Below are 55,924 nucleotides of genomic sequence, written 5' to 3'. Positions count from 1 at the left end.
TCAAGGTGCCACGAACCTGCGGTTCGTCAGCCGGCCCCTTTCACCCCGCAAGGGGAGAGGGGCCACAGCAGCAGCGCTGCCGCGTCGAGTGCTGCTTTGGCCGCAGAATCCCAGCCCCCTCAATGGGCGAAAGCAGCAAGACTGCAGTATCGAGTGGTGCCTCAACCTGCGGGATCCCAGCCCCTCTCCCCTTGCGGGAGAGGGTGCCCCCGCGAACGCGGGGGCGGGAGAGGGGTTGCTTTGGTAGCCTCAGCGGCTGAGCACACCCGGGTTCATCAGGCCCTTGGGGTCGAGCTGGGCCTTGACCGCATCCAGCACCGCCAGCGCCGCCGGGTCACGGCCGGCGCGGTAATCGTAGAACTTGCCCAGCTGCAGGTTGGCCGCACCGTGCGCGCGCATGGTGTCGGCGATCTGCCGCTTGAGGACATCAGCCGCGGCGCGGGCGTCCAGGTGCTCACCCGGGCAGCCGATGCGCTCGCGGTGGTCGGCATCGACGGTACGCTGGTGGAAGACATTGTGGCTGTCGGGCCAGTAGATGCAGGGCTCGATCACAACGGTCTGTGCGCCCACGCTGGACAGCAGCGTGCCGATGAAGATGCCGTGCTTGTCCATGGTTTCCTGCTCGCGTACGAACAGCGCCTGCAGCGCGTTGAACATGCCGGTGGCCTTGGAATGCGGCACCAGCGCATGCACTGGCGCCCAGCGCTCGCCCTGCGGGCCCAGCATTGAATTCCATGCGGCGAAGGGATTGGCCGCCATCATCTTGGGGATGGACGGCTCCACGCTTTCCCCAAACTCGCCCACCAGCTTGCGCGCGCGGGCGACGCGGTCGGCCACTTCGGCGGCGCTGTCGCCTTCCAGGGTGATGTGCAGCGAAAACTGCTCCTGGTCGACGATGTCGCGGCCCTTCACCGCCAGCTTCAGGCCGGAGATCAGGCCGCCCTTCTTGATCACATTGGTCAGCGCCTTGACGTCGCTGGACAGGCCGGCGCGGCGCATGCGCACGCGGGTCAGCGCCGGATCGAAGGCCGCCGTTTCACTGGCCAGACCATTGCGCGACAGCACGCCCAGCGCGGCGAACAGGCCTTCAGCGGTCGGGAACTGCCAGGACAGATAATCAATGTGCGCATGCCGGGGAATCAGCTTGAGCACGATGCGGGTCTTGATGCCGAGCAGGCCGCAATCGCCGAGAAACAAACCGGTCAGGTCCGGGCCGTACCAACGGAAGAATGGCGCGGTGTTGGCCGCAGCCGCCGAACCGGTGGTGAGAATATCGCCATTGGCGGTGACCACCTGCAGGCCCAGCACCACGTCGGCCGAGCAGCCATAGCGGGCACTGCCGTGGAAGATCGCGCCCTGCGACATGCCGCCGCCCACGGTGGCGTGCGAACCGGACATCGGCCCGAAGTACGGCGTGCGCGCGCCCTTGGCATCCAATGCTTCTTTCAGAGCGCGCCAGGTAACGCCGGCCTCGACCACGACGTAGGCGTCCTCCAGATTGATCTCGACGATCTTGTCCAGCGCGCCGGTATCTACCAGCACCGCCGGGCTCTGCGCGGCGGTGTAGCCGCCGGTATAGCTCATGCCGCCACCCCGGGCGATCACCGCCACGCCGGCTTCGGTTAGCTGCTTGACCGCATCGGCAAGCTGCTGCGCATCATTCGGCCGCAGCACCGCCAGCAGCGGCTTGCCCTGCGAATAGACATCGGTGGAGAAGTACTCAAGCTCGCTGGCATCGGTGACGATGCTGCCGCCCCAGCTGGATTGCAGGCGGTCGATGACGGCGATTGCGGTGTCGTTGCTCATGGGGGTCCTTCAACTCAGGCAGACAGGGCGGCAGCGCGCCCCTGGTAATCGGATTCGGTGTCGGTGACTACGCGCAGCGGCACCGGCAAGGCGCGCAGGCGTGCGCTCAGATCGGGCGTGGTGACAGCGCGCAACAAGCCATGCAGGCGCGCGCCCAGGCGCAGCAGCTCGACCACGTTGGCGTGCACCAGCGCAGGTGCAGGTGCATCGACGCGACGGCGTGCGGCAGCGCTGGGCGGTAGCCACGGCCATAGCAGGTGGCGTTCGCGTTCCCATTGCCAGGCATCGCACAGATAACCACCGGCACGATCAATGACCGTCGTCGGCAAATTCTGCAGCAGCAGCGCCTGTTCTTCGGCGTTGAGCAGCCAGGGCGAATGCAGCACGACCTCGGCAACGCGCGTGCCCAAGGCATCCACCAACGCAGGTACGTAGCCAGCGGCCGCGCCATGCGCTTCGATCACCAGCGGCAAGGCCTTGTCTGCGGGAATGGCGTCGCGCAGTGCGGCGACCAGCGTGGCAGCATCCAGCGGACTGTCGCTTTCGCAGGAGGCACCATGGCCGGGCAGATCCGGCAGCAACCATGCGCTGTCACCGGCATCGATCTGCTGCGGCGACAGCGGGCGCGTGCCCGGCGCGTGCAGGCACAGGCGCAGTGCGCCCTGCCCTGCGCGTTCCCATACCGCCATGTCACCGGCAGCGGTGGCGATGATGCGGCGTTGCCAGTTCGCCGATGCGGCGACAGAAGTGGCAGCTTCGACAAAGGCCGGTTCGTTCGCCAGGACCTGCGCCAACCAGCCATCCATGCTGTCGTGCATAGCGGGAATGCCATCGGGCTCTTCAACCACCGTCACGTTGGCCGGCAAGTCGTGCAGGCGCGGCATGTGCGCCAACAGCGGATCGCCATGGCGGTACACCAGCCACGATGGCATCTGCAGCTGCTGCACCCAGAAGTGATCGTTGTGGCGGAACGCGGCGGCGTAACCGGCGCGGTAGGTATCGCCCACGTCGAGCACGTCCATCACCGTCTCGCGGCTGCTGTCGGTGGTCTGCGGTGCAATCGCCATGGCCGCTTCGGCGCGGCCGTCGTACCAGGGGAAGTAGTACTTCTGCTCGCGCATGCGCGACCACAGCCAACGCAGGTGCGAGCCGTCCCACTGCGCCACGAACGGTGGCAGATAGGCATCGCCGTACAGCGCGCTTTCTTCCGGGGTAAATGCCGCATAGCCATCGACCACCAGCGCGGCAACCCGCGCCGGCTCGGCCCAAGCCAACCAGGTCGCGATCAGCCCACCGGTATGCATGCCGAACACGGCGAAGCGCTGCAGGCCGAGAGCATCGATGAACTGCAGCGTGGCGGCACCGAAATCCGCAATCGTCATCGGGTTGCCAGGCAAGGCATCGGAATAACCGAAGCCCGGCGTGTCCGGCGCAATCACGGTGTAACGGTCGGCATAGCGCTGCATCATCGCCGCCCACATCCGCGAGTTCTGTGGTGACTGGTGGATCAGCACCAGCGCCGGGCCGCTGCCGGCAACGCGGTAATGCACCTGTCGTCCGTTGACGGACAGGAAGCGCCGTTGGATCTGGGTCATGCGTATTCCTTAGAGCCGTACCAGCGCCTTGCCCAGGTTGTCGCCATTGAGCAGGCCAATGAAACCAGCCGGCGCAGTGGCCAGCCCGTCGTGAATGTGTTCGCGGTAGCGCAGCGTGCCGGCGGCAATCATCTGCGCCAATTCGCTGCGGCATTGCGCGAAGTCGCCCAGATGGTCGTAGACCACCAGGCCTTCAAGCCGTGCGCGCGCACCAATCACCGGACCCAGGTTGGGGCCAGCCGGGCGTTCGGCACGGTTGTATTGATCGCTTAGCCCGCACAGCACTACCCGTGCATGCAGACGCAGCAGTGACAGCGCCGCTTCCAGCACGGCGCCGCCCACGTTGTCGAAATAGCCATCGATGCCTTCCGGGCAGGCCGCGCGCAGCGACGCGGCGAAATCCGCATCGCGGTAACTGACGCAGGCATCAAAGCCGAATTCGTCGGTGACGATGGCGCACTTCTGCGCGCTGCCGGCAATGCCGACCACGCGGCAACCGGCGGCCTTGCACAGCTGGCCCACCACGCTGCCTACTGCGCCGGCAGCAGTGGATACCAGGATGGTCTGGCCGGCCTTGGGCTGCAGAATCCTGCGCACACCGGCCCAGGCGGTCAGGCCGGGAACACCGAGCACGCCGACCGCGGTGCTGACCGGCGCCAGCGCCGCATCAATCAAGGAAGTGGTGTTTGCATCCATTGCCGCGAACTCGGCCCAGCCGGTCATGCCGGTGACCACGTCACCTGGCTGGAAGCGCCCACTGCGGTCTTCGACCACCGTGCCGATGCCGTAGCCCGGCACGATGCTGCCCAACGGCGGGCACGGCACCGCGTAACGGCCGCCGAGCTGCGCGCGCAGGAAGGGGTCCAGCGACAACCATTGCACCCGCACCCGCAGCTGGCCATCAGCGAGGGGCGGTAGCGGCAGCTGGCGCAGTTCAAAGTCCTGCGCCTGCGGCATGCCTTGGGGAACCTGCCGCAGGCAGATGGCCTGCATTGTGGTGTGCAGGCCGTCCATCATCAGAACGCGTTGATGCCGGTCAGCTCGCGGCCGATCACCAGCTGGTGCACGGTCTCGGTGCCTTCATAGGTGATCACCGACTCCAGGTTCAGCGCGTGGCGGATCGCACCGTGTTCGGTGGTAATGCCGGCACCGCCGAGCAGGTCGCGGCATTCGCGGGCGATGTCGATGGCCAGGCGGCAGTTGTTCCACTTGGCCAGCGACACCTGCTGCGGCTGCATCTGCCCGGCATCCTTCAGGCGGCCGAGCTGCAGTACCAGCAGCTGACCGGCGGTGATGCGGCGGGCCATGTCGGCCATCTTGATCTGCGCGCTCTGGGTGGCGGCTACCGGGCGGCCGAACAGGATGCGCTCCTTGGTATAGGCCAGCACTTCGTCCAGGCAGGCGATGGCCGCACCCAGCGGGCCCCAGGTGATGCCGTAGCGGGCCTGGGTGAGGCAGCCGAGCGGGCCCTTCAGGCCTTTCACGTTGGGCAGGCGGTTGGCATCGGCCACGCGCACGTTGTCGAAGAACAGCGCGCCGGTCACCGAGGCACGCAGGCTCATCTTGTGCTTGATTTCCTGGGTGGTGAAACCCGGGGTGCCCTTCTCGATGACAAAGCCCTGCACGCCTTCATCGGTGTTGGCCCAGACGATGGCGATGTCGGCTACCGAGCCATTGGTGATCCACATCTTGGAACCGTTGATCACCCAGTCGCCGCCGTCCTTGACCGCGCGGGTTTTCATAGCCGCCGGGTCGGAGCCGCCGTGAGCTTCGGTCAGGCCGAAGCAGCCGATCACCTTGCCGCGCGACATGTCCGGCAGCCAGCGCATGCGCTGCTCTTCCGAACCGTAGGCGTAGATGGGGTACATGCACAGCGAGCTCTGCACCGAGACGAAGCTGCGGATGCCGGAATCGCCGCGCTCCAGTTCCTGGCAGATCAGGCCGTAGCTGACGCTGTTCAAACCGGCGCCGCCGTACTGTTCCGGCAGCGAGCTGCCGAGCAGGCCCATGTCGGCGATTTCGCCGATGAGCTCGTTCGGGAAGCGGCCCTGGTCGAAGCAATCGCCGATGATCGGCAACACGCGCTCATCGGTGAAACGGGCGACGGAATCCTGTACAGCGCGTTCTTCCTCGCTCAGCAGCGAACGCACGTCGAACAAATCGTAGGGGTTCAGTGTCTTCAGGCTCATTACTGTCTCTGGAAGGCGCATCCGCGCCCGGAAGGTAGGGGATAAGGTAGTTCAATCAGGCCGAAAGAATTGCTGCAGCTGCACGTTCGCCCGAGCTGACGGCCGCTTCCATGCCCGGAACCTGCAGTTCGGTCTGCTCGCCGGCAAAGTGGATGTTGCCGAACGGGGTATTGGCCCAGAGCAGGGTTTCCAGGAAACGGCCGGGGGCGATTTCAGAGAACGCGCCATCGGCCAGCGGGTCATTGCCCCAGCTGCGGGTCTCGAGCGGCAGCAGCGCGCCCTTTGATGCCGGGCGCAGCCGCTGCATGGCGTTGATGGCCCACGCAAAGCGCGCCTCACGGTCAAGCGTGTCGGCGTGCCGGGCCATCGCGCCGTTGAGCCAGACGATCAGCCGGTTGATCTGGCCATCGGCGCCGGGCACCGCAAACACGCGCTGCAGCGGGCCATCGCCCCACAGCGACAGCGGCAGGCCGTCGTCTTCCCAGAATTTGCGGGTGGGCTGCAGGTGCACGGTAGTCACCGCATTGGCGCCACGTGCCGACCACACTCCCTGCTGCGCCACCGGTGGTGCCGGATCGATGGCGATGCGGCTGAGCGGCCCGCTGGGCAGGGCCAGCAACAGGTGCGCAGCGCGGAAGCGGCGGCCGTCAGCACAGCGCACTTCCAGCGTGCCGCGCGAGGACTCCACCCGGGTGACCTGGGCATCGAGCACCGGCGGTTGCGCCAGCGAGGCGGCCATGGCCTCGGGCAGCGCCTGGCTGCCGCCCTGCACCCAGCCGGTGCCCTTCGAACCAAACCGCCGCAGCGCATCGCGGCGCAGGGCATCCAGCGCGCTGATGGTCTGCAGCGAGGAAAAACTATTGCCGATATCCATCCACTGCAGCGCCTGCGGCGACCAGCCCTTGCTGGCGATCAGTTGCGCCAGCGGGATATCCAGCGAGAGATTGTTGGGGTCGCGCCAGCTGTCCGGCGCCGGCAGGCCCAGCTCACCGATCGCGGTGGCCAGCAGCATCGGCGGCAACAGGCCATGTTCGCGGCCCTGCAATGTATTGAGGGGGCTTTCACCCCATTGCGGCGCAGGCACCAGCCTGTCGCCCAGTACCAGCCCCAGCCCTGCGGCGCTCGGCAAGGCGACCGACGGTGGCTCGATGCCGACACCCACGCGTTTGGCATGGGCATGCACGCGTTCGTAGCCGGTACCCACTTCCACGCCGCCGATTTCAAAACGGATGCCATTGCGCACCACGGTCTGCAGGCGGCCGCCAACGCGCGGGTTGGCCTCCAGCACGGTAACGCGGGCACCACCCGCTTCCAGCGCATACGCGGCAGCCAAACCGGCCAGACCGGCGCCGACCACGATCACATCGCTGCTCGGCACTTTGGCGTGCAGCATGCCCGGCAGCAACGACAGTGCGGCCATGGCGGAAACTCCCTTGATGAAATCGCGTCGTTGCATTGCGGGAACCTGAGGGTGCGGGTTGCTGTTGCTTCACTGCCGTCCTTCCCACACAGGTGGGAAGGACGCTTTGATGACTTTCGATGAATCCAAACAGGCGATTCGCGGACTGGGAGGACGCAGCGCGTTCTCCCAGCCCGCGTTTACCGCTTAGAACTTGTAGCTGACTTCCACGCCGTACATGCGCGGCAACGACGGGGTAAGACCGAAGTCGCGCAGGTTGGTCACGGCCACGCCGGTCAACGGCGGCACTGCCGGCACTGCCACGTAAGCGTCCGGATTGATCGTGCGCTGTGCGTCTTCCAGGGTGCGGTCGTTGAACGCGTTGTTGACATAGGCCGAGACCTGCAGCTGCTCGGTCGGGCGGATGCTGAAGCGGAAGTTGGTACGGGTGGAAGCGCCGATATAAGCCAAGTTGTCGACCTGGATGTAGCGCTTGCCCTCGTAGTTCACGTCCATGTTGGCGGTGTATTCCCAACCATTGGACAGTGCGCCGTCATACATCAGGCCCAGCGTCGCCTTGTGCTTGGGTACGCGCGGCAGCGTGGCGCCGGCAGCATCAGCGGCCGGGTCCGCCAGCGTCGGGGCGTTGCTGTCGGAGAACAGATCGGCCTGGTCCTGGCTGATGAACTTCAGGATCTCGGCATCGGTGTACGAATACGCCAGGCTGGCCAGCCAGCCCTGCGCGAACGCCCACTGGCTTTCCAGCTCGAAGCCACGGATGCGCGATTCACCGACATTGGTGGTGTAGCTGGTCGAGAACAGCGAGCCGTTCTTGCGGATCACCGGGCCGGTTTCGGTCAGCTGCTGGTTGGTCCAGTCGATCTGGTAGATGTTGGCGTTGACACGCAAGGTGCCGTCCAGCCAATCGCTCTTCATGCCCAGCTCGTAGTTCCAAGCCTCTTCTTCCTTGTACGTGCTCAAGCCACGCGCGATCAGCGCGTCACGCTCGGTTTCGAGGAAGTCGGCACGGTAGACGTCGGTGTTGAAGCCGCCCGGCTTGTTGCCCTTGGACACCAAGCCGTACAGATTGACGTTTTCCTGCGCCTGGTAGCTCAAGGTCCAGCGCGGGGTGAAGCTGCTGAAGGTCTTGGCCAATGCATACGGCTGGCGGTAGGTGCTGCCGGCCAGCACACGGATGTCGGTGCCGCCCTTGCTGATTTCGTCGCGCGCATAACGCCCTTCCAGCGAGGTGGTCCACTGGTCGTTGATGCGCCAGTTGATCAGGCCGTAGAGCGCTTTGTTGACGGTCTGGTCATCGGGGTCTGTGGGCACCGGGGTGACCACCTTGCTGCCACCGATGGTGTAGCCGGTCAGGTCGCCGCCCCAGCCGGGCAGCGCCTGCTGCTTGTAGTAGTACGCACCAAGCATGCCCGACACAGCCAGGTTCTGGTCGGTGGTCAGGCGGATGTCCTGCGACCAGTTCTTGACGCCGGTGTCGGCGAAACTTTCAAAGCCACCGCCGTAGCCGCGAATGGCGCTGTAGTCCTGGTCGCTGGCCGAATAGGTATCGCTCTTGTTGTAGGCCGAGGTCGAGGTCAGGTTCCAGCCATTGGCGAACAGGTAGTCCACCACCACGCTGGTACGCAGCAGGTCGGTCTTGCGCCCCGGGAAGTAGCCGGCGCTCTCGAATTCCTTGGTGTTCAGCGCGTATCCCGCCGGTGCCTTCAGCTCACCACAGTAGTAGCCGCGGCGGCGCGACTCGAGGATCGGCACACCACCGGCCGAAACGCCGCTGTACTCGGGCAGGTAGCAGTTGAGGTTGTTGCTGCCCAGGCGCGCAACGGCAAAGTGCTGGTCGCGGCTCTTCTGCTGCATCACCCGTGCGGTGATATCCAGCGCATCGGTCGGCGACCAGGCAATGGCGGCCATGCCGCTGATGGTCTCGGTGCCGTTGAGGTCTTTCCTGCCCGAGGCACTGTTGTAGAACACGCCATCGTTGCCGCGCTTGTTCAGGCTCAGGTCGTAACCGAACGAGCCGTCTTCATTGCCGCCCGAATAGAACAGGCCCATTTTTTCCTGGCCGTAGTTGCCGGCGCCCAGGGTGACCTTGCCGCCCGGTGCGCTGCCCGGGCGCTTGGTGATGAAGTTCACCGCGCCGGAGAAGGTGCGGCGACCGAACGCCGCCGACTGCGGGCCACGGATCACTTCCACGCGCTGGATGTTCTCCAGGCCGTAGCTGGAGATGTCACCTTCGACATAGATGCCGTCGATGAAGAACGAGGCGTTGGACTCGCCCTGGATGTTGGACATGCCGCGGATCACCGGGCGATCGAAGCCGCGGCCGTAGCCGGACTTGAACGAGAAGCTTGGCGACAGGTTGGCGATGTCGCGCACGTCGACCAGGCCCTTCTTCTCGATGGTCTGCGCGGACATGGCGGTGATCGGCAGCGGCATCTGCTGCAGCGGCTCGGACACGCCGCGTGCGGTTACGGTGATCTGGTCAAGACTCTGTACGGCATCGCTGTTGGCGGCCGGCGGTGCAGCCGATTCGTCCGCGGCTTGGGCCGCGGCGTTGCCTGCGCACAACATCAGTGCAAAGGCGATCGAGGAGCACAGCAGGTCTGGCTTGATGATTTTCATTTATTTCCCGACTGGAAAGTTTGATCGGAATGGATTGGGAGGATGGATGCGCCGTCTTGGGGGAGGGTTCCGTCCTGTGTTTCCGTACTTCAGTCCTGCTGTTTCGCCGCCGCGCCCTGCTTGAGCTGCTTGTAGTAGCTCCAGCTGGTGACGTTGGGCTGCACCCAGGTTTCAGGTGCGCGTGCGTACTCCGGGTAGCGGGTACGGACGAGTTCCTGGATATCGGCAGGCAGTTCACTGACCGAGGCGCGCTTGTTGCCCTGCGCGACGTACAGCAGATTGCCCGGGCGTGTGCCCAGCTTCATCCAGGGGAGCCACGGCCCGATGCGGGTCCAGCCGTAGGTGACCGGCACGCTCTTCAGCGCCGGGTTTTCGAGGTCCGCGCGGGGCGCGAAAAACATGAAATGCTCCGAGCCCATGTAGGTGGGGCCGGAAGATTCAGCGGGGAATTCGCTGGGCTGCAGCGGGTTGGGATAGGCCAACGGAATGTTGAGCGTCAACATCACCTGGTCACCGGCTTCCACCCACGGCAGGTGCAGCGGCCGGCCCGGTGCATTGAGCACGGTGTTGACCGGGTCGTTGGCAACCTGCACCACCTCGTTGCGTTCGCCGGAGAACGGGTTGTCCCAGCTGTCGATGATCTTGCCGGTCTTCAGGTCGCGGTAGAACGTCAGCTCGCGGGTATACAGGCGCCACACGCCATCGGCCTGCTTTTCGGCACGGCAGATGTTGTAGCCCTCGAAGCCCAGCTGCGGTGCCGGCTTCTGCCCCGGCTCCTGCGAGAACAAGGTGCCGGCCCACCACAGGATCTCTTCCTGTTTCGGGTCCAGCGAACAACGCAGCTTGACCATTGCCTCAACGCTGCCCTGTTCGGACTGCAGATCCAGCGCTTTCGCCTGTGGCGAAAGTGCAATTGCGGCAGCCAGCAAAACGGATGACATTCGAATCACGTCTAACCCCCCGGTTGAAGTGGAGCCAGAAAGCCAGCGGCTGGCGTGCTCCGGACCACGGAAGACGAGTCTGTTGACCCATCAAAGATGTCATATAGCTATATCATTAGTACATGATTGTCCAATCATTTGTAGAACCTATGTCGCAGATCCCGTGGCAGTGCTGGGGCGTGTGAAAACGCTGCAGCAGCAGGCCTTGGCGGGATTGCGCAAGATGTTGCTTTGCAACAAGAAATGACCTGGCGACGATGTGAAAATCGGCACTGGTATTTTGTCCGGACATTTGAGAAATTCGGGATTCGGGGGTGTGAGGGCGGCCTGGTGGCGGCCGGCATCAACGCCGTTCATGGCCCACATAGCGGCATCCGCCGCACTGGTACCAACGGACGCTTGACCCTGAGCAGATCCGCATGACATATAGATATAACTTTAGAACTTGAAGCCTTTCGAGGAGTTGCCATGAGCCAGCAAGCCCTACCCCCGAGTTGGCAGCACGTAGGCCGCCACGCGGTGTTCCCTGACAGCGCGCTCGATGACACGGCACGCTTCGATTTCCTCGCCAACCTCAACGGTTACCTGGCCACCCAGCTCAGCCCCAAGGTCAAGCTGGCTTACGAGCAGCGGGTGAAGCCGGCGTTCGAGAAGGAAAAAGGCCGCGCCCCGGAAACCCGCCACGAAGTACGCAAGGCGATGGCTGCCGATGGCATCTACCAGACCTGGAGCGCCCTGCGCCGCAGCAGCATGGAGATGCGCCAGCAGGCCGGTCGCGGCCTGGTGCTCAAGCAGGTGGATGCGCTGATCGACAAGGCACGCGCGCTCAATGCCAGTGACGATGGCCTGCAGCTGGACGCATCGGTGAAGGTGCCGCGCTACTCCAGCGCCGTCGACATCCATTGCATGCCCGGCGGCTACCACACCGAACTGCTGGCCGATGACGTATCGGCGGCCGCCAACTACGACTGCGGCATCTTCGCCACCACCGGCGGCATGCTCGGCCGTTACAACGATGGCGGCGGCCAGGCACTGGCGCAGTGGCTGCAAGAACAGCACCCCGAATTCAAGCCGCGCCGCATCCTCGATATCGGCTGCACGGTCGGCCACAACATCGTGCCGCTGGCGCAGGCCTTCCCGGACGCCGAGGTGATCGCCATCGACGTGGCCGCACCGATGCTGCGTTATGCGCATGCACGCGCCCGCGCCCTGGGGGTGAACAACATCCGTTTCCGCCAGGCCAATGGCGAGGCGCTGGATTATGCGGACGGCGCGTTCGACCTGATCACCACCTCGATGTTCTGGCACGAGAGTTCGGCCACGGCGATGCCGCGCAAACTGCGCGAAATCCATCGCCTGCTGGCAGCCGGCGGCCTCACCGCGCATCTGGAACAGCCGCAGTACCACGGCATGGACCCATACGAGCAGTTCATCCGTGACTGGGATGCGTACAACAACAACGAGCCGTTCTGGAGCGTGATGCACGAGTACGACCTGCGCCAGATGATGGCCGCGGCTGGCTTCGATGCCGAACGCTATTTCGAAACCAAAGTCCGCGGCGTGGTCGACCGGGACATCTTCCCGGTCGCCAGCGAAAGCGGCGAAGACCACGGCCGTGCTGCGCTGTGGACCATGTTTGGAGCGTGGAAAGCATGAGCATCGATCCGATCGCCCTGGCCGGCAGCCGCGCCCGTGGCAAGCGTCCGTACTTCTTCAAGGACCCGGATGTCGAGCGCGTGCTCTCCATCGCCATGGCCATCGCCATGGAGAACGCGGTGACCCACCAGCGGCTGGATGCGCTGGAACGTTTGATCGAAAGCAAAGGCCTGCTCAGCAGCGAGGAACTGGACCAGTTCCGACCGGACCGTGAGGCCGAAGCCCAGCGGACGCTGTGGATGAAGGAATACATCGCCCGGGTCCTGCGCATCGTGCAGCAGGAAACCGAGGCCTTGGAAGGCGGTGCTATGGACGTGCCGATGGAAGAAGTGATGGATGCACTTCGCAACGAATGAGGCCCAGCCTCAACTGATGACATCAATACGACCACAAGGGAAACCGCAATGCCGAACATGCAACTGCACATGCCGCTGCTGGCCCGCCACGAAGGCGTCTGGGACGGCGTGTACCGTTATTACGATGCCAATGGCGACAAGATCGATGAGCACAAGTCGCGCCTGATCTGCCGCTTCACCAGCGACGAAAACCTGCCCTACCACCAGACCAACCACTACAGCTGGGCCGACGGCAAGGTGGAAGTGCGTGACTTCCCGACGCGCTATGAATTTGGCCGGGTGATCTTCGACAACGAACTGATCTACGGCTGGGCCGCCGAAGTGCCGCTGGACGATCACCACCGCACCGTCATGCTGTATTGGAAGCGCAAGGGCGAGGAAGGTCTGGAGCTGTACGAGATGATCCAGCTCTCCGATTGCGGGCAGATGCGCAACCGCATCTGGCATTGGTACAAGAACGGCGTGCTGGTACAGCGCACCCTGATCGACGAGAAGTTCGTCAGCCGCGACTGGCAGAAGATCAAGGGCGAGAGCTTCAACGGCGACCCGATCTGATTACGCAAACGGAATGATGACTCGGGGCGCGATGGCGCCCCGAGTTTGTTTGAACACTGCAGATACTGCTTGAGCCCCTCTCCCGCATGCGGGAGAGGGGTTGGGGTGAGGGGAAGCTTTTAAAGCTTTAAAGCTCCCCTCATCCGCCCCTCGGGGCACCTTCTCCCGCAAGCGGGAGAAGGGAAGCTGCAGAAGCAAAAGCCAAAGCAATTGCAAAAGCAATTGCAAAAGCCAAAAGCCAGAAGCCAAAAGCCAGAAGCCAGAAGCCAGAAGCCAGAAGCAAAAAGCAAAAAGCAAAAGAACAAAAACAAAACCGAAGGCGAAAGCGAAGGCGAAGGCGAAGGCGAAGGCAGTAGCCGGGGCAACTGCAACTGCACAAACAACCGCAACCGCAACCGCAACCGCAACCGCAACCGCAACCGCAACCAACATGATCCAGGCTATCAACCACCGAGGTACGCAATGAGCAACACCCGCAGACATTTCCTGGGCAGTGCCGCCGGCCTGGCCGCGCTGGGCGCGGTTGGCCCGTCCCTGCTGGGTGCCTCGGCACCGGCGCAGGCGGCAATGGGCAAGGGCCCGGACGCGCTCAATGAGCGCACCGATGGCACCTATGCAACCGTGGAGCTGGCCAAGCCGGCCTGGACCCTGGGCCTGGTGCAGTCGCGCGTGCACAGCTTCGATGCGCGCGAATGGAAGTCGGCCACCAAGGCCAACCTGGCGCACATGCTGGACCTGATCGACAAGGCGCATTACCACGCCAAACCCGACCTGCTGCAGTTCCACGAATTCCCGCTCACCGGCTGGCGCAAGTGGACCCGTGAGGAAATCCTCAAGTTCGCCATCACCATTCCCGGTGAGGAAACCGAGGCCATCGCCAAGAAGGCACGCCAGTACGGCACCTGGATCGTGTTTGGCGCCTACGCCACTGACCCGGATTGGCCGGGCCACGTGCTGTCGATCACCACGATCATGAACGACAAGGGCGAGATCGTGGACAAGCACTGGAAGCCGCGCAACCTCAAGGGTGCCTTCCCGGATTTCGAGCTGTTCACCACCACCACTTACGACGTGCTCGACCGCTACGTGGAAATGTACGGCCGTGACGCAGTGGTACCGGTCACCCGCACCCCGCTCGGCAACATCTGCACCAGCTCCACCCAGCGCGAACCCGAGCTGTTCCGGGCGATGGCGTTCAAGGGCGCCGAGGTGTTCCTGCGCACCGCCTCGGGCGGTTTCTCGGAAATGGATGTCGCCGCCTGCGCGATGTACAACGGCGTCTACTCCTCGATCGTCAACAACTCGATCTCGCCGGACAACGGCCCTTACTTCGATGACCCGGGCTCAGGCGGCACCGCCCTGTACGACCCCAGCGGCAAGGCCATCGCCGAGGCGCAAAGCAAGGAAGAAACCCTGGTGCTGGGCCGCGTGCCGATCGCCGAGCTGCGTGCGCGCAAGCGCCAGCCGGTGGTGCACATGGATCTGTTCCGCGACGTCTACGACACCTACCAGAACGCCTACCCGCCGAACCTGTGGTCGGAATACCTGCCCACCTCGCTGGAAGACGCCGCCCGCTACATCCGCGGCAAGTCGCGCTGGAAGTAAGCATCGCCGCAAGGCAGTGCGGGCATCGGGCCAGTCTGCCCGATGCCCATTGTGCCGCGTGGCTGTTCAGCATCTATGGGCTGACGCTGAACAGCCGGCCCGGCACAATCGTGATGGATCTCACGGAATCTGCACCTGGTCTGCACACCTCGCTGCCGATACTGCGCGCAGGGGGAATGTTGACCGGCCACGGCTGGGAACGCCCGTTCCTTGTCGCCGGAGTCAGCAATGCTGGGAATGTTCAAGAAGAAAACCGCAGGCGTGGTCATCGTCACGCTCAACGCGCGCCTGCAACCGATGCACCGTGCCGAGCTGGAAGACGCATTCAGCGATGCCTGCAATGCGCATGACCTGGGCGCTGAGGTAGTAGGCGGCGGCACCCTGCTCGCCGACAACGGCGAAGTAGCCGCCTGCGACATCGAAGTGCGTGTGGATGACCTCAGCCCCGACAGGGTGGCCATGGTCGGGCGCCTGTTCGAAGCGATGCTGGCACCGAAAGGTTCGTACATGATCGCCGGCAGCGACGGCAAGCGCATCGCGCTGGGCCGGCACGAGGGCCTGGGCCTCTACCTCAACGGCACCGCGCTGCCGGAGGAAATCTACGAGGTATGCGATTCCAACCACGTGCATGACGAATGCGAGCGCCGCCTGGAAGGCCTGGGCATGGTCAACAGCCACTGGCAGGGCCCCACCGAAACCGCGCTGTACATGTACGGCGAGAGTTTCGAGCGCATGCATGCGGCGATCCTGCCGCTGCTGGAAAACTACCCGTTATGCCGGCAGTGCCGGGTTGAACGCATTGCCTGAGTGCAGCGCTGCGGCTGGGCAGTGCGCGGCGTTCATCCGCTGCTGACAAGCTTGGCCGGGCAGCGGTATAAGGTTGCCGCTCGCCCCACACAATGCGCGGTGCAGGCAATGCCATTGGCCTTCGATCTGGGCTTGAAACTGTGCTGGCTGATCCTGCTGGTCTACTGGGGCGTGACCGCCCTGCAGGCCAAGCCGGTGACGCGCACCGAATCACGCTGGAAACAGCTGCTGGTGTACTGGCTGCCGCTGCTGGTGGCAGTGCTGCTGCTCGGCCCGGGACCATGGTTCGGGCATAGCTGGCTGCGCGAGCAGTTTGTGCCGCATTCGCTGCCGGTCTACACGATTGGCCTGTTGCTGTGCATCTGCGGTGTGGTCCTGGCGATCTGGGCGCGCTGGCGGCTGGGCCGCAACTGGAGCGGCAATGTGCAGATCAAGCAAGCCCATGAGCTGATCACCAGCGGCCCCTATGCACGCGTGCGCCACCCCATCTACAGCGGCCTGCTGCTGATGTTCAGCGGCAACGCGCTGATGGTCGGCGACTGGCGCGGGGTTATCGCCGTGCTGATCGTGCTGGCCTCGTTCTGGGCCAAGCTGCGCCAGGAAGAACGCTTCCTGGCGGCGCATTTCGGTCCGGCCTATGCCGACTATGCGGCGCGCACCCGGATGCTGATCCCCGGCCTGCTGTAACGGCCAGGGCGGGTGCTCAGGGCCCGCGCTCGGGGTCATCATCCCCGCTGCGCCCCGCCCCGTAGCCCAACCCGGCACCCATGCCCATGCCGGCCCCCATGCCGCCCATGCCACCACCGGCGCCAGCACCGCCCTTGCCGGCACCACCGCCTTCCTTGTCTCCCGCCTTGCCGCCACCCTTGCCACCGCCACCGCTGCCGGCCGGGCGCAACGGCCCCTGCTGCGGAATGGCGACGGCTGCGGGAATCACTTCCAGGTCCAATACGCTGCGGATGAAATCGCGCAGCGACACCACCAGCTCGGCGGTATGGATCGGCCGGCCTTCCACCATGTCGGTGGCAGCGCGCGCGGCCAGCCGCACCTGTTCCTCGGTGCCCAGCAGGATCACGTCCGACAACGCCGCTTCCACCGCATCGCGGATGCGCCGGGCGCGCTCACCGGCCTCGCCCGGGTCCACCACCGGCAGCAGCACCGTGCCCTCGGCGGTGGTCACCGCCTGGCCCTGTGCCAGCTCGGCAGCGCGTCGGCGCAGGTCGCGCAGATGGCTGGGGTCAACGCTGAGATCACCTGTAAAGGAGCCGCCCAGGGTCTTGTAGGCGGCGATCAGGGTTTTCAGCCTTTCGTTGATCTGCCGATTGGCCGCTTCACGCTTCTGCTGCACCACCTGCATCACCAACAAGCGAATGCCTACACCGATGAGGGTGATGATCGCCAGGCCAAACAAGGTCGACAGCAGGCCCTGCCAAGAGCTGAAATCCAGACCGCGCATGCAACCACCACTTGCTGCAGGCGCACAACGGCGCCGAGGCAATCATCGTAGCGATTTGTCGGCGGCCGCAGGCACCGGGGCGGACACGACAGCGGACGGACGCGGTATCGTGTCGCCCTTCTCAACACCGAAACTCCTGCCGATGCCCAGCACTTCTTCCGCCCCGGCCAGCACTCCTCCACAGAAGCTGGAACGTGCACTCAAGCCACGCCAGCTGATCATGATGGGGCTGGGCAGCGCGATCGGCGCCGGCCTGTTCCTGGGCTCGGGTGTGGGTATCCAGGCAGCCGGTCCGGCGGTGCTGATCTCCTACCTGGTAGCGGGCACCCTGGTCATCATCATGATGCACGCCATGGGCGAGATGGCCGCCGCACGGCCGGCAAGCGGCGCGTTCTCGGTATATGCCGCCGATGCCCTGGGCGCCACTGCCGGCGCCACCGTGGGTTGGCTGTGGTGGGCGCAGCTGGTGGTGGTGATCGCCGCCGAGTCGGTTGGTGCGGCCGGGTTGCTGGCCTCGGTATGGCCGCAGCTCTCGGTGCCCTTGACCTCGCTGGCGTTCATGGTGGTGTTCACCGTCATCAACATGATGGGTGTGCGCAATTACGGCGAATTCGAGTTCTGGTTCGCCATCCTCAAGGTCGGCGCCATCATCGCCTTCATCCTGATCGGCATCGCCCTGCTGCTGGGCCTGCTGCCGGACGTACCCTCGCCGGGCCTGGCCAACATCACCGGCCACGACGGCTTCATGCCCAAGGGCCTGGCCGGCATCGGTGCGGCGCTGCTGGTGGTGATCTTCGCCTTCGGCGGCACCGAGATCGTGGCCGTGGCCGCGGCCGAAACCCAGGACCCGGAACGCAGCCTGGCGCGCGCCATCCGCACCGTGGCCTGGCGCATCCTGGTGTTCTACATCGGTTCGATCGGCGTGATCATCGCGGTGGTGCCGTGGAACAGCCCCACCCTCAAATCGCCGTTTGCCGCCGTGCTGCAGGTGGCCAACATCCCGGGTGCGGCCACCGCCATCACCCTGATCGCGGTCATCGCCCTGCTGTCGGCGCTCAATGCCAATCTGTACGGCGCCTCGCGGATGATCTATTCGCTGGCCGAACGTGGCGAGGCGCCGCGCTGGCTGGGCGTCACCAATACGCGCCAGGTACCGGTGGTGGCGGTGCTGGCCAGCGTGCTGTTCGGCTTTGCCGCCACCGTGCTGGAGCTGATCTACCCGGACAAGGTACTGCCGGTGCTGCTCAACGTGGTCGGCTCCACCTGCCTGCTGGTCTGGACCATCACCCTGGTGTCGCAGCTGATCCTGCGCCGCCGCGCCGACCGCCTGGGCACGCCGCTGCCGTTCCGGATGGCCGGTTTCCCGTTCCTGACGGTGCTGGCGCTGGCTATCCTGGCGTTGATCTTCGCGCTGCTGCTGCTCACCCCGGAAACCCGCCTGCAGTTCCTGTCGATGGCCGCCTTCACCGCCTTCATCGCACTGTGCAGTGGCCTGGCAAGGCACGCCCGCCGTACCTGACCGTGCCAAATCAGCTGGCATTCGAGCCCATCGCCACGATGGGCTTGTTTTAGTGCGCAAGTGACGGCAGGCTGCGCCCATCCGAGGCCAGTCATGTCCACAGCCGATCCCCGCGTCGACGCCTACATCGCCAATGCCGCCGCTTTCGCCCAGCCCATCCTGCGCGAGATCCGCCAGCGTGTGCACAGCGGCTGCGGCGCGGCCACCGAGGCGATCAAGTGGGGCATGCCAGCCTTCCTCTACAAGGGCAAACTGCTGTGCGGCATGGCTGCATTCAAGGCGCACGCCACGCTGGGCTTCTGGCAACGCGCCGATGGCAAGGGCGACGACTCGGCCATGGGCCAGTACGGCCGCCTGCAGTCGCTGCGCGACCTGCCCGGCAAACGCGAATTCAGCAACCAGCTGCGCGCCGCCACGCAGCGGATTGATGCCGGTGCAAGCCGGCCCAAAGCCGCTCCGCGCGCGCCGCTGCCGATGCCGCCGGCGTTTGCCGAAGCGTTGGCAACTGTACCGGCAGCCAAGGCCCACTTTGACGGTTTCACACCCGGCTACCAACGCGATTATCTGGAATGGATAGGCGAAGCCAAACGTGACAGTACCCGCCAGCAGCGTATTGCCTTGGCCATCGAGTGGTTATCCGATGGCAAGCGACGCAACTGGAAGCATCAAACGCATTGACGTGGGCCGCGCCAGCGATTCCACTTCCCCCAAACACCCCCATCAGTCCTGTTGCTACGCCATGATCGATCTAGAAGACCTCATCCAGCGCGCCATCGACCCGGCATCCGTCAAGCTGGAAGGCACCCTGACAAATCCGCCGTCCTTCGGCGTGTACGCCATCGAGAACGTCGATGACGGCAGCACCCATTTCCGCTTCGGCAACCATCCGGTGCGCAAGCAGGAACTGGAAGACAAGTTCGGCAATGCCGAACTGGAGTACCTGTTCCTCAACCGCGAGGATGCAGCAGCCATGACGTCGGCATTGAACCGCCCCGAAGCGGACTGAGCTTTCCGCGCTCGCAAACACGCCCCGCTGTTGTAGAGCCGAGCCATGCTCGGCTGGGCCTTGCCGGTCGGCTGTGGCTTACCGGTGAAGCCCCTTGCCGAGCATGGCTCGGCACTACGCTTCTCTCTCGCCGCGAAGGGCTCGTGCAAGGCTTGCAGGCATTGCGATTCCGCCAGGCGCGGTGACTGCGCATGAGCCGCATTCAGCCCATCAATCCGGCCACTCCTTGACTTAAATCATCGAGAACGCTGCAGGTGAAGGGGGAACATGTGGTCACCCCCGCAGCAGGAACCTCTCACCATGCTCAGCTCCACCCAACGTGACCTCATCAAGGCGACCGTCCCCCTGCTGGAGACCGGCGGCGAAGCGCTGACCAAGCATTTCTACGGGCTGATGCTGACCGAGAGCGATGCGGCGCGCCCCCTTTTCAACCCCGTGCACCAGCTCAGTGGCGACCAGCCGCGAGCGCTGGCCAACGCGGTGCTGATGTACGCCAAGAACATCGACCGGCTGGAAGCACTGGGCCCCCTGGTTGGGCAGATCGTGGCCAAACACGTCGCCCTGCAGGTGCTGCCCGAGCACTACCCCATCGTCGGCCACTACCTGCTGCGCGCGATCCGCGAAGTGCTGGGGCCGGACGTTGCCACCGACGAAATCATCGACGCCTGGGGCACCGCCTACCAGATGCTGGCCGACCTGCTGATCGGCGCCGAGGAGTCGGCCTATGCCGCCAACGAAAGCGCGCCTGGCGGCTGGCGTGGCGCCCGCAGTTTCCGTGTGGCCGACAAGGTCCGCGAGAGCGCCGAGATCACCTCCTTCCATCTGCAGCCGGTAGACGGCGCCGCGGTGGTGGATTTCCAACCAGGCCAGTACATCGGCTTGAAGCTGCAGCTCGACGGCCAGGAGGTGCGCCGCAACTATTCACTGTCGCGTGCCGCAGATGGCCGCGGCTACCGCATCAGCGTCAAGCGCGAAGACATGGGCAAGGTGTCCAACTATCTGCATGACAAGGTGCAGGTCGGCGACACACTGGAGCTGTTCGCACCGGCCGGTGATTTCACCCTAGTTGCAGGCGAGCGCCCGATTGCCTTGATCAGCGGCGGCGTCGGCATCACCCCGACCCTGCCGATGCTGGAGCACGCCCTGGCAAGCGGCCGCCAGGTGCACTTCATCCATTGCGCACGCAATGGCCAGGTGCACGCATTCCGTGATTTCATCGCCGACAAGCAGAAGCAGCACCCGCAGCTGCGCAGCTACACCTGCTACAGCGATGCGCTGCCCGGCGACAAGGCCGATGCCGATGGTTTCCTGAGCCGCGAGCTGCTGGAGCAGTGGCTGCCGGCCGAGCGCGACGTCGAGGCCTACTTCCTCGGGCCGAAGCCGTTCATGGCGCAGGTGAAGAAACTACTGCGCGATGTCGGCGTGCCGGAAACGCAGAGCCACTACGAGTTCTTCGGCCCGGCAGCGGCACTGGAAGCCTGAGCGGCATCGCCGCAAACGTGTGAGAGGTAGGAGGCCGGCGGGGAAACCCGCCGGTCTTCTTTTTGGGCCGCGGCTACGCAAGTACCTGCAGCGGCGCTAGGATGCGGCATCGCTCACTGCTTTGGGGAAACGCATGAACGTTTATGCCGTGGTGCTGGCCGCTGTATCGAGCTTTCTGCTGGGCGGGCTGTGGTATTCACCGGTGCTGTTTGGCCGCGCATGGAACCTTGAAAACGGCGGCGAAGTACCGCCGGGGCATCCGGGCAAGGTATTTGGCGTGGCGTTCTTGTTTTCGCTGCTGGCGGCGTTCGCGTTCGCCTGGTTCATCGGCCCGGCACCGGAACTGCGCAAGGCATTGCTATGCGGATTGGTCGTAGGCTTTGGCATGGTCGCGGCGAGCTTCGGCATCAACTATCAGTTCGCGCAGCGCAGCGGAAAGTTGTGGGCGATCGATGGTGGCTACCACACCGCACAGTTCGTGCTGTTCGGCCTGATCCTGGGCTTGTGGCACTAAGGCACTGAGGGCAGTAACGAAGATCCCTGCTGTTGCTGTTGCTGTTGCTGTTGCTGTTGCTGTTGTTGCTGTTGTTGCTGTTGTTGCTGTTGCTGTTGCTGTTGTTGCTGTTGCTGTTGCTGTTGTTGCTGTTGCTGTTGCTGTTGCTGCTGTTGCTGTTGCTGTTGCTGTTGCTGTTGCTCTAGCCCCCTCCCTTTGCCGCAGGCAAGGGGAGGGCTGGGGAGGGGTAGCTTCGGCTTCGGCTTCGGCCGTGGCTCTAGACTTTGACCTACCGGGTCCCCTTCCGCAGCGACGGAGCTGACGGACAAGACCCCGCATGGGGCGGCGTGCAGGACGCACGCCGTTTTTCGACGATACAAGGATGTATCGTCGAAAAATCCCGGCAGCGGAGTGGACCTGGAGCGCGCAGCGCGGAAGGCGCGTAGGCAGGGTGTGCTTTCTTTGGGCCACCTTTCTTTGCACAAGCAAAGAAAGGTGTGCTCGCGCGCCGCAGGCGGGCGAAAGCCCTTGATCTTGATCTTGATTGCCGTTGAGGCAAGGGCAAGGACAAAGGCAAAGGCAAGAGCTTTCACTCCCCTTCGGGGAGCGAGTCACTTTTCTTTGCTTGTGCAAAGAAAAGATAACCAAAAGAAAGCACACCCTGCCTCCGCGCCCACGCCGCTACGCGACGCGGGTCCACTCCGCCGTCAGGATTTTTCGACGATACATCCCTGTATCGTCGAAAAACGACGTGCGTCCTGCACGTCGCCCCGTTCGGGGTCTTGTCTGCCGGCTCCGTCGCTACAGAAGGGGCCCGGTGAGTCAAAGTCCAGAGCAACTGCAACTGCCAAAGCTCGAGCCACGGCCAAGGCACCCCTCCCCAACCCTCCCCTGCGCTTTGCGCAAGGGAGGGAGCTGGAGAACTGCCTTACGCGAGGTTGGCGCGCAGCCAACGCATCACAGTTTCAACTACGCCCAGCTTCTGCGGCACGTCCAACCCCAGCGCCCGCGCGAAACCATCGGCATTGCGAATGAATGCCTGACGTGCGATCCGCTGCGCCTGCTGCACGGTCGACTGCTGCCTGCGCAGCTGCACGATCTGCACCGACGGCCGTCCCGGCGGCGCGAACTTCTGGAAGCGACGCAACTCGTCAGCCACCAAGCCAACATCGGCGTCTGCCTTGAGCAGATGCTCACCGGCCAGCAACAGCTGCTCCAGTGCCTGCCCTGCAGAAGTCAGCGCTTTTTCTTCGGCAGCGAACATGGGCGCTGCCGCCAACACTGCCAAGGTGCTGTCGCGTTGCTGCAGACGCTGCAGGTGCGCTGTCCAGGGGAAGGCTGCGTGCGGGGTGGCCATGGTTTTCGGTATTCGGGGGAAGGCGGCGAACTTTACGGGTTGGCGGATGGTAGCGCCAGCTGGGGGATTTTCACTCAGCCAATAACCCGCTTGAACGGCGGCAACGAATCGATGATGCGCTTGCCATAGCGCCGCGTCAGCAGACGCGAATCCAGAATGATCACCCGCCCGGTATCGGTCGAGGTACGGATCAAACGCCCGGAGAACTGTGTCAACGTCCGCAATGCATGCGGAATCGCAATCAGGTTGAACGAGTTCAAGCCGCGGCTCTCGAACCACTCACTCAAGGTCGAGGTCTGCGGGTCGGTCGGCACCGCGAACGGCACCTGGGTGATCACCACCGTGGTGCAGGCCTCGCCCGGCAGGTCCAGGCCTTCACCAAACGAATTCAAGCCGAACAGCACCGAGCCCTCACCCGCCGAGGTGCGCCGGATGTGCTCGTCGATCATCTTCTGCTTGGCGCCGTCACCCTGCACCAGCACCTTCTTGCGCAGCGTCGCCGGCATCAGCTCGGCTACCTTTTCCATCTTCCAGCGCGAGGTGAACAACACCATGCTGCCCTTGTCCCAGTCCAGTTCGGCGGCCAGGTACTTGGCTACTTCCTTGGGATGACGCTCGCGGTCATCCGGGGTCACCGGGAATTGCGGCACGATCAACTCGGCTTGGTTGGGCAGGTCGAACGGCGAAGCCAGCGACACCATCTCCGCTTCTTCCGGAATGCCGTTGTCGATCGCCAGGGACTGGAAATCACCGCCGCCGGTAAGCGTGGCCGAGGTCATCACCACCGAGTCCACTTCGTCCCACAGCAGCTTGCGCAGCACCATCGCCGCCGACACCGGCGAGCAATGCAGGATGTAATCGCCATCGCGTGACATGGTCACCCAGCGCGCGATCGGCGGCTGGCCTTCCTTGTCCTCGCGGCGCCAACCGGCCCACAGGTTGTACTGCTGCTCGATCATTTCCTGGGCCATGCCCAGGTTGCGTTGCAGGCGCTCGACGGCGGGATCGTCCTGCTTGCCCTTGGCCACCGCCGAAGCGGCTGCCGTTGCCCAGTTGAGCAAGGTGCGGGTTTCGTCGGCCAGCACTTCGATCGGCTGCCGCCAGGATTCAGGCAGGCGACCGTTGGCAGCGCGCCACATCGGCTCGCGGTCATCGGGCTGCGGAATCCACACGTTGCCGATGTCATCGCGGAAGGACTTGAGCAACTTGCTGACGCGCGACGCCACATCGATGGCCTCGTTGGGCAACAGGTTGCCGAGCTTGTCCTTGTCCACCGCACGGTAGGCGCCGGCAATCAGGATCTGCAGGCGGCTGGTGCGTTTTGCCATGTCGTCCAGCGGCAGGTTGGCTGCACCCTGGTCAATGGCGACGTTGCCGATGTGATGGCCTTCGTCCAGCACCAGCAGCATTTCGCCAGGCGCTGCGATCAGCGGCTGGCCGCTGTCGCTGTCACCCAATGACAAGGCCGACAGCAGCAACGCATGGTTGGTGACGATGATCTGTGCATCACGCACTTCAGTGCGCGCGCGCTGCACCGGGCATTGCGACGAATACGCGCAACGGCGCCCGGCGCAGGCAGAGGCCGGCGTGGTGATGCGCATGCGCAGCGTGGGGGTGACGTTTTCCGGAGCGCTGTCCAGATCGCCATTCCAACGCCCTTCGATGAAGGCCTTGGTCAGCTTCTCGGCAACGTCCATTTCAATCGGCGCCAACGGCCGGTCGTAGAGCTGCACGTCGTCGCCGAACATGCCCTCCTGAACGCCTTCGCCCTGCGCTTCGGCGGCATTGCGCGTGCACAGATAGCGGGTTCGTCCCTTGGCCAACGCAACGGTAGCCTGCAGGCCGGTGGACTTGAGGAAATTGGGGATGTCGCGCTCGACCAGCTGCGACTGCAACGCCACGGTGCCGGTGCTGATCACCAGCTTCTTCTTGCTGGCCAGTGCGATCGGCACGCCTGCGGTCAGATAACCCAGGCTCTTGCCGACGCCGGTGGGCGCTTCCACCACGCCGACCCCGCCAGTGCCCAGCGCGCGCGACACCACACCGATCATCTGGCTCTGCGAACGGCGCGTGCTGAAGCCCGGCGTGTTTGCCTGCAGCTTGCTGTAAGCGTCACGGATGCCGGTTTTGATGTCCTCGGTCAGCGCCCGTGGTGCTTCTACTTTTTCCGTCACGCCAACCTGCCCGCAGCTCAATCAAGGCGGGTATTTTCCCATACCCGCCCGCATTCACCGAATGCGTTGGTGGCTCAGGCTTTGCCGGGGGCCTGCGGGCGTCGCAGGGCCTGCACCAGCGCCCAGGCCAGCAGGACGTAGCCCACCGCTTCGAACAGCGACAACCCGAGGTGCCCTATGCTGAACAGCGTATTCATCGAACCCACGCTGCTGTAATTGCCGCTTGCGATAAGCAGCAGGGGCACTGCACTGAGCACGCCGCCAATCATGGCCACCGCCAGCAGCAAGGCCAGCGCCGACAAGGCTACGCTGCGCACCTTGCCGCGCGGGGTATCGATCAACATCACCAACGCCACGCCAAGAGCAATCAGGATCGGCAGGCGGTAGCCGATGGAAACCAGCAAGGTGGTCAACAATTCCGTGGGTTGCATGGGCCGGCCTCAGTCCGCAGTGACCAGCAACGCGTCGCGGCCACGCAGCTCGGCGTAGATCGCATCGGTTTCCGGGCGCATGCCATGCCATTGCTGGAAGCTCTCGGCCGCCTGTTCCACCAGCATGCCCAGGCCATCGAAGCTGTTGCGGCAGCCGGCCGCACGCGCCCAGGCCAGGAACGGAATCGAAGCCTCGCCGTAGTTCAGGTCCACCGCCGTGGTCATGCTGTTGACCAGCGACAGCGGCAGGTTGAAACCGCTGCCGTCGCCACGCGCGGCCGAGGTGGCATTGATGATCAGTTCGAAGTCGCCCTGTTCGCGCAGCGCATCCCAGTACGCGGAAATGACACGGCCGGGTTCACTCATCGCATCGACCAGCGCATCGGCACGCTCAGGCGAACGGTTGACCACGATCAGCTCGAGGATGCCTGCGTCCAGCAAGGCCGGTGCCACACCGCGTGCAGCACCACCGGCACCGAGCAGCAGCACCCGGCGGCCGCGCAGGTCCAGGCCGTGGCGGCCGGTGAGATCACGCACCAGGCCGATGCCGTCGGTGTTGTCACCGTGCCAGCGCTCGCCCTTGCGCAGCAAGGTGTTGACCGCGCCGGCGCGGTGGGCGCGCGAGGTGGTGGTGGCACACAGCGCAAAGGCGGCTTCCTTGTGCGGCAGGGTCACGTTGGCGCCAACGCCGCCGTCGGCGGCAAAGGCTTCCAGCGCCGCAGCGAAATCTTCCGGCGAGGCCTCGATGGCGCGGTAGTCCACTTCGATGCCATGTGCCTTGCCGAACGCGGACTGGATGCGCGGCGACTGCGAATGGGCGATGGGCTGGCCGAAAACTGCGTAGCGTGGTGCGCTCATTGGGATCCTCTGCATGACCTAGACTGGACGGGATTTTGCTGACTGGACCCTTATGCGGACCCGACGTTTGCTGCTCGCGCTGAGCCTGAGTTTACCCTTTACCCCGATCGCCTCGGCGCTTTCCGAATTCGGCATCGAGGGCATGGGCATAGTTTCCACCGGCGCCGATGAAATGCGCGCAACGCTGTCGACTGACGGGCAGCGCATCATCTGGGCCAGCACCCGCCCCGGCGGTGCCGGCGGCTGGGACCTGTGGCAGGCGCAGCTGCAGGACAAGCGCTGGACCGCTCCGCAGCCACTGGCCTTGAACAGCAGCGCCGATGAGCTGGACCCCTTTCTCAGCAGCGACGGGCAGTGGCTGTACTTCGCATCCAACCGCAAGGGCGGGCACGGCGGCCTGGATCTGTTCCGGGCGGCGGTAGCAGCCGATGGCAGCCTGGCGGCGCCGCAGAATCTGGGCCCGGCCATCAATACCCGCCAGGACGAGCGCTCGCCGGCGCTGGCCGACGATGGCCGGCTGCTGTTTGCCAGCAATCGCGGCGGCGGCAGCGGCGGCTGGGATCTGTGGCAGGCGCGGGCTAGTGGTGACGGCTTTGCCGCCGTGACGGGCTTGGCCGGCATCAGCACGCCTGCCGACGAAGTGGATGCAAGCTGGCTGGGCGGCGGACGCGGGGTGATCGTTGCCCGTACCAATGCGCAGGGCGGAACCCAGCTGTGGTTGTCACAGTGCCGGCAAGGTCAGTGGGCCGAGCCGCGCCTGCTGGACCTATCGTTCAACAGTGCCGACAGCGACACGCGTGGCGCGCTTATCGATGCCAACAAGCCGGGCGAGCTGGTGGTCAGCGGCAAGGCGCGGGCGCCAAGGGCAGGCGGCATGGATCTGTACCGGATGAAGGCGCCGGTTGTTGATGGGGATGAGTCCTGCCGTTGAGGCGAGAGCCAACCCCTCCCCGGCCCTCCCCTTCGCTACGCGAAAGGGAGGGAGACAAGCGGCCGCCCCGGCAATATTTGGCAGCCTGCAGCACCAGCCCCCTCCCTTTGGCCGCAGGCCAAGGGGAGGGTTGGGGAGGGGTGCTTCTGCTTAAAGCTTCCAGCTCCAGCAAAAGCTACTTCCCTGCCAACACCGCAGCGCGCATCGCCTCGTACTCGGTCTCGCTGATCTGCCCGCCCTGCCTGCGCAGATCCAGCTCGCGCAGCTTGGCCTGTACATCCGTACCCTGCCCTGCCTCGCGCTGCAGCCGCTCGACGGCAGAGTGCAGCTGCGGCGGACGCTTACCGGCGCGCACGATGGCGGCAATGAACACGCCAATCACCACGGCGAACACCAGCACGCCAATCAGCCACACCGCCCAGTTGTAGCCCTCAAGACCGGGAACATTCATCTCACACCTCCTTCAACCAACGCGCGATCTGCGGTGCGTAATAGGTCAGCACGCCATCGGCACCGGCACGCTTGAAGCCGATCATCGTCTCCAGCACGCACTTGCGCTCGTCCAGCCAGCCGTTGGCCGCAGCCGCCTTCAACATCGCGTACTCGCCACTGACGTGGTACGCAAAGGTCGGCACGCCGAACTCGGTCTTCACCCGGCGCACGATATCCAGGTAAGGCATGCCCGGCTTGACCATCACCATGTCGGCGCCTTCTTCCAGATCCAGCGCGATCTCGCGCATGGCTTCGTCGCTGTTGGCCGGATCCATCTGGTAGGTCTTCTTGTCGGCCTTGCCCAGGTTGCCGGAGCTGCCCACCGCATCGCGGAACGGGCCGTAGAAGGCCGACGCGTACTTGGCCGAATAGGCCATGATGCGCGCGTTGATATGCCGTGCATCGTCCAACGCGGTGCGGATAGCACCGATGCGGCCGTCCATCATGTCCGATGGCGAAATGATGTCCACACCCGCTTCGGCATGCGATACCGATTGCTTGACCAGCGCCTCGACGGTGATGTCGTTGAGCACGTATCCGGTGTCGTCGATGATGCCGTCCTGGCCATGCGTGGTGTACGGGTCAAGCGCCACGTCGGTCATCACGCCAAGCTCGGGGAAACGCTGCTTGAGCGCGCGCACGGCGCGCTGCGCCAGCCCCTCCGGGTTCCAGGCTTCGGCCGCATCCAGCGACTTGCGCGACGGGTCGATCACCGGGAACAGATCGATCACCGGCACGCCCAGTTCCAGCGCCTGCTCGGCCTCGCGCAGCAGCTCGTCGATGGACATGCGGTCCACGCCCGGCATCGAGGCCACCGGCGTGCGGCCATCAAGTTCATGCACGAACACCGGCCAGATCAGATCGTTGCTGGTCAGCGTGTTTTCGCGCATCAGCCGGCGCGAGAATTCATCGTGACGCATGCGGCGCGGGCGGTACTGGGGATGGATCATCGCGGTACTCCTTGATTCTGGAAACAGGGTTATTGCAGCCGGTAACCTTGCGGCTGCAATGGCTCGGGCAGCGGGCTGTGGCCCAGCGCGTCGAGCAGATCGATTTCGATGGTACGCACCATGGCGTCCAGCGGCAGGTCGTTGGGTTCGAGGCCAAACGGCTCTTCCATCTCTTCGCCGAGCTGGTCCAGGCCGAAGAAGGCATAGGCCAGCAGCATCGACACCACCGGCGTGGCCCAGCCCAGCGCGCCGGCCAGGCCGAACGGCAGCAGCACGCAGAACAGCCAGGCACAACGGTGCAGCAGCAAGGTGTAGGCAAACGGCAGCGGCGTGCCGGCAATGCGCTCACAGCCGGCCTGCACGCTGGCCATGCCATGCAGGCGCGCTTCGAACTGGGCGTAGAGATACGGATCCAACCGGCCTTCGCGCAGCGGCACGGCCAGTTCGCTGGCCAGCTGGTTCAACACGCCATCGGCAACATTGCGCCGCGCCAGTACCGCAGTCTGGTCCGGCTGCAGCCATGGCGCGCAGGCAGCAAGCTCGTCGCGGCCACGCAGGCGCGCCGCCAGGGCGCTGGCAAAGCCGATCACCAGCCAGGTACTGCGCTGGCGCAGCTGCGGCTCGGCGGCCAGCAGCGCAGCGGCCTCGCGGGCGAAGCTGCGCGATTCAATCAGCAACTGGCCCCACAGCTTGCGGCCTTCCCACCAGCGGTCGTGGCAGGCGTTGTTGCGGAAACTGAGGAAGATCGACAGCACCAGGCCCAGCAGGGTGAACGGCACCACCGACAGGCCGCTGCCTCCCAAGGGATGCCAGCTGCGGCTGAATGCCGCCACCAGCACCGCCAGCACGCCGATGGCCAGCACCTTGGGGGCGATGGCCGGCACGATGGAGCCGCGCAGGATGTACAGCAACTGCCAACCAGTCGGGCGGGGGCGGATGATCATCGGGGAGCGGAAGCTGCCTGCAACAGGCAAAGGGCGCCGGAGGGCCTCCGGCCAGCCCCGTTATTTTACGCCCCCAGGCGGTACCTCGCCGGCCCCCAGCCCCGCCCCGTATCAGATGATGCCACCGCCTATGCTCAGGCGGATCACGCCCACAACGATGACAATCGCGTTGAGCAGCAGGCCGGTCTTGGCCCGGCCGCGCTTGCTGGCATGGGTGAACAGCAGGCCGATGGCGGCGATGATCGCGCCCACCGCCGCGAACGGGATCAGAACCCAGTTCCCCCAGCCCAATAGCGGAATAAAAGCCAGAATCATCCACAACAGGGCAATAATTCCCCAAATCAGGCTGATCAGCCCCATGTGCTTTCCTCCACCAAATACAGACTGCAAGATAGCCGGGAACAGGTGCGAAGCAAAAGGCCCTCGCCCTGGCCGGAAGTTCTCGACTGATTCAGCCGTTGCCATGGATCATCCGCAATTACCGATCACCGGGGAGTGAAACCATGAAACCTGCACTCGCTATTGCTGCCCTCGCCCTTGGCGCCAGCCTGGCACTGGGCGGCTGCGCCAGCACCTCCAAGGTCATGCTGGGCCAGGCGCGCGCGCCGGTGGACCCGGCCACTGTGCAGATCTATTCCACCCCGCCAGCCGGTTCGGTGGAGATCGCCCAGCTTGAATCCTCCAGCGCGGTCGGCTTTGGCACCCAGGGCCAGACCGATGCCGCCATTGCCCGGCTCAAGCGCGAGGCCGCCGCACTCGGCGCCAACGGCGTGATCCTGATGGGCGTCGGCGCCGGTGGTTCGCCGGTCGGCATGTCGGTGGGCGCGGGCAGTTTTGGCCGGCATACCGCAGGTGGCCTCAGCGTCGGCATCCCCACCCAGCAGAAGCGCGCCGCCGGCGTGGCGATCTGGGTACCGCCGGGCGCAGGCAGGTAAGTCCTGCGCGTGAGCTGATGCAACAAGGGCGCCGATTGGCGCCCTTTTTTCAACTGCATTCGAAGTGCCGCTGCTTGCTGCCATTGCGCGATGCGGGAACTACGCCGCTCGCGGCTGCAACCCGCGCAGGCAATGCGATCAGCTGTGATCGCGCAGGAAGCGCGCCATCGATGACACGCCCGGCACTGCCGGTTCGAATTCGCCAGCGACGTCGATGAAGCCACGCATGATGGCGATGTCGCGCGGGGTGCGGTTGATCGCGTCGCGCATTTCCGGATCGGCACCGGCACGCAGCAGGCGCTGCACCAGTTGCGGCAGCCCGTGCAGAGCAGCCAGATGCAGCGGGCCGAAGCCGCGCGGGTCGCGTACGTCCAGCGACACGTCTTCGTCGAGCAGGCGTTCCACCGCAGCCAGCACCACGCTCTCGTCGCAGGCCGTGCCCGGCTCGGCGCGTGCGCCCAGCAGCAACAGCAGCGGCGTTACCGTGCCGGCCGAGGCCTGGTCCGGTTCGGCGCCGGCAAGCAGCAGGGTATCGAGCAAGGCCAGCAGGCGTGAGCGGTCACGCGAAGTGAAACCATAAAGCGCGGCGCAATGCAGCGGCGCCAGCTGCTGGTCATCACCGGCATGTACATCGGCGCCGGCGGTGAGCAGGCGCGCGACGATATCCGGCAGGCCCAACGCGGCCGCCAGCATCAAGACGGTGACGCCGCCGGGCAGACGGTGTTCGAGTTTGGCGCCGGCATTGAGCAGCGCCGCCACGATCGTGGTCTGGCGCATGCTCACCGCCGCCGACAACGGCGTGGCACCACTGGCCGCGGCATGCTGCGGATCGGCACTGCGCGACAACAGCAGGTCCACCACGGCGGCATGACCGCCGCCGGCTGCACGCAGCAGGCCGGTGCAGCCCTGCGCGTCGACCGCATCGACGGCAAAACCAAGATTGAGCAGGCGACGCACCGCATCGGCATCGCCGGCCATCGCCGCCGCAGCAACATCGGCATCGCGCAGCGCGCGCAGCGGCAGCTGCCAGCCGCGCCAGTCCAGCAGGTCGGCAAGATCACGACGGCCGCTGGACAGCGCAACGCCCAGCGGCGTCTGCCCATCGGCGGCGCGTGCATCGGGCGATGCACCCTGCAGCACCAGCTGCTTGAGTGCGGACTCGCGGGCCAGCGCGGTGGCCAGGTGCAAGGCGGTCATGCCGTGGCTGTCGCGGGCCTCGCGATCAACCCCGTTGAGCAGCAGCGTCTGCTGCAGCTTCAACCAGCCAAGGCGCACGGCCAGCGACAAGGCCGGATCACCCGCCGGCGAGGCGGCAAACGGATCGGCGCCACGCTCCAGCAATTCCAGTGCGAACTGTTCGGTGCTGCGTGCGCCGTGGTCGTGCTGCGCGCAGGCCGCCAGGAAGCGGGTCAGGCCACCGCGACCGGCCGGCGACACGCCCTGCTGCAGCAATACCTGCAGGGTGGGAATCGCATCGACGCCGCGCGACAGCAGGGCAAACATGGGGGTATCACCGCAGGCATCGAGCACTTCCGGCGCGGCGCCCTGGCCCAGCAGCCATTCCACCACGCGCGGCTGCAGCGCCAACTCAGGATCGTGCAGCAGGCCGCCCAGTTCATCGGCCGCACACAGCTTGGCCAACGGCGCCATGCCATCGACGTTGCCGAATACCAGCGCCTCGCGCAGCAAGGCCAGCGGCGCGCGATCATTGAGCACCGGCACGGCATCGCCTTCCGCACCATCGGCAGTGCTGGCCGCATCGCTGACTGCAACCGGCAACGGATAGCTCGGGTCGAGCAGCGAGACGATGCTCCAACGGCCCGCTGCGGCGGCATGCTCGATGGCGCGACGGCCATCGCTGCCTACCCCATCGGTGGCAATGCCCAGGTCCAGCAGGCGGCGGATAAGCGCGGCCGATACATGTTCGGCGCGGCTGGCCAGCAACACCGCATTGCTGCCTTCGCCATCAACGGCATGCACGTCGGGCTTGTGCGCCAACAGGCGCTCCAGCACCGCGGCGTGGCCTTGCGAGGCGGCGTCCAGCCACGGCGTGCGGCCGGCGGCATCGCGCGGTTCCACATTGGCACCGGCGTTGAGCAGGGTTTCGACGATATCCACGTGGCCGGCCAACGCAGCCTCGTGCAGCGCGCTGCGGCGCTGACGGTCACGCGCATCCAGCCGCGCCTTGTGCTTGAGCAGCAGCTGCACACCGGCCGGGTCATCGTCATCGGTGGCCGCGGCCTGTACCAGCACCGGCACGCCATCGGCCGGCTCGACCTTGGCGCCGCGCTCCAGCAGGAATTTGCCCAGCCGCCAGTTGCCAGCCTGGCAGGCCACCGCTAGGGGGCTGTGGCCGTCGTTGTTGAGCGCATCGATGTGGGCAGCGGCATCGCGCAGCAAGGCAGCGACGCCCGGATCGGAACTGCGTGCGGCGTGATGCAGCGGCGTATTGCCATCGGCATCGGGGGTGCGCGGATCGGCACCGTTGGCCAGCAGGGTCATCACCGCTTCGGGGCGACCGTGCCAGCTGTCGCGGGTTGCCGCCAGCAACGGGGTCATGCCGCGATGGGCCTGGTTGACGTCGACGCCACGGCTGATCAGCGCACGCAGCAGGCGCAGGTCCGGCAATACCGCCGCCAGCACCGCCAGGCTGCGCTGGTCGCGCGAGTCAGCCGGGGCCGGCGCATGCGGATCCGCACCGGCGTCCAGCAGTTGCAGGGCACGATCAATGCGGCCGCCGCGGGCGGCGTCATATAGCTGCGGCACCAGCTCGTGCTGGGCGATGGGTTCCAGCGGTGCCGGCTCGGCCAGCGCCTCGGCAAACGGATCAAACGCCGGCTGCTGCACGCTGCTGTTCTTGCCTGCCCCAGCCACCGGCGCGCTGCGCATGGACTGCAGCAGCTGATGCAGCAGCGGGGCGATCAAGGCGGTGGCAATGGCCAGCGGCCAGCGCAGGCCAGCGCTGACCAGGCCCGGCCAGGCCGGTGCAACGATGGCCGCGCACAGCAGCAGCACCAGGGCGGCTGCGCCCAGCCCATGCCAGGAATCCAGGCTGCGGCCACTCAATGCCTGCCACTGCGTCCGCAGCGAGCTGTCTTCACGCTCCATCGCGTGCCACAGCGGCCAGGTGCGCCACAGCGCGAGCAGCGCCACGCTGACCGCGATGCTCAATGCCAGCACCGCCGCCAGGCTGCCGCTGTCATGCAGCGCTGCCAGCGGCCAGGACACCAATACCGCCACCACCGCCGCACCGCCGGCCCACAGCCCCAACAGGCCGGGAAGCTCGCGTTTGAACACTGCCAGCGACGGGGTCACGGTGCGGCTGCGCCGCCACCACGACACCGCCAGTGCGAACGCGGGCTGGGCCAGCACGCCGCACACAGCCGCGACCACGCCACCGAACGCCGTGGCCAGGGTCAACAACACCCCCAAGCCCAGCGCGGCGGCAACTACGCGGCTACGTAATGCTTCAGTCATCGCGACCGTCGATGCGGGCGATCTTCACCGGTGCCAATGGCAACGGCGGCGCCTGCAGGTGGAAACCGCGCTCGGCCAGATTGGCGCGCACCAGCGCGACATCAGCCTGGGCCAGGCGACGTTCGGGGGTCAGGGCCACCTCCAATACGAAGGTATACGGCGCCAAAGTGTTACCCAGCGAAGCCGGGATCACATCGAAATCATCACGCTTGGCGAGGTACACGTAGGTGTCCTGCTTGCGTTGGCTTTTATAGACGTAAGCTTGCATGCCAGCGGGCTTGGCCCTGCATCGGGAATCGGAGATTGTGTCGGAAATCCGGCGCTGTTGAAAGGCGGAGCGTCAACGAGCAAATGAATTCGCAAGGCTCTTATACATTCATTTACATCAAGATTTTGTCGAGACGCGGCTGTACGGGCCGCCCGCCGGATGGCCTGGCCGCGCCCTGCCGATATACTCGCGCCCCGTCGAACCCATGGAAGATCACGTGACGTCTGCCTCACCGCCGCTTCTGGCGCCGCTGAACATCCTTGCCTACACCGCCACCACGGCGTTGGGGGCGGGCTTGGATGCGCAACGGCAAGCCCTGCGTGAAAAGCGCAGCGGGCTGCGCCCGAATGATTTCGGCGATGCGCCGCTGACCTGCTGGATTGGCCGGGTGGACGCACTGGAAGATCAGGCGCTGCCGCCGGATCTTGCAGAATTTTCCTGCAGAAACAACATCCTGGCATGGCACGCCTTGCAGCAGGACGGCGTGCTGGCCGCGCTGCAGCAAGTCCGCCTGCGCCATGGTGCAGGCCGCGTGGCGGTGGTCATGGGCACCTCCACGTCCAGTATTGGTGCCACTGAACAGGCCTACAGCCAGCTGGAAACGGCAGCTGATGGCAGCCAGCATTTTCCGCAGGCACTGAACCGCCCCCGCATTCATACTCCGCATTCGCTGGGCGATTTCGTGCAGGCCGCAACCGGCCTGGGCGGCCCCTGCGTGACCGTCGCCACCGCCTGCTCATCCAGCGCCAAGGTCTTTGCCCAGGCCGCGCGCCTGATCAATGCCGGCCTGGCGGACGCGGCCCTGGTCGGCGGTGTGGACACCTTGTGCGGCAGCGTGCTGTTCGGTTTCAACGCCTTGCAGCTGGTGGCGCCAACACCGTGCCAGCCCTTCGACGCGCGCCGGGTTGGCCTGTCGCTGGGTGAAGCCGGCGGTTATGCGGTACTGGAACGCGCCGACGCCGGCCCGCCCACCCCGCTGCAGCTGTCCGGCTATGGCGAATCCAGCGACGCCCACCATATGTCGGCCCCGCACCCGCAAGGGCTGGGTGCACGCCTGGCCATGCAGGCCGCGCTGCAGCGCGCCGGCATCGATGCCGACGCGGTGGGTTACCTGAACCTGCACGGCACCTCGACGCCGGCCAACGACAGCATCGAAGCGGCGGCAGTGGCGGCACTGTTCCCGGCCACCCTGCATGCAAGCTCGACCAAAGGCTGGACCGGCCACACGCTGGGCGCGGCTGGCATCGTCGAGTCGGTGTTCGCCCTGCTGGCACTGGATGACGGTCTGTTGCCGGGCACGCTCAACAGCGAGATTGCCGATGCCGCCTGCGGCCCGCAGATCCGCTTTGAAAACGCCCAGGCGCAGATCAACTACGCAATGAACAATTCCTTCGGCTTCGGCGGCAACAACTGCTCGCTGGTGTTCGGCAGGGCAGGATGAAGCAGATGCTGCAAGCAAGCGTGGAAGGTATCGGTTTCTGGGGCAGTGGGCTGCCCGACTGGGACAGCGCCTGCGCCTGGATGCGCAAGGGCGAACGCCCGCTCGACCCGCCAGCGCGGCCTTCGCCGCAGCTGCTGGCGGCCAATGAGCGGCGCCGCGCGCCCGGCACCGTGGCGGTGGCATTGGAGGCTGCACTGGCGGCCTGTGAAGCGGCCGATCGGGCACCGGCCGGGCTGCCTGCGGTGTTCACCTCCACCCATGGCGAGCTGACCATCACCGATTACATGTGCGCCACGCTGGCGGAGGATCCGCGCGCCATCTCGCCCACCAAATTCCACAATTCTGTACACAACGCTGCAGCCGGTTACTGGACCATCGGCGCCGGTGCGCATGTGGCGGCCACCGCCATCAGCGCCGGCAACTGCAGTTTTGCGCAGGGCCTGCTGGAAGCGATGGTGCAGCTGCATGCCGGCGAGGAAGCGGTGCTGTTGGTGGCCTATGACGGCAACGCCAGCGGACCGGCGGCCGAGGTATCGCCCAGCACCGGCCTGCTCGGCGCGGCGTTTGTGCTCTCACGCGAGGCCTGTGCAGGGCTGCCTGCATTGCAGCTCACCCTGCATACGCAGATGCCTGCAGCGCCTGTGCAGCGCAGTGAGGAAGGGCCGCTGCTGCAGTTGTTCGGCAACAATGCGATGCACCCGGCGCTGCCCTTGCTGGAGGCTTTGGCGATGGACCAGGAAAGCCTGTGGCTTCGCGCCGGCGCTGAGCAGTGGCTGGAAATCGGCATCCGCCATGAGTGAGCCGCGCCCGCTTTCAGCAGACAACGTCGCCGTCGTCATTCCGGCATTGAACGAAGAACTGCGCATCCGCCAGGTGGTCGAAGACGCGCTGCGCTATTTCCCGCACGTGATCGTCATCGATGACGGCTCCACCGACCGCACTGCCGACTGCATTGCCGACCTGCCGGTCAGCGTGATGCGGCACCCGCAGCGCATGGGCAAGGGCCACGCGCTGCGCACCGGCTTTGCCGAAGCCAGCCGCCGTGGCCTGCAAGGTGTCCTGACCCTGGATGGCGATGGCCAGCACGTTGCCGCAGACCTGCCGCGCCTGCTTGCCAGCGCCAATCGCCACCCCGGCTGCATCATCATTGGTGCGCGCCTGCGCAAGCGCGCCTCGCAGCCGCTGTACCGGCGCCTGGCCAACGAATTCGGTGATTGGGGCATCGCCTGGGGCACGCACTACCAGGTGGCCGACAGCCAGAGCGGACAGCGTTTTTACCCGGCCGAGGTTATCGCCCTGCGCGACATCTCGGCCGAGGGTTTCGTGTTCGAGGCACAGGTGGTGATCGCAGCGGCGCGGCAGCTGGGCACGCGCTGCGTGTCGGTGCCGATCGAATCGCGTTACCGCTGCGCCGACAGCGACGAGCAGTTCCGTCCCAGCCACTTCAAACCGCTGCAGGACCTGTACTGCATCACCAGCCACATCGTGCTGTTGGCACTGCGGCATGGCCACATCTGGCGCGTCTACCGCACCATCCGCAAGCACCCGCCGGTCATCGACAGCACCGACGTCGGCAACTGAGGCCAGCCCTCAGCCCATGCCGCCGTTGATGCCGATCACCTGGCCGTTGATGTAGCCGGCCGCATCGCTGCACAGGAAGGCCACCAGTGCCGCCACTTCCTCCGGTTTGCCGGCGCGTGCGGCCGGCACGGTCTGCTTGATCAGCTCCGGCGGAAATGCATCGGCCGCCATCTGTCCTTCGATCACCCCGGGTGCGACCACATTGACGCTGATGCCGCGGCTGGCCATTTCCCGCGCCAGTGACTTGCTGGCGCCGTGCAGGCCTGCCTTGGCAGCGGCGTAGTTGGTCTGGCCGCGATTGCCCAGCACCGCCGCCACCGACGAGACGCTGACGATGCGCCCCCAGCGGGTGCGCGCCATCGGCAGCAGCAGCGGCTGGGTGACGTGGAAAAAGCCGTTGAGACTGACATCGATCACCCGCTGCCAGCGCTGCGCGTCCATGCCGGCCATCGGCGCGTCATCGTGGATGCCGGCGTTGTTGACCACGATCTGGATCGGGCCATCGACCAGTAGCACTTCCAGTGCAGCACTGACTGCCGCGCAATCGGCGACATCGAACGCCACCGCCTGCGCGCTGCCGCCATCGGCAAGGATCTGCGCCACCACCGCCTCGGCACGCGCCAGGTTTGTGTTGGCGTGCACGATCACATGCGCGCCGTCCGCAGCCAGCTTCTGGCAGATCGCTCCGCCAAGGTCGCCACTGCCGCCGGTTACCAGCGCACGTCGTTGCTTGCTCATGATGCGATTGCTCCGCTGTATCTCATTTATTGTCACGGCAACTGCAACATCACCGCAGCGCGCCCTTCTGCCAGCAGCTGCCCCTGGTGATGGATGCGGAATGCATATTGCTGGCTGCCTTCGGCTTCCGCCAGCACCTGCGCGCTGGCCTCCAGCGCACCGGCCAGATCATCGATACGCGCCACATGCAGCTGCACATCACGCAGCGCCACCAGCACCCCCGGTTTCACCGCGCCGCCTTGTTCGCGGCCGCGCAGGCCACCGTGCACGGCCATCGCCTGCGCGCCGTATTCGCACAAATGGATAGCTGCCAGTTGATCGCCACGCCGCAGCGGATGCAGGACATCGCGGTGATTGAAAGCACGCAGCGCGATCTCCTGCGGCGACCAGTCCACTACCTCGTCCCACAGGCACATGCCGCCCTGGTGTGGAACCAGTTGCAGGATTTCATCACGCCCCAGCATTGCCACCCTCCTGCAGCGGATGCCGCGATATCAACAAGGCCAATATGAAGTTGCAGACCACGCCCAGCGCCACCGTGCTGCCGATCGCGCGCAGCACCGGGATCGACGAAAGACCAAGCAGGCTGAACACCAGCAGGGTCATCACGCTGCACACCAGCAGGCCGTGCAGGGTGCGCAGCTGGTCGGCATGGCTGTCACCGGCATGCTCGAAGAACAACCCGTAATCCAGGCCAAGCCCGGCAGCCAGGATCAGCCCGATCAGATGGAACAGGTTCAATTCCACACCCAGTCCGCGCAGTACCGCCAGCACCAGCAAGGTGGTCAGCAACATCGGCAGCAGCACCCGCAACACCCGTCGTGGCGAGCGCAGTGCGATGCCCACGGTCAGTGCCAGCAACAGCACGGCAACGGCCAGCGCCAGCAGCACACGGCTGCGGTAGTCGGCCACCAGCGATTCGGAGGCCTGCTTCATGTCCAGCAGCTGCGCGCCATGCAGGCGTGCGGTGCTGGCGACGGCGGCCACGTCGTGCAGGCCGCTGAGCGATACCAATGCGATGGCATGGCCCTCGCCCTGCACCAGCAGGCCCTCGACCGCTGTGGCCAGCGGCGTGCCGTGCAGATCGGCGGGCTGCAGTGGTGGCGCGGTGCGCGCGCGCATAACGTCGGCGACGAACGGAGCGAAAGCATCATCGATGAAGGGTGTGCCTGCCACCGCGCTGGCCAATGCCGCACGCAATGTGGCCTCGTCGGGCAACCGCTGTTGGCGTTGGCGCTGGGTGGCGGCGCTGGGCAGGTAGCGCGCTGCCATGTCGTAACGCTCTAGCTCGCCATTGGCGACCAGCGCATCCAGCGCAGGCCGCAACTGCTCGCTGGCGGCAAGCGCGGACTGCGTGTCGTCGCCGCGCACGGTGATCAGGTAACGCACGTCCGGCGCACCCAGCTCACTGCGCAGCTGCGCATCACGCGCCAAGTCCTGCGGATCCACCGGCGTCAGCCGGCCCAGATCGTTCTGCCAGAACGCACCGGGAGCCAAAGCCATCACCGCCAACGCCAAACCGGCGAGCAAGGCCAATGACCAGCGCGGCCGTGGCAGCCGTTGGGTGTGCTGCCACAGACGCGCCAACCGTGCGGAGTCGGCGAAATCGCGCGTGGCCGGATCGATCAGCGCCGGCAGCAGATAACGGGTGGCCAATGCGGCCGTGGCCAGCGCGGTGATGGTGAACACCGAGAGCTGCTTCAAGCCATCGACGCCGGAAAACAGAAACGTGAGATAGGCGATGCAGGTGGCGATCACGCCGGTGCCCAGCGTGGGCCACAGCGCGCGCACGTTGTCCCATGCCGAGCGGCCCGGCCGCTGGTGGCTGAAGAAATGGATGGGGTAATCCTGCACCACGCCGATCAGGGTGAAGCCGAAGGCGATGGTGATGCCGTGCACGCCATCAAAGCCCAGCGCCACCGCGCACAGGCCGGCAAGGCCAGCGCTGGCCAGCGGCAGGAAACCGAGAATCGGCATCTTCCAGCTGCGGTAGGCAAACCACAGCAGCAGGATCATGCCGATGGTGTCCAGCGTGCCGATCATGCCGGCTTCGCTGGCGGTGCGGTTGCCGATCTTCACCGAGAACGCGCCCGGCCCGCTCAGCTCGATGCGGCTGCCACTGCCGGCGGCAATGGCGGCGAAACTGCCGTTGATGGTGTCCACCGCCAACTGCTGCGCGCCGGGATCAAAACCGGCGGCATGGGTCTGCACCAGCAGCAATGCCTGCTTGCCGGCGCGGTCGAACCACACATCGTCGATACGCTGCGGCGCGTTGGCCGGCTGCAGCGCTTCGGCAACGCGCAGCACCTGCAGGGTGGGATCGGATGGCAGCAGCGGCTCGATCAGGCCGCCGGCAGGTGAGCCCAGGTCCTGCAGGCGCGCCTGCAGTTCCTCGCCCAGGTTGGCGCTGGAAAACGCATCCGCCGGCAATGCTTCGATCAGGTAGCGATAAGGCAGCAGCTGCTCGGGAAACGCCTCCAGCCCGGCCTGTTCGCCATTGGCGACCAGCTCGAACTGGGCGTCGCTGGCCAGCGCCTCACGCAGCGCGCGCGATTGCTGTGCCAGCTGCTCGGGCGCGGCACCAGACAGCGCCACCAGCAGCAGCCGCGCGCCCGGGCCTTCACCCAGCTCGTCCAGCAGCAGCTTCTGTGCAGGCGTGCGCGCATCGGGCATGAACTTGCGCAGGTCACCACTGACCTGGATGCGGCTGCTGATCCACATGCCCAGCACGCCGAGCAGCAGCAACCAGACAATGGCCAGGCCGATGCGCCCGGTGGAGGTCAGCTTCAACGCGAAGCACCGGCAGCGCACAGGCCGTTCAATGCCGCCGCTTGCGTCACGTTGGCCGCAGCCGTGGCCGCGCCGCCCAACAGGGTGCGTTGCACATCGCCCTTGGCCGGCTGGGTTTCAATGCAGCGCAGTTCCGCGTTCTGCCCATGCAGGGTCACCGCACGCACGCGCCGCGCCAAGGCATCGGCCTTGGGTGTGAGTTGCAGCTGCCAGTGTTGCGCGCTGCCCGAGGCCTGCAGCCGATAGTTCTGTTCAAGCGCGGCCAGGTCACCGGCCAGCATGGCGCCAAAGCTGGCCTGCAGATCGGCAAGTTCGGGCACCCGCTGCAGTGCGAACACACGCGGCGGCTTGCCGGCACGGGCAATGCTGACCTGGCCACTGGCAATGGTGGTGGTTTCGGCATACGGCGCGCGCACCTCGCGCACCAGGGTGTCGGCATCGGGGCGGCGGTATTGGCCTTCGACCCGCAGCGGCTCCTTCAGCAGCGCCGAGCCACGCAGTTCGAGGAAGTTGGTCTGGCTTGGTGCCGGTTGCGCCAGCTGACGCAGGATCCAGGCCGCATCAATGCCGCTGGCCAGGGCCGGGCTGCTGAGCAGCAGGCCGGTCAGCAGGCAGGCGAGCCGATGTTGCAGGGTCGTTGGAATGCCAGAAATCATAGAAGTTGAACCAGTTGTAGGGAGCTTGCCGCAGGTGATGCTCCAGCCTGCCGGCATAACGGTGGATAAGCGCGGACAACAGCTCATTGCGACGCGGGCGTGGGACATCCACGACCTCGGCAAACGATTCGAAGCGCAGGTCATAGCGGTTGCCGCCGCGATACAGGCCGAACGCCAGCATCACCGGGGCCTTCAGCGCACTGGCAATCAACCACGGCGCGGCGGGGAACGCGGCATCGCTGCCCAGCAGCGGCGCGGCGATGCTGGGCTCGCCCGGCCGCGCGCGGTCCACCAGCAAGGCCACCATCGCGCCATCCTGCAGCGCCTGCTGGATGGCCAGCACGATCGCGGTGCCATCCTGCCCGGCATCGATGATGCAGTCCGCGAGCTTGGGGTCGAGTTCGGCCAGCAGCTCGGTGATGGCCGCGTTGTGCGCGCGGTCCATCAGCACCCGCAGCTTCAGGTCCGGGCGCATCCTGGCCAGCACCCGCAGGGCATCAAAGCTGCCCAGATGGGAGCCGAACACCAGCACGCCACGGCCTTCGTCCAGCAGCTGCAGCAACGGCTCGGTACCGCTGCTGCGGATATCGAACAGGGCGGTACGGCCGGCCAGCAGGAATACCCGGTCAAGAATGGTGGCGGCGAAGGTATGGATGTGGCGGGCGACCTGCCAGGCGCCTGCGCGGTGACCACGCAGGCGCTGCAGGTAGTCGCGCGAGGCACGCCGCTCGGCTCCGCGCACGCAGTAGAAATACAGGGTGATCGGATACAGGCAGGCACGGGCGATACCGCGGCCGCCATGGCGGGCGATGCCGCCGATCAGACGGATCGCAGCGCGTCCGCCGCCTTCGGGACGGTGCTTCCAGTCAGTCTCGTTCATGCCCGCAGGCCGGCCCCGGCCAGCACCAGTTCGCCGCGCACCAGCAACCGGTCCTCACGCAGGACGCGGAATTTCCAGCGTGGCGACTGCCCCTCCAGTTCCACCCTGGCCTCCTCATCGGGCAGCAGCGGCGCCATGAATTTCACCTGCGGCAGGCGCAGGGCGCCAATGGCGTGCCCGCTATCGGCGGCGACCGCCAGCAATACCTGCTCCAGCAACACCACGCCGGGCACCAATGGCCGGCCCGGGAAGTGCCCGGGCAAACAGGGGTGATCGGAAGGAATGCTGAAGCGCATGGCGTGCTGTACCCGCTATTTTTGACGACAGGATACCGGCAGCCTTGGCGTTCAGCGCAGCAGGTCGCGCCAGAATGCCGGGCCCAGTTGGCCCATCTGGCGCATGAAATCCCAGGCATTGCGGTACGGGCGCTGCGGAAACAACTGCGAGCGCACCGCATATTCCAGCGCGAAAAAACCGCCAATCAGCCCCCAATCGGCGATGTTGGCGCACCACGACCATTGCTCATGGGTCACCGGCCACCACGGCTGGATGCCGAAGGCAGCCAGCAGGCCGTCGGGCACGGCACTCATCGCCAGCACCAGGTTGATCAGTGCCAACACCAGCAACACCACCGCCCAGGCACCGCTCAGACGCCGGGTGTAGCGCTCCAGCGGCACCGTCACCGGCATGCCGGCACGCGCATACAGCGCGCGCACGATGCGGGTGATCAAGGGAATCTGCCCCGGCAGCAGCGAACGCGCGAAACCCCAGGCCACCAGCAGCGGGAACACCACCGGCGGCGCCAGCAGCAGCATCCACGCCCATACCGAGCCGCCCAGCCACCACAACAGCGCACACGATGCCAGCAATACGGCCCAGGCCCACGGCCGCAGCCGCGCCAGCGGCTCGAGCAGGCACAACAGCACCAGCCCGGCCAAGGCCGCGGCCGCCCACAGGCCCTCGTTGCGCAGGCTGGCCACGTGCGACAGCACCGGGTAGGCCAGCAGCAGCAGCACCCGCAGCGCCAACGCCACCGGCCCTTGGCCGGGTTCAGGGCGGTCAGCGCTCACCGCGTTCAAATCGTCTTGTTGGCTTGGACGTGCGCCGACAGGGCGCGCAGCGAGCCGAAGATGCGGCGGTTGTCCTCGTTGTCCGAGCGCAGCTGGAAGCCATAGCGCTTGCTGATGGCCAGGGCCAGCTCCAGCGCATCGATCGAATCCAGGCCCAGGCCGTCATTGAACAATGCGGCTTCCGGATCGATCTGGGCCGGGTCCACGTCTTCCAGGTTCAGGCTTTCGACCAGCAAGCCGGCCAGCTCGCGCTCGGCTTCATTCTGTTGCGACATTTCCATACCTACGGCAAATAGAGCCGCAACGATCCGGCATCGCCGACTGTTGCGCAAGCATTACAGCTTGGGCACGCGGGGTATCATTGCCGTCTCTGCGATGCCCGATACGCCGTGCAATGACGTTCCCGTTCCATTCCAGCTACCTCAGCCAGCCGTGCTCCGCCTGCTTGCCTGCCAATGTCACGGGGGACTGAGATGAACGCCCAGACCTCGCCGGCGGCTGCCGCCTCGCTGCAGATCGACTATGCCGACCCGGCCCTGTTGCCGGCCTTGCTGGCTGACCCGCAGGTGCTGGCCATCTTCGGTTTCCACGCCGGCAACGCAGCGCCGCCCAGCGATGACCCGCGTTACCTGCAGGTAGGCCTGCAGGCCGATGGCGTGGCGCAGCTGGAAGTCTGGCGCAGCGACAAGCCCGTCAGTTGTGGCCGCGATGCCAACGGCGTGGCCTGGGCCAGCGATGGCGTGTTGATGTTCGGCGCGCTGCAGGTCGAGGAAAACGCGCATGGCGGCATCATTGGCGCCGCCGAGCACGCCTACGCGCAGTTGCTGCAGACCTTGCCGGCACACGCTTACCCGCACCTGCTGCGCATCTGGAACTACCTGGACGCCATCACCGAGGGTGAAGGCGACAACGAGCGCTACCGCGAATTCTGTGTCGGCCGTGCGCGCGGCATCGGCGACATCGACACCGGCACCCTGCCGGCAGCCACCGCGATCGGCCGGCTCGATGGCGTGCGCGTGCTGCAGGTGTATTGGCTGGCCGCGCGCAGCGCCGGCACGCCGCTGGAAAACCCGCGCCAGGTCAGCGCCTACCGCTATCCGCGCCAGTACGGCCGGCAGTCACCCAGTTTTGCCCGGGCCATGCTGGCCGCCACCGGCAGCCGCCTGCCGCTGCTGTTGTCGGGCACCGCCAGCGTGGTCGGCCACGCCACCCTGCATGGCGACTGCACGCAGCGCCAGCTGCAGGAAACCTTTGCCAATTTCGATGCCCTGATCGGTGCGGCACGTGCGCAGCGGCCCGGCCTGCCTGCGCATTTCGGCACCGGCAGCCGGCTCAAGGTGTACGTGCGCGACGCGGCCGAAGTGGCCAGCGTGCGCACCATGCTGGCCGAGCTTCTGCCGCCGCAGGTGCCCTACATCGTGTTGCACGCCGCAGTGTGCCGGCGCGATCTGCGAGTTGAGATCGACGGCGTCCACGACGCCTGAGCAGGCCGCCGGCGACAAGCGCGCCGGCAACTCCGATGGTTCAGTGGCGCAGCAGCGCCAGCACCGCATCGCGCGGCAGCTTGCCGGTATCGTTGCGCGGCAATACCGCCACCTTGCGCAGCGGCCGCGGCAGGAACACCGGGTCCATCAGCTCGCGCAGATCGCGCAGTATTTCCGCCTCTTCGCGGTCCGGCGCCACCACCAGCGCGGCGATACGCCCGACCGCATGGCCGGGTTCGGGCGCCAGCTGCACCACCACCGCGTCGACCACGCCCGGCACGGCCTGCAGCTTGCGCGTCAGGTCACCCAGCGAGGCGCGCTTGCCGGCGATTTCCAGCAGATCGGCGCGGCGGCCACGCAGCACGAAGCGTTCATCGGGCAACAGTTCCACCAGATCGGCCAGCACCACCGGCGCGGCCAGGTGGGCTGCATGCACCCGCGTGCCGTCCGGCTGCGGCTCCAGCCGCACGCCGGGCAGCAGCGTCCAGGCCGTCTCCAGGGCGGTGCGGCGACGGGCGAAGATGCAGGTTTCGGTGGAGCCGAACATCTCCCGCACCTCGGTGGCGAAGGCCTGCTCGGCGGCTGCGGCCAGTTCCTGCGCCAACGGCGCGGTGGCGGTGACGATGCCGGCCAGTGGCGGCAGCTGCACGCCGGATTCAACCAGCGCCTTGAGATGCACCGGGGTGGTGATCAGCACCCGTGGCGCGCTCACTTCAGCCAATGCCAGCGCCACATCCTGCGGAAAGAACGGCCGCCCGGCCTGCAAGGTGGCCGGTGCCAGCAAGGGCATCAGCACCGCCATCTCCATGCCGTACATATGCTGCGAAGGCACCGTCGCCACCAGCGCCGGCTGCGCGTCGCCCCACAGGCTGCGCAGGGCCTGCAGGTTCTGCGCGGTGCTGGCCAGGAACGAGCCCCAGGTTTTGCTGTTGGCGCAGGGCGTGCCGGTACTGCCCGAGGTGAAACCGATCGCCACCAGCTGATCCTCGCCCAGCGTCGGCGTTTCGCCGGCCAGGCGCGGCAATACCGCCGGCAACAGGAACCCGCCCGGCGGCAACGGCTGCTGCGCATCGTCGCCCAGGCAATAGGTCTGCGGGTAACGCTGCTGCACATCGGCCACCACCGCATGGGCGCGTGAAGACGGCAGCAGGTTCACCTGCCCGCGCAACGCCACGGCGCAGAACGCCACCAGAAAACGATAGCGGTCGTCGCATAGATTGACCGCGTGTTGACCGGATGGCAGCACGGCCGCCAAGCCCCGCACATGTTCAAAGAACGTCTGCAGATCGACCGACTGGCCGCCGCCACTGGCCAACAACCGGTGCAACGGACCCCGGGCCAGCGGATGGCGCGTGGTGGAGGGCAACTGCTCAGAAACAACCGACATGCGACTGCGACGACCTCGTTCGAAGGAGTGTCCGTCGCGGCTGCAGCCACGACAGGGCGGCCAGCTTGGCGCTGCCCGGCCCGGCTGGCAAGCCGGAACGGGCATTGTGGTTAAGCAGGGGCAGGATCAGTGATAGCCGGTATCAGCAGTCACCTTGCCGCGGAAAACCCGGTAGGACCACACCGTATAGCCAAGGATCACCGGCAGCAGCAGCGCCAGCCCGACCAGGCTGAAGGCCAGCGAGGAGACCGGCGCGGCCGCCTGCCACAGGGTCAGGGTGGGCGGCAGCAGGTAAGGCCACATGCCCAGCACCAGGCCGATGAAGCCCAGCACGAACAAGGCCAGGGTGAGCAGGAAGGGCGGCAGGTCGCGGCGCGGATGCATGGCGCTTCGCCACAGCGCCACCGCCACCGCCAGGGTCAGCAGCGGCACCGGCGACAGCCACCAGAAGTTGCCGTCGCTGAACCAGCGCTCCATCACCCGCGACTGCAGGAACGGCAGCCAGGTGCTGACCAGGCCCATGAACACGATCACCGCCACCATCAGCGGCCGGGTCAACGAGCGTGCCAGGGCCTGCTCGCGGCCCTCGGTCTTGAGGATCAGCCAGGTGCTGCCGAGCAGCGCATAGCCGGTCACCACCGCCACCCCGGTCAGCATCGAGAACGGGCTGAACCAGCCAAACGCGCCACCGCTGTAATGCCCGTCCTGCATCGGCAGGCCCTGCACCAGCGCGCCCAAGATCACACCTTGCGCGAACGCGGCCAGCAGCGAGCCCAAGGCGAAGGCCACGCTCCAGATCGCCCGCGAACGATGCGCCTTGAAACGGAACTCGAAGGCCACGCCGCGGAACACCAGCGCCATCACCAGCAGCAGCACCGGCAGATACAGACCCGACAGCAGCACCGCGTAAGCCTTGGGGAAGGCCGTCATCAGCCCTGCGCCGCCCAGCACCAGCCAGGTTTCGTTGCCGTCCCAGATCGGCGCGGCGGTATTCATCATCACATCGAGCTGCTGCTCATCCTCGGCAAACGGCGCCAGGATGCCGATGCCAAGCACGAAACCGTCCAGCACCACATACATCAGCACGCCGAAACCAATCACCGCGAACCATGCCACCGGCAGCCAGGTTGTCATTTCCATGTCAGCGCTCCTCCAGCGGTTCGTTGACGCCGGACAGCGGCCGCGCCGGGGTATGCATGCCGTCGTCGCGCGGCGGTTGCTCATGTGGCGCCGGCCCGCTGCGCATGATCTTGACCAGGTACCAGATGCCCCAGCCAAACACGAACAGGTAACCGATCACGTACACGCTCAACGACAACACGGTCATCCACACGCTCTGCGTGCCCACCGCATCTGCAGTGCGCAGCAAGCCATAGACCACCCACGGTTGCCGGCCCATCTCGGTGACGAACCAGCCGGCAACCAGCGCGATGAAGCCGCTGGGCAACATCCAGTTCCAGCCACGCAGCAGCCACTTCGACTGCAACAGACGCCCCCGCCACAGCTGGAACGCCGATATCCACGCCAGCACCAGCATCAACGAGCCCAGCCCGACCATGATGCGGAATGCATAGAACACCGGCACCACCGGCGGCCGTTCGCTGGCCGGCACGGAGGTCAGCGGCGCAAACGTGCCGTCCAGGCTGTGGGTCAGGATCACGCTGCCCAGCTTGGGGATGGCGATCTCGTAATCGTTGCGTTCTTCCTTTTCGTTGGGCACCGCGAACACCACCAGCGGCACACCTTCGCCCGGCTTGGTCTCATGCCAGTGCGCTTCCATCGCGGCGATCTTCATCGGCTGATGTTCGAGCGTGTTCAAGCCGTGCATGTCGCCAACGAATATCTGCACCGGCACCGTCAACGCGGCGAAAGCCACGGCTGCCACCAGCATCTTGCGACCGGCTTCCACATGCACGCCGCGACGCAGATACCAGGCGCCAACACCACCGATGACAAAGCAGGTGGTGATGAACGAACCCAGCGCCATATGCGCCAACCGGTACGGGAACGAGGGGTTGAACACCACCTGCCACCAGTCCTGCGGATGCACGATGCCATCGACCAGCGTGTAGCCGGCCGGCGTGTGCAGCCAGCTGTTGGACGACAGGATCCAGAAGGTGGAGAACAACGTTCCCAACGCCACCATGCAGGTGGAAAAGAAGTGCAGACGCGGCGAGACCTTTTCCCAGCCAAACAACATCACACCCAGGAAGCTGGCTTCCAGGAAGAACGCGGTCAACACCTCGTAGGTCAGCAAGGGCCCGATTACCGTGCCGGCCACTTCGCTCAGGCGCGGCCAGTTGGTACCGAACTGGAAGGCCATCACGATGCCGCTGACCACGCCCATGCCGAAGGACACCGCGAAGATCTTCTGCCAGAAGAAGAACAGCTCGCGCCAGACCGGATTGCGGGTGCGCAGCCAACGCCATTCGACGAAGGCCAACCAGCTGGCCGTGCCGATGGTGAAGGCAGGGAACAGCACATGAAAACTCACGACGAACCCGAATTGGATCCGCGACAACAGCAGCGCTTCCACGGGCGCGTCTCCGTTCTCATTAATTGGGGCGATTCTGGTCCTGTATTGGTTAAGAACGGATGTGACCTGATGTCGCAGTGCGTCAAAAAGTCGCAGCAGCTGTAGCCCCCTCCCTTTGGCGCAGCCAAGGGGAGGGTTGGGGAGGGGTGAGCTTTGCTCCCTCCCTTTGGCGCAGCCAGGGGGAGGGTTGGGGAGGGGTGCGCTTTTGCCTTTGGCTCTACGGCAACATTTCAATGCCAGAACAGCAAAAGCCCAAAAGCACCCCTCCCCAACCCTCCCCTGCGCCTATGGCGCAAGGGAGGGGGCAGAGCCGCCGTCCGCGCAATTCGTACGGGACCGCAAACATTGCCGATTCCGGCAGCTCAGCCGCCGAACCCTGTGCCCATGACCTGTGGCCCAGCCCGCAGCGCGGGCCTGCTGCTACCCTTGCCCGGTTCTCTACACGGTGCCGAATGATGCCCAAGCTGCTGCCCCTGTCCCTGCTGTTGTTGACCGCTTTCGGCAACGCCCATGCCGCGCCCACGCCGATCACCATCGAACAGGCGATGGCCGACCCGGACTGGATCGGGCCGCCGGTGGAGTCCGCCTGGTGGTCGTGGAACGGCCAGCAGGTCGAATACACGCTCAAGCGCCAGGGCAGCGCGGTGCGCGACAGCTTCCGCCTGCCGCTGGCCGGCGGTGTCGCCCAGCAGGTTGCCGATGATCAGCGCGGCACCCTCGACGCGGCTGATCGCGTCTATGACAGCAGCCGCCAGCGCATGGCCTTCGTCCGCAATGGCGACGTCTTCGTGCGCGACCTGCGCAACGGCAACCTGACCCAGCTGACCCGCAGCAATGAACGCGCCAGCGGCGTCAACTTCGCCAACGATGGCGGCGTAATCTGGGCAGTGGGCAACAACTGGTTCCATTGGAACCCGCGCACCAGCATCACCAGCCAGGTCGCCCAGCTCAAGGCCGACAAGAATCCGGCCGATGCACCCAAGGCTGACGTGCTGCGCGACCAGCAGATGCGCACCCTGTCCACCCTGCGCAGCGACCGCGCCCAGCGCGAAGAACTGCGCGAGCAGGGCGAGCGTTGGCGCCAAGCCGATCCGACCCGTGCATCGGCGCCGATCTTCCTCGGTGCCGACGTCGAGATCGTGACCAGCGTGCTCTCTCCTGACGCGCGCCATCTGATCGTAATCACCTCGCCGAAAAGCTATGAAGAAGGTAGGGGCGGCAAAATGCCGCTGTACGTTACCGAGTCCGGCTACGAAGACGCCGAAGACACCCGCACCCGCGTTGGCCGCAACGATCCCGTTCCGCAATCGTTGTGGCTGGTTGATGCAAGCACCGGCAAGGTGCAGCCGATGTCGTTGGACGCTCTGCCCGGAATCGCCACCGATCCCCTGGCCGAATTGCGGCGCAAGGCCGGCAAGGACGCGCTGAAGGGCAATCGCCCTGTGCGTATCGGCATTGATGGCTGGGGTGGTGGCTATGAATCAATCCGCTGGAGCAACGACGGTAGCCAAGTGGCCATCCTGCTCCGCGCAATTGACAACAAGGACCGCTGGATCGCCACTGCCAGTGTCAGCAACACCAGGTTGGAGTCCCGCCATCGCCTCACCGATGGCGCCTGGATCAACTGGAACTACAACGACTACGGCTGGATGCCCGATGGCCGCACCCTGTGGCTGCTGTCCGAAGAATCCGGCTACTCGCACCTGTACACGCAGAGTGGCGGCAGCAAGCCCAAGGCCATCACCTCGGGCAACTGGGAAACCTCGGCGCCGGTAGTCAGCGCCGACGGCAACAGCTTCTACTTCGTCTGCAACCAGAAGTGGCCGGGCGATTACGAAGTCTGCAACGTCAACGCCAATGGCGGTGCCGTGCGCGAAGTCACCGCACTCGACGGTGTGGAAGACTTCAGCCTGTCGCCGGACGGCCAGCAGCTGCTGGTGCGTTACTCCGCACCGTATCTGCCCGCCCAGGCTGCCGTGCTGCCGGTCAGCGGCGGCGAAGCGCGCAAGCTCACTGACACCCGCAGCGCCGAATTCAAGGCACGTGAGTGGGTGCAGCCGCAGATGGTGCAGGTCCCGTCCAAGCACGGCGCCGGCCACGTCTGGGCCAAGTACTACGGCCCGGAAAAGCTTGAAGCGGGCAAGCAGTACCCGATCGCCATGTTCGTGCACGGCGCCGGCTACCTGCAGAACGTGCATGCGCGTTATTCCAACTACTTCCGCGAGCAGATGTTCCACAACCTGCTGGTGCAGAAGGGTTACATCGTGCTGGACATGGATTACCGCGGCAGCGAAGGCTATGGTCGCAACTGGCGCACCGCCATCTACCGCAACATGGGCCACCCGGAGCTGGAAGACTACCTGGACGGCCTGGATTGGTTGGTCGAGACCAAGCAGGGTGACCGCGCCCATGCCGGTATCTACGGCGGCTCCTACGGCGGCTTCATGACCTACATGGCGCTGTTCCGTTCGCCGGGCACGTTCAAGGCCGGCGCCGCGTTGCGCCCGGTGGGCGACTGGCATCAGTACAACCATGCCTACACCAGCAACATCCTCAACACCCCGGACATCGACCCGGAGGCTTACCGCATCTCCTCGCCGATCGAGTATGCCGAAGGCCTGCAGGACAACCTGCTGATCGCGCACGGCATGATGGATGACAACGTGTTCTTCCAGGACTCGGTCAACATGACGCAGAAGTTGATCGAGCTGCACAAGGACAACTGGTCGATCGCGCCCTATCCGCTGGAACGTCACAGCTATACGCGTGCCGACTCCTGGCTGGACCAGTACAAGCGCATCCTCAAGCTGTTCGAGCAGGAACTGAAGTAAGCATCAACAAGGGCGCCGCGAGGCGCCCTTGTTGTTTGTGGGTGTGGATGCTTTTTGTGTACTGCGAAGAGAGCACCCCTCCCCAACCCTCCCCTTGGCTACGCCAAAGGGAGGGGGCGGCTTTGCCACCCTCCCTTGCGCAACGCGCAGGGGAGGGCTGGGGAGGGGTGCTCTTGATCTTGATCTTGATCTTGCTCCCGCAGCACCCACCACACCCCAAGCCTCCAGTACCATTCCCCGCACGGAGCCCCACCCGCTGGAAGCACATGTCCAACATCGAAATCCCCATCCGCATCGTCACCGCCGTCATCCTCGACCCACAGCAGCGCGTGCTGGTCGTGCGCAAACACGGCTCGAACACCTTCATCCAGCCCGGTGGCAAACGCGAACCCGGCGAGGAGGCATTGCAGACCCTGGCGCGTGAGCTGCACGAAGAACTCGGTGTGCACGTCGACACCGACAATGCACAGGCCCTCGGCACTTTCGAAGACGCCGCCGTCAATGAACCCGGCCGCCGTGTGCAGGGCGAATCCTTTCTGGTGAACATTGCCGGCATCCCGCAGGTGCAGGCAGAGATCGCCGAGCTGGCATGGATCCCGCTGCAGCCACCGCACGGCGTGAAGCTGGCGCCGCTGAGTGCATTGCATGTCCTGCCTGCAGCGCGCGCAGTGCTGTTCCCCGCTGCGAAAGCCGACTGAATCCCGCAATAGTCCACCACCACATCCGTAGCGAGCCACCGTGACTCCACCCCAGCTCCCGCCTCCTCCTTCCGCAGCGGCCTCTTTCATTGCCGTCACCGCCAAACTGTCACTGGTGATGTCGGTGCTGGCCATTGTCTGGAGCCTGCTGCAAGTGCTGGTGGTGGCATTGGTAGGCCGCCTGGACATCCTCGGCGCAATGCAGAACGAAGGCCTGCCGGTAACGCCAGGCATGCTTTGGCTCGGTGAACACGCACTCTCGCTGAGCGTGCTCGGTCTGCTGCTGTCGTTCGCGTTTCTGGCAGTGTCGTGGGCCTTGCTCAAACACCGCGAATGGGGCCGCATCGGCTTCATCGTCTTCCTGGTGCTGTTGGCCGTGGCCAACTTCGCCTTCCTGCCGCTGATACACGGCATGTTTGAAGGCATGCAGGCGATGGTGCCTGCCGACTTCCTCAATTCGCCACAAGGTCTGGAGATGCGCGTGCAACTGCGCGTCGGCCTGTGGACCTCGCTGATCACCGGCACCGCTGCCGCCCTGGCCGTGGCCGGGTTGCATGGATGGTTGGTGATCAAGCTGCGTCGCCCCGACGTTCGCGCCCTGTTTCGTTGAGTACCCCGGAGTTTGCATGTCCGTCCCACGTTATCTATCCGCCTTCGCCAGCGGCTTGCTCGCGCTGAGTGCGCTGCCGGCCGCCGCCGCCACCTTGAGCTGCGGCAGCTATACCGCCGAAGAGGGCTCGGCCCGCTTCGTGATTGAGAGCAGCAGCCAGGCCTCGATGCGCTATGAAGGCCTGGCCCCCACCCAGTACGTGATCCGCCAGCAGGGCAGTACCCTGCATGCCGCCGACGTCTCCAATGGCTTCAGCACCGAGTACAGCCTCAGCCGTGACGGCAAGCGCATCACCGGCAGCCTCGGCGACTATGTGCTTGATTCAAGCAGCAGCTGCAAAACTGCGCCCACGCCCGCCGCGAACAGCTGCCGTGCCGATATCGACAGCTGCATCGACAACGCCAGTTCTGCGACGCCGCAGCAGCTGAGCCAGTGGTGCCAGGAAGACCTGCCCTTCGCCTGCGAACGCCTGCTGTCCAGCTACCGCGATGAAGCCCAGGCCGCACAACAGGCGGCCGAACCCGATCCGGACCTGGAAGAGCCTGCTGTCTGCAAGGAAGGCAACCCGCAGTACAACGAGACTGCCTGTCTGGCAGCGGCCAAGGAAATGCTGGGCATCGCCATGGCCAAGGCGCTGGCCGGCGCGCTGAGCAGCGACACGGTGGTCCTGCCCCCCGCTCGTCTGGATGAACTGCAGCAGCTGTGCCGCAGCCACCCGGACGCAGGCTTCTGCGGCAAGGTCGCCGACGCGCAATGGGACGCCGAGCGCTACCTGCCTGCACGCGATGCGCTGCAGCTGGCCTGCAAGGCCGGCGCGGATGAGATGACCTGCAAACGCGCACAGAGCCTGGCCGCGCTGAGCGCCGCCGACCTCGCTGCCGGCCCCGCCAGCAGCCTGCCCTGCGGCGACTACAAGGCCAGCACCGGCCTGATGGACGAGCTTGGCTTCGGCGACAACGGCCTGGTCAGCGTCAGCATGGGCAGCGAGCTGCGCGCGCGCCTGCAGGACGGCCGCATCCACATCCGCCACGACAAGGGCGGCGATTTCGTGTTCAAGCCGCTGCGCAACGGCGGCCTGCTCGGCATCGATAGCTGGAACCGCTACGCCGTCTATCAGCGTACCGGCGGCAGCACCCAGTGCAGCGCGCCGAAGGTATTCGTCGAACTGCCGCTGCCGCAGGACTGCCCGCTGGGCAATGACCCGCAGGCCTGCTGTGACAGCGGCAAGCTGCAGGGCTGCAACGCCGTCGGCCACCGCCATTCGCTGGCCGGCGACTGGCAGGCCGCAGCGCCGTCCTACCAGAAGCTGTGCCAGGCTGGCGTCCGCGTGGGCTGCGAGAACCTGCGCACTGTCTACGAGAACACCGGTGACGAAGACATCCCCGGCAAGCTGCTGTCCATCTGCAAGCGCGATGGCAAGGGCACGCATGTGGCCTGCGATGTCTACGAGACCACCAACTGGGCAATGGCCGGTTTGGGCGCACAGCTGATGCGTGCCGCCGAAGACCTCGACAACGAAGAAGAGGCTGAAGCACCGGCGACGCCCAGCAAGGGCAAATCGCTGCGCAAGTAAGGCCTTGAGCGCAGGCCACCACGGCGGCCTGCGCTACAGTACGCACATGAACGAATTCGACCGCGTACGCGACTATCTGACCGGCCTGCAGGACCGCATCTGCGCCGCCATCGAGCAGGCCGACGGCCAGGCCCGTTTCAACGAAGACCGCTGGCAGCGCGCCGAAGGCGGCGGTGGCCGCACCCGCATCCTGCGCGATGGCGCGGTGTTCGAGCAGGCCGGTATCGGCTTCTCCGACGTCGCCGGCACCCGCCTGCCACCCTCGGCCTCGGCCAACCGCCCGGAGCTCGCAGGAGCGTCCTGGCGCGCCTGTGGCGTGTCGCTGGTGTTCCACCCCAACAACCCCTACCTGCCCACCACCCACGCCAACGTGCGCTATTTCCAGGCCGAACTGGATGGCAAGACCGTGGCAGCCTGGTTCGGTGGCGGCTTCGACCTGACCCCGTTCTATCCGTTCGACGAAGACGTGCAGCATTGGCATACGGTTGCCCGCGATCTGTGCGCGCCTTACGGCGCCGATCGCTATGCCGCGCACAAGCGCTGGTGCGATGACTACTTCTTCATCAAGCACCGCAACGAAACACGCGGCGTTGGCGGGCTGTTCTTTGATGACCTGCACGGTGATTTTGAAACCGACTTCGCTTATATGCAGGCCGTTGGCGATGGCTTCCTGGATGCCTACCTGCCCATCGTCGAACGCCGCAAGGACACCCCGCATGGCGAGCGCGAGCGCGAGTTCCAGCTCTACCGCCGTGGCCGCTACGTCGAGTTCAACCTGGTCTACGACCGTGGCACCCTGTTCGGCCTGCAGAGTGGCGGCCGCAGCGAAAGCATCCTGATGAGCCTGCCACCCCGCGTGCGCTGGGAATACGGCTACCAGCCCGACAACGGCAGCGACGAAGCGCGCCTGGCCGAGTACCTGGTACCAAGAGATTGGCTGGCCTAGCTCCGTAGTGCCGAGCCATGCTCGGCAGGGGCCATACAAGCAGCACCACGACCGGTAGTGCCGAGCCATGCTCGGCAAGGGCCCTACAAGCAGCACCACGACCGGTAGTGCCGAGCCATGCTCGGCAAAGGGCCTTACAAGCAGCACCACGACCGGTAGTGCCAAGCCATGCTCGGCAGGGGCCTTACAAGCAATCTTGTAGGAGCGGCGTAAGCCGCGAAGCCGGCAGCAATGAAATAGAAGCGATGCCTGCAAACGGGTAGACCACCAGCTTCGCGGCGTAACCCGCTCCAACAAGTTTTGATTACTGGTAAATCCACTTCCCAGCATTGCACGGCCCAACAACAACGACGCCCCAGCCCAGCAATGCGAGGCACAACA

53 protein-coding genes are annotated in these 55,924 nt (G+C 65.6%); 23 read left to right on the top strand and 30 right to left on the bottom strand.

Going from position 1 to position 55,924, the window contains the following annotated elements; all coding sequences use genetic code 11:
* Positions 1–249 precede the first annotated feature (249 nt).
* The 7 genes from ABE493_RS09570 to ABE493_RS09540 all read right to left on the bottom strand — a co-directional run bounded on the left by ABE493_RS09570 (position 250) and on the right by ABE493_RS09540 (position 10,570).
* Positions 250–1,806: an FAD-binding oxidoreductase gene (locus tag ABE493_RS09570; RefSeq protein ID WP_346498698.1), complete on the bottom strand. Its 1,557-nt coding sequence runs from the start codon at positions 1,804–1,806 to the stop codon at positions 250–252.
* Positions 1,807–1,820: 14 nt separating this feature from the next.
* Positions 1,821–3,401: an alpha/beta hydrolase gene (locus ABE493_RS09565; protein ID WP_346498697.1), complete on the bottom strand. Its 1,581-nt coding sequence runs from the start codon at positions 3,399–3,401 to the stop codon at positions 1,821–1,823.
* A gap of 9 nt (positions 3,402–3,410) precedes the next feature.
* A complete protein-coding gene (locus tag ABE493_RS09560; RefSeq protein ID WP_346498696.1) occupies positions 3,411–4,418 on the bottom strand; it encodes an NADP-dependent oxidoreductase in 1,008 nt (335 codons plus the stop codon).
* The gene (locus ABE493_RS09555) at positions 4,418–5,590 is read right to left on the bottom strand and encodes an acyl-CoA dehydrogenase family protein (RefSeq protein WP_346498695.1); all 1,173 of its coding nucleotides are present in this window, start codon (positions 5,588–5,590) and stop codon (positions 4,418–4,420) included. Before ABE493_RS09555 ends, ABE493_RS09560 begins: the two co-directional genes overlap by 1 nt.
* 55 nt (positions 5,591–5,645) lie before the next feature.
* Positions 5,646–7,046 (bottom strand): flavin monoamine oxidase family protein, encoded by a 1,401-nt coding sequence (locus ABE493_RS09550; RefSeq protein WP_346498694.1) that lies wholly within the window; start codon positions 7,044–7,046, stop codon positions 5,646–5,648.
* A gap of 150 nt (positions 7,047–7,196) precedes the next feature.
* Positions 7,197–9,629 carry a TonB-dependent receptor gene (locus tag ABE493_RS09545; RefSeq protein ID WP_346498693.1) on the bottom strand — a complete coding sequence of 811 codons (2,433 nt, stop codon included), beginning with the start codon at positions 9,627–9,629 and terminating at the stop codon, positions 7,197–7,199.
* A gap of 89 nt (positions 9,630–9,718) precedes the next feature.
* Entirely contained in the window at positions 9,719–10,570 is an 852-nt protein-coding gene (locus ABE493_RS09540; RefSeq protein WP_346498692.1) for a DUF1838 family protein, read from the bottom strand.
* Between the two features lie 468 nt (positions 10,571–11,038).
* On the opposite strand from ABE493_RS09540, the gene ABE493_RS09535 reads away from it, so the two are divergent.
* Genes ABE493_RS09535 through ABE493_RS09525 form a run of 3 tightly spaced genes read left to right on the top strand, consistent with a single transcriptional unit; the run spans position 11,039 to position 13,137 of the window.
* Positions 11,039–12,226, top strand: coding sequence for a class I SAM-dependent methyltransferase (locus ABE493_RS09535; protein WP_346498691.1), 1,188 nt, complete (start codon positions 11,039–11,041; stop codon positions 12,224–12,226).
* Positions 12,223–12,582, top strand: coding sequence for a hypothetical protein (locus tag ABE493_RS09530; RefSeq protein ID WP_346498690.1), 360 nt, complete (start codon positions 12,223–12,225; stop codon positions 12,580–12,582). The genes ABE493_RS09535 and ABE493_RS09530 overlap by 4 nt, the downstream gene beginning before the upstream one ends.
* 48 nt (positions 12,583–12,630) lie before the next feature.
* Positions 12,631–13,137: a hypothetical protein gene (locus ABE493_RS09525; protein WP_062170515.1), complete on the top strand. Its 507-nt coding sequence runs from the start codon at positions 12,631–12,633 to the stop codon at positions 13,135–13,137.
* Here the strand turns inward: ABE493_RS09525 and ABE493_RS09520 are convergent, their stop codons facing one another.
* Positions 13,138–13,569: a hypothetical protein gene (locus ABE493_RS09520; protein WP_346498689.1), complete on the bottom strand. Its 432-nt coding sequence runs from the start codon at positions 13,567–13,569 to the stop codon at positions 13,138–13,140.
* A 30-nt stretch (positions 13,570–13,599) separates the two neighbouring features.
* Here ABE493_RS09520 and ABE493_RS09515 point away from each other — a divergent pair, with 30 nt between their 5' ends.
* The 3 genes from ABE493_RS09515 (at position 13,600) to ABE493_RS09505 (ending at position 16,236) form a co-directional block, all read left to right on the top strand.
* Complete coding sequence (locus ABE493_RS09515) at positions 13,600–14,742, top strand: nitrilase-related carbon-nitrogen hydrolase (protein ID WP_346498688.1); 1,143 nt, start codon at positions 13,600–13,602, stop codon at positions 14,740–14,742.
* A gap of 237 nt (positions 14,743–14,979) precedes the next feature.
* On the top strand, positions 14,980–15,549 hold the full coding sequence (locus tag ABE493_RS09510) for a hypothetical protein (protein WP_346498687.1): 570 nt from the start codon (positions 14,980–14,982) through the stop codon (positions 15,547–15,549).
* A 108-nt stretch (positions 15,550–15,657) separates the two neighbouring features.
* Positions 15,658–16,236, top strand: a complete 579-nt coding sequence (locus ABE493_RS09505; protein ID WP_346498686.1) for a methyltransferase family protein — start codon at positions 15,658–15,660, stop codon at positions 16,234–16,236.
* A 16-nt stretch (positions 16,237–16,252) separates the two neighbouring features.
* Here ABE493_RS09505 and ABE493_RS09500 read toward each other — a convergent pair whose 3' ends face one another.
* A complete protein-coding gene (locus ABE493_RS09500) occupies positions 16,253–17,005 on the bottom strand; it encodes a hypothetical protein (protein ID WP_346498685.1) in 753 nt (250 codons plus the stop codon).
* Between the two features lie 136 nt (positions 17,006–17,141).
* Here ABE493_RS09500 and ABE493_RS09495 point away from each other — a divergent pair, with 136 nt between their 5' ends.
* The 6 genes from ABE493_RS09495 (at position 17,142) to ABE493_RS09470 (ending at position 21,711) form a co-directional block, all read left to right on the top strand.
* Positions 17,142–18,524: an amino acid permease gene (locus ABE493_RS09495; RefSeq protein ID WP_430980749.1), complete on the top strand. Its 1,383-nt coding sequence runs from the start codon at positions 17,142–17,144 to the stop codon at positions 18,522–18,524.
* Positions 18,525–18,617: 93 nt separating this feature from the next.
* Entirely contained in the window at positions 18,618–19,202 is a 585-nt protein-coding gene (locus ABE493_RS09490) for a YdeI/OmpD-associated family protein (protein WP_346498683.1), read from the top strand.
* Between the two features lie 61 nt (positions 19,203–19,263).
* Entirely contained in the window at positions 19,264–19,530 is a 267-nt protein-coding gene (locus ABE493_RS09485; protein WP_057626952.1) for a hypothetical protein, read from the top strand.
* A 300-nt stretch (positions 19,531–19,830) separates the two neighbouring features.
* A complete protein-coding gene (gene hmpA / locus ABE493_RS09480; RefSeq protein ID WP_346498682.1) occupies positions 19,831–21,012 on the top strand; it encodes an NO-inducible flavohemoprotein in 1,182 nt (393 codons plus the stop codon).
* A gap of 133 nt (positions 21,013–21,145) precedes the next feature.
* The gene (locus ABE493_RS09475; RefSeq protein ID WP_346498681.1) at positions 21,146–21,526 is read left to right on the top strand and encodes a DUF1761 domain-containing protein; all 381 of its coding nucleotides are present in this window, start codon (positions 21,146–21,148) and stop codon (positions 21,524–21,526) included.
* Between the two features lie 32 nt (positions 21,527–21,558).
* Entirely contained in the window at positions 21,559–21,711 is a 153-nt protein-coding gene (locus tag ABE493_RS09470) for a hypothetical protein (RefSeq protein WP_346498680.1), read from the top strand.
* A 722-nt stretch (positions 21,712–22,433) separates the two neighbouring features.
* Here ABE493_RS09470 and ABE493_RS09465 read toward each other — a convergent pair.
* The 4 genes from ABE493_RS09465 to aroE all read right to left on the bottom strand — a co-directional run bounded on the left by ABE493_RS09465 (position 22,434) and on the right by aroE (position 26,325).
* Positions 22,434–22,862: a hypothetical protein gene (locus tag ABE493_RS09465; RefSeq protein WP_346498679.1), complete on the bottom strand. Its 429-nt coding sequence runs from the start codon at positions 22,860–22,862 to the stop codon at positions 22,434–22,436.
* Positions 22,863–22,936: 74 nt separating this feature from the next.
* Positions 22,937–25,036, bottom strand: a complete 2,100-nt coding sequence (gene dinG / locus ABE493_RS09460) for an ATP-dependent DNA helicase DinG (protein ID WP_346498678.1) — start codon at positions 25,034–25,036, stop codon at positions 22,937–22,939.
* Positions 25,037–25,110: 74 nt separating this feature from the next.
* Positions 25,111–25,467, bottom strand: coding sequence for a hypothetical protein (locus ABE493_RS09455; RefSeq protein ID WP_346498677.1), 357 nt, complete (start codon positions 25,465–25,467; stop codon positions 25,111–25,113).
* A gap of 9 nt (positions 25,468–25,476) precedes the next feature.
* Positions 25,477–26,325 carry a shikimate dehydrogenase gene (gene aroE / locus ABE493_RS09450; RefSeq protein WP_346498676.1) on the bottom strand — a complete coding sequence of 283 codons (849 nt, stop codon included), beginning with the start codon at positions 26,323–26,325 and terminating at the stop codon, positions 25,477–25,479.
* Positions 26,326–26,377: 52 nt separating this feature from the next.
* Between aroE and ABE493_RS09445 the strand changes: the two genes are divergently transcribed.
* The gene (locus ABE493_RS09445; RefSeq protein ID WP_346498675.1) at positions 26,378–27,256 is read left to right on the top strand and encodes a TolB family protein; all 879 of its coding nucleotides are present in this window, start codon (positions 26,378–26,380) and stop codon (positions 27,254–27,256) included.
* Between the two features lie 175 nt (positions 27,257–27,431).
* Here the strand turns inward: ABE493_RS09445 and ABE493_RS09440 are convergent, their stop codons facing one another.
* The 4 genes from ABE493_RS09440 to ABE493_RS09425 form a co-directional block, all read right to left on the bottom strand.
* A complete protein-coding gene (locus tag ABE493_RS09440) occupies positions 27,432–27,707 on the bottom strand; it encodes an SHOCT domain-containing protein (RefSeq protein ID WP_346498674.1) in 276 nt (91 codons plus the stop codon).
* 1 nt (position 27,708) lies between these two features.
* Positions 27,709–28,698, bottom strand: a complete 990-nt coding sequence (gene hemB, locus ABE493_RS09435) for a porphobilinogen synthase (protein ID WP_346498673.1) — start codon at positions 28,696–28,698, stop codon at positions 27,709–27,711.
* Positions 28,699–28,727: 29 nt separating this feature from the next.
* Positions 28,728–29,642, bottom strand: coding sequence for a bestrophin family protein (locus ABE493_RS09430; RefSeq protein WP_346498672.1), 915 nt, complete (start codon positions 29,640–29,642; stop codon positions 28,728–28,730).
* Between the two features lie 111 nt (positions 29,643–29,753).
* Positions 29,754–30,002 (bottom strand): hypothetical protein, encoded by a 249-nt coding sequence (locus ABE493_RS09425; protein ID WP_057626941.1) that lies wholly within the window; start codon positions 30,000–30,002, stop codon positions 29,754–29,756.
* A 143-nt stretch (positions 30,003–30,145) separates the two neighbouring features.
* On the opposite strand from ABE493_RS09425, the gene ABE493_RS09420 reads away from it, so the two are divergent.
* Complete coding sequence (locus tag ABE493_RS09420; RefSeq protein ID WP_346498671.1) at positions 30,146–30,577, top strand: hypothetical protein; 432 nt, start codon at positions 30,146–30,148, stop codon at positions 30,575–30,577.
* Positions 30,578–30,715: 138 nt separating this feature from the next.
* On the opposite strand, the gene ABE493_RS09415 is transcribed toward ABE493_RS09420, so the two are convergent.
* A complete protein-coding gene (locus ABE493_RS09415; protein WP_346498670.1) occupies positions 30,716–34,054 on the bottom strand; it encodes an ankyrin repeat domain-containing protein in 3,339 nt (1,112 codons plus the stop codon).
* Positions 34,047–34,322 carry a YcgL domain-containing protein gene (locus ABE493_RS09410; RefSeq protein WP_057626938.1) on the bottom strand — a complete coding sequence of 92 codons (276 nt, stop codon included), beginning with the start codon at positions 34,320–34,322 and terminating at the stop codon, positions 34,047–34,049. Before ABE493_RS09410 ends, ABE493_RS09415 begins: the two co-directional genes overlap by 8 nt.
* A 241-nt stretch (positions 34,323–34,563) precedes the next feature.
* On the opposite strand from ABE493_RS09410, the gene ABE493_RS09405 reads away from it, so the two are divergent.
* The 3 genes from ABE493_RS09405 to ABE493_RS09395 are packed head-to-tail and all read left to right on the top strand — an operon-like array spanning position 34,564 to position 37,344.
* Complete coding sequence (locus tag ABE493_RS09405; protein WP_346498729.1) at positions 34,564–35,763, top strand: beta-ketoacyl-[acyl-carrier-protein] synthase family protein; 1,200 nt, start codon at positions 34,564–34,566, stop codon at positions 35,761–35,763.
* A gap of 5 nt (positions 35,764–35,768) precedes the next feature.
* Positions 35,769–36,563 (top strand): beta-ketoacyl synthase chain length factor, encoded by a 795-nt coding sequence (locus ABE493_RS09400; protein ID WP_346498669.1) that lies wholly within the window; start codon positions 35,769–35,771, stop codon positions 36,561–36,563.
* Positions 36,556–37,344 (top strand): glycosyltransferase family 2 protein, encoded by a 789-nt coding sequence (locus ABE493_RS09395; protein ID WP_346498668.1) that lies wholly within the window; start codon positions 36,556–36,558, stop codon positions 37,342–37,344. The genes ABE493_RS09400 and ABE493_RS09395 overlap by 8 nt, the downstream gene beginning before the upstream one ends.
* A 9-nt stretch (positions 37,345–37,353) precedes the next feature.
* On the opposite strand, the gene fabG is transcribed toward ABE493_RS09395, so the two are convergent.
* The 8 genes from fabG to ABE493_RS09355 all read right to left on the bottom strand — a co-directional run bounded on the left by fabG (position 37,354) and on the right by ABE493_RS09355 (position 43,753).
* Positions 37,354–38,085 (bottom strand): 3-oxoacyl-ACP reductase FabG, encoded by a 732-nt coding sequence (fabG, locus tag ABE493_RS09390; protein ID WP_346498728.1) that lies wholly within the window; start codon positions 38,083–38,085, stop codon positions 37,354–37,356.
* A 29-nt stretch (positions 38,086–38,114) separates the two neighbouring features.
* Positions 38,115–38,546 carry a phosphotransferase gene (locus ABE493_RS09385; protein ID WP_346498667.1) on the bottom strand — a complete coding sequence of 144 codons (432 nt, stop codon included), beginning with the start codon at positions 38,544–38,546 and terminating at the stop codon, positions 38,115–38,117.
* Positions 38,533–40,803 (bottom strand): MMPL family transporter, encoded by a 2,271-nt coding sequence (locus ABE493_RS09380; protein ID WP_346498727.1) that lies wholly within the window; start codon positions 40,801–40,803, stop codon positions 38,533–38,535. Before ABE493_RS09380 ends, ABE493_RS09385 begins: the two co-directional genes overlap by 14 nt.
* Before the next feature lie 65 nt (positions 40,804–40,868).
* On the bottom strand, positions 40,869–41,528 hold the full coding sequence (locus ABE493_RS09375) for a LolA-related protein (RefSeq protein ID WP_346498666.1): 660 nt from the start codon (positions 41,526–41,528) through the stop codon (positions 40,869–40,871).
* The gene (locus ABE493_RS09370) at positions 41,434–42,408 is read right to left on the bottom strand and encodes an acyltransferase (protein WP_346498665.1); all 975 of its coding nucleotides are present in this window, start codon (positions 42,406–42,408) and stop codon (positions 41,434–41,436) included. Before ABE493_RS09370 ends, ABE493_RS09375 begins: the two co-directional genes overlap by 95 nt.
* Entirely contained in the window at positions 42,405–42,704 is a 300-nt protein-coding gene (locus ABE493_RS09365; RefSeq protein WP_346498664.1) for a hypothetical protein, read from the bottom strand. Before ABE493_RS09365 ends, ABE493_RS09370 begins: the two co-directional genes overlap by 4 nt.
* Positions 42,705–42,755: 51 nt before the next feature.
* A complete protein-coding gene (locus ABE493_RS09360; RefSeq protein WP_346498663.1) occupies positions 42,756–43,478 on the bottom strand; it encodes a ketosynthase in 723 nt (240 codons plus the stop codon).
* Positions 43,479–43,483: 5 nt separating this feature from the next.
* The gene (locus tag ABE493_RS09355) at positions 43,484–43,753 is read right to left on the bottom strand and encodes a phosphopantetheine-binding protein (RefSeq protein ID WP_346498662.1); all 270 of its coding nucleotides are present in this window, start codon (positions 43,751–43,753) and stop codon (positions 43,484–43,486) included.
* A 198-nt stretch (positions 43,754–43,951) separates the two neighbouring features.
* On the opposite strand from ABE493_RS09355, the gene ABE493_RS09350 reads away from it, so the two are divergent.
* Positions 43,952–44,962 (top strand): pteridine-dependent deoxygenase, encoded by a 1,011-nt coding sequence (locus ABE493_RS09350; protein WP_346498661.1) that lies wholly within the window; start codon positions 43,952–43,954, stop codon positions 44,960–44,962.
* A gap of 40 nt (positions 44,963–45,002) precedes the next feature.
* Here the strand turns inward: ABE493_RS09350 and ABE493_RS09345 are convergent, their stop codons facing one another.
* From ABE493_RS09345 to ABE493_RS09335, 3 genes are all read right to left on the bottom strand, one after another.
* Positions 45,003–46,349: an AMP-binding protein gene (locus ABE493_RS09345; RefSeq protein WP_346498660.1), complete on the bottom strand. Its 1,347-nt coding sequence runs from the start codon at positions 46,347–46,349 to the stop codon at positions 45,003–45,005.
* A 126-nt stretch (positions 46,350–46,475) separates the two neighbouring features.
* Positions 46,476–47,489 carry a cytochrome d ubiquinol oxidase subunit II gene (cydB, locus tag ABE493_RS09340; protein ID WP_346498659.1) on the bottom strand — a complete coding sequence of 338 codons (1,014 nt, stop codon included), beginning with the start codon at positions 47,487–47,489 and terminating at the stop codon, positions 46,476–46,478.
* 1 nt (position 47,490) lies between these two features.
* Positions 47,491–48,885, bottom strand: a complete 1,395-nt coding sequence (locus ABE493_RS09335; RefSeq protein ID WP_346498658.1) for a cytochrome ubiquinol oxidase subunit I — start codon at positions 48,883–48,885, stop codon at positions 47,491–47,493.
* A gap of 455 nt (positions 48,886–49,340) precedes the next feature.
* Here ABE493_RS09335 and ABE493_RS09330 point away from each other — a divergent pair, with 455 nt between their 5' ends.
* From ABE493_RS09330 to hemF, 5 genes are all read left to right on the top strand, one after another.
* Positions 49,341–51,716 (top strand): S9 family peptidase, encoded by a 2,376-nt coding sequence (locus tag ABE493_RS09330; protein WP_346498657.1) that lies wholly within the window; start codon positions 49,341–49,343, stop codon positions 51,714–51,716.
* Positions 51,717–51,982: 266 nt separating this feature from the next.
* Positions 51,983–52,414 carry an NUDIX hydrolase gene (locus ABE493_RS09325; protein WP_346498656.1) on the top strand — a complete coding sequence of 144 codons (432 nt, stop codon included), beginning with the start codon at positions 51,983–51,985 and terminating at the stop codon, positions 52,412–52,414.
* A gap of 40 nt (positions 52,415–52,454) precedes the next feature.
* Positions 52,455–53,024, top strand: a complete 570-nt coding sequence (locus tag ABE493_RS09320) for a hypothetical protein (RefSeq protein ID WP_346498655.1) — start codon at positions 52,455–52,457, stop codon at positions 53,022–53,024.
* Between the two features lie 16 nt (positions 53,025–53,040).
* Positions 53,041–54,597 (top strand): hypothetical protein, encoded by a 1,557-nt coding sequence (locus ABE493_RS09315; RefSeq protein WP_346498654.1) that lies wholly within the window; start codon positions 53,041–53,043, stop codon positions 54,595–54,597.
* Between the two features lie 46 nt (positions 54,598–54,643).
* Entirely contained in the window at positions 54,644–55,543 is a 900-nt protein-coding gene (hemF, locus tag ABE493_RS09310) for an oxygen-dependent coproporphyrinogen oxidase (protein ID WP_346498653.1), read from the top strand.
* The last annotated feature ends 381 nt before the right edge of the window (positions 55,544–55,924 follow it).

Origin of the sequence: Stenotrophomonas terrae (genome assembly GCF_039674165.1) — a bacterium.
GTDB classification, from domain to species: domain Bacteria; phylum Pseudomonadota; class Gammaproteobacteria; order Xanthomonadales; family Xanthomonadaceae; genus Stenotrophomonas; species Stenotrophomonas terrae_A.
The sequence above is the reverse complement of the archived record's forward strand: the minus strand, read 5'-3'. Positions and strand labels throughout refer to the sequence as shown.

What these genes read in the sequence shown, in the direction of transcription:
- ABE493_RS09430 (WP_346498672.1), bottom strand. Translation starts at nt 29,642, where the DNA reads ATGATCATCCGCCCCCGCCCGACTGGTTGGCAGTTGCTGTACATCCTG.
- ABE493_RS09410 (WP_057626938.1), bottom strand. Translation starts at nt 34,322, where the DNA reads ATGCAAGCTTACGTCTATAAAAGCCAACGCAAGCAGGACACCTACGTG.
- ABE493_RS09505 (WP_346498686.1), top strand. Translation starts at nt 15,658, where the DNA reads ATGCCATTGGCCTTCGATCTGGGCTTGAAACTGTGCTGGCTGATCCTG.
- ABE493_RS09350 (WP_346498661.1), top strand. Translation starts at nt 43,952, where the DNA reads ATGAACGCCCAGACCTCGCCGGCGGCTGCCGCCTCGCTGCAGATCGAC.
- ABE493_RS09370 (WP_346498665.1), bottom strand. Translation starts at nt 42,408, where the DNA reads ATGAACGAGACTGACTGGAAGCACCGTCCCGAAGGCGGCGGACGCGCT.
- ABE493_RS09515 (WP_346498688.1), top strand. Translation starts at nt 13,600, where the DNA reads ATGAGCAACACCCGCAGACATTTCCTGGGCAGTGCCGCCGGCCTGGCC.
- ABE493_RS09440 (WP_346498674.1), bottom strand. Translation starts at nt 27,707, where the DNA reads ATGAATGTTCCCGGTCTTGAGGGCTACAACTGGGCGGTGTGGCTGATT.
- ABE493_RS09540 (WP_346498692.1), bottom strand. Translation starts at nt 10,570, where the DNA reads ATGTCATCCGTTTTGCTGGCTGCCGCAATTGCACTTTCGCCACAGGCG.
- ABE493_RS09535 (WP_346498691.1), top strand. Translation starts at nt 11,039, where the DNA reads ATGAGCCAGCAAGCCCTACCCCCGAGTTGGCAGCACGTAGGCCGCCAC.
- ABE493_RS09395 (WP_346498668.1), top strand. Translation starts at nt 36,556, where the DNA reads ATGAGTGAGCCGCGCCCGCTTTCAGCAGACAACGTCGCCGTCGTCATT.
- ABE493_RS09380 (WP_346498727.1), bottom strand. Translation starts at nt 40,803, where the DNA reads ATGTGGATCAGCAGCCGCATCCAGGTCAGTGGTGACCTGCGCAAGTTC.
- ABE493_RS09330 (WP_346498657.1), top strand. Translation starts at nt 49,341, where the DNA reads ATGCCCAAGCTGCTGCCCCTGTCCCTGCTGTTGTTGACCGCTTTCGGC.
- ABE493_RS09345 (WP_346498660.1), bottom strand. Translation starts at nt 46,349, where the DNA reads ATGTCGGTTGTTTCTGAGCAGTTGCCCTCCACCACGCGCCATCCGCTG.
- ABE493_RS09550 (WP_346498694.1), bottom strand. Translation starts at nt 7,046, where the DNA reads ATGCAACGACGCGATTTCATCAAGGGAGTTTCCGCCATGGCCGCACTG.
- ABE493_RS09570 (WP_346498698.1), bottom strand. Translation starts at nt 1,806, where the DNA reads ATGAGCAACGACACCGCAATCGCCGTCATCGACCGCCTGCAATCCAGC.
- ABE493_RS09500 (WP_346498685.1), bottom strand. Translation starts at nt 17,005, where the DNA reads ATGCGCGGTCTGGATTTCAGCTCTTGGCAGGGCCTGCTGTCGACCTTG.
- hemB (WP_346498673.1), bottom strand. Translation starts at nt 28,698, where the DNA reads ATGATCCATCCCCAGTACCGCCCGCGCCGCATGCGTCACGATGAATTC.
- ABE493_RS09565 (WP_346498697.1), bottom strand. Translation starts at nt 3,401, where the DNA reads ATGACCCAGATCCAACGGCGCTTCCTGTCCGTCAACGGACGACAGGTG.
- cydB (WP_346498659.1), bottom strand. Translation starts at nt 47,489, where the DNA reads ATGGAAATGACAACCTGGCTGCCGGTGGCATGGTTCGCGGTGATTGGT.
- hemF (WP_346498653.1), top strand. Translation starts at nt 54,644, where the DNA reads ATGAACGAATTCGACCGCGTACGCGACTATCTGACCGGCCTGCAGGAC.
- ABE493_RS09325 (WP_346498656.1), top strand. Translation starts at nt 51,983, where the DNA reads ATGTCCAACATCGAAATCCCCATCCGCATCGTCACCGCCGTCATCCTC.
- ABE493_RS09465 (WP_346498679.1), bottom strand. Translation starts at nt 22,862, where the DNA reads ATGGCCACCCCGCACGCAGCCTTCCCCTGGACAGCGCACCTGCAGCGT.
- ABE493_RS09375 (WP_346498666.1), bottom strand. Translation starts at nt 41,528, where the DNA reads ATGATTTCTGGCATTCCAACGACCCTGCAACATCGGCTCGCCTGCCTG.
- ABE493_RS09420 (WP_346498671.1), top strand. Translation starts at nt 30,146, where the DNA reads ATGAAACCTGCACTCGCTATTGCTGCCCTCGCCCTTGGCGCCAGCCTG.
- ABE493_RS09445 (WP_346498675.1), top strand. Translation starts at nt 26,378, where the DNA reads ATGCGGACCCGACGTTTGCTGCTCGCGCTGAGCCTGAGTTTACCCTTT.
- hmpA (WP_346498682.1), top strand. Translation starts at nt 19,831, where the DNA reads ATGCTCAGCTCCACCCAACGTGACCTCATCAAGGCGACCGTCCCCCTG.
- ABE493_RS09425 (WP_057626941.1), bottom strand. Translation starts at nt 30,002, where the DNA reads ATGGGGCTGATCAGCCTGATTTGGGGAATTATTGCCCTGTTGTGGATG.
- ABE493_RS09365 (WP_346498664.1), bottom strand. Translation starts at nt 42,704, where the DNA reads ATGCGCTTCAGCATTCCTTCCGATCACCCCTGTTTGCCCGGGCACTTC.
- ABE493_RS09315 (WP_346498654.1), top strand. Translation starts at nt 53,041, where the DNA reads ATGTCCGTCCCACGTTATCTATCCGCCTTCGCCAGCGGCTTGCTCGCG.
- aroE (WP_346498676.1), bottom strand. Translation starts at nt 26,325, where the DNA reads ATGAGCGCACCACGCTACGCAGTTTTCGGCCAGCCCATCGCCCATTCG.
- ABE493_RS09560 (WP_346498696.1), bottom strand. Translation starts at nt 4,418, where the DNA reads ATGATGGACGGCCTGCACACCACAATGCAGGCCATCTGCCTGCGGCAG.
- ABE493_RS09355 (WP_346498662.1), bottom strand. Translation starts at nt 43,753, where the DNA reads ATGTCGCAACAGAATGAAGCCGAGCGCGAGCTGGCCGGCTTGCTGGTC.
- ABE493_RS09400 (WP_346498669.1), top strand. Translation starts at nt 35,769, where the DNA reads ATGCTGCAAGCAAGCGTGGAAGGTATCGGTTTCTGGGGCAGTGGGCTG.
- ABE493_RS09530 (WP_346498690.1), top strand. Translation starts at nt 12,223, where the DNA reads ATGAGCATCGATCCGATCGCCCTGGCCGGCAGCCGCGCCCGTGGCAAG.
- ABE493_RS09545 (WP_346498693.1), bottom strand. Translation starts at nt 9,629, where the DNA reads ATGAAAATCATCAAGCCAGACCTGCTGTGCTCCTCGATCGCCTTTGCA.
- ABE493_RS09415 (WP_346498670.1), bottom strand. Translation starts at nt 34,054, where the DNA reads ATGACTGAAGCATTACGTAGCCGCGTAGTTGCCGCCGCGCTGGGCTTG.
- ABE493_RS09455 (WP_346498677.1), bottom strand. Translation starts at nt 25,467, where the DNA reads ATGCAACCCACGGAATTGTTGACCACCTTGCTGGTTTCCATCGGCTAC.
- ABE493_RS09510 (WP_346498687.1), top strand. Translation starts at nt 14,980, where the DNA reads ATGTTCAAGAAGAAAACCGCAGGCGTGGTCATCGTCACGCTCAACGCG.
- ABE493_RS09475 (WP_346498681.1), top strand. Translation starts at nt 21,146, where the DNA reads ATGAACGTTTATGCCGTGGTGCTGGCCGCTGTATCGAGCTTTCTGCTG.
- ABE493_RS09385 (WP_346498667.1), bottom strand. Translation starts at nt 38,546, where the DNA reads ATGCTGGGGCGTGATGAAATCCTGCAACTGGTTCCACACCAGGGCGGC.
- ABE493_RS09525 (WP_062170515.1), top strand. Translation starts at nt 12,631, where the DNA reads ATGCCGAACATGCAACTGCACATGCCGCTGCTGGCCCGCCACGAAGGC.
- ABE493_RS09555 (WP_346498695.1), bottom strand. Translation starts at nt 5,590, where the DNA reads ATGAGCCTGAAGACACTGAACCCCTACGATTTGTTCGACGTGCGTTCG.
- ABE493_RS09490 (WP_346498683.1), top strand. Translation starts at nt 18,618, where the DNA reads ATGTCCACAGCCGATCCCCGCGTCGACGCCTACATCGCCAATGCCGCC.
- ABE493_RS09485 (WP_057626952.1), top strand. Translation starts at nt 19,264, where the DNA reads ATGATCGATCTAGAAGACCTCATCCAGCGCGCCATCGACCCGGCATCC.
- ABE493_RS09520 (WP_346498689.1), bottom strand. Translation starts at nt 13,569, where the DNA reads ATGTTGGTTGCGGTTGCGGTTGCGGTTGCGGTTGCGGTTGCGGTTGCG.